At 68.0% G+C, this 51285-nt stretch carries 42 protein-coding genes, 1 tRNA gene and 2 pseudogenes; 9 read left to right on the top strand and 36 right to left on the bottom strand.

Going from position 1 to position 51285, the window contains the following annotated elements; all coding sequences use genetic code 11:
* Positions 1–47 precede the first annotated feature (47 nt).
* The gene (locus C7C56_RS26150) at positions 48–818 is read right to left on the bottom strand and encodes a lytic transglycosylase domain-containing protein (RefSeq protein ID WP_229459010.1); all 771 of its coding nucleotides are present in this window, start codon (positions 816–818) and stop codon (positions 48–50) included.
* A gap of 84 nt (positions 819–902) precedes the next feature.
* Between C7C56_RS26150 and C7C56_RS26145 the strand changes: the two genes are divergently transcribed.
* A complete protein-coding gene (locus tag C7C56_RS26145; protein ID WP_106760274.1) occupies positions 903–2093 on the top strand; it encodes a type II secretion system F family protein in 1191 nt (396 codons plus the stop codon).
* A gap of 57 nt (positions 2094–2150) precedes the next feature.
* On the opposite strand, the gene C7C56_RS26140 is transcribed toward C7C56_RS26145, so the two are convergent.
* The 11 genes and pseudogenes from C7C56_RS26140 to gspG form a co-directional block, all read right to left on the bottom strand.
* Positions 2151–2639 (bottom strand): type II secretion system protein, encoded by a 489-nt coding sequence (locus C7C56_RS26140; protein ID WP_219933232.1) that lies wholly within the window; start codon positions 2637–2639, stop codon positions 2151–2153.
* Positions 2633–3025 (bottom strand): type II secretion system protein, encoded by a 393-nt coding sequence (locus tag C7C56_RS26135; protein WP_106760268.1) that lies wholly within the window; start codon positions 3023–3025, stop codon positions 2633–2635. Before C7C56_RS26135 ends, C7C56_RS26140 begins: the two co-directional genes overlap by 7 nt.
* 3 nt (positions 3026–3028) lie before the next feature.
* Complete coding sequence (locus tag C7C56_RS26130) at positions 3029–3592, bottom strand: type II secretion system protein (RefSeq protein ID WP_109246603.1); 564 nt, start codon at positions 3590–3592, stop codon at positions 3029–3031.
* Positions 3589–5838 carry a secretin GspD/PilQ domain-containing protein gene (locus C7C56_RS26125; RefSeq protein ID WP_181373366.1) on the bottom strand — a complete coding sequence of 750 codons (2250 nt, stop codon included), beginning with the start codon at positions 5836–5838 and terminating at the stop codon, positions 3589–3591. The genes C7C56_RS26130 and C7C56_RS26125 overlap by 4 nt, the downstream gene beginning before the upstream one ends.
* Before the next feature lie 98 nt (positions 5839–5936).
* Positions 5937–6461 carry a secretion system X translation initiation factor gene (locus C7C56_RS26120; protein WP_106760266.1) on the bottom strand — a complete coding sequence of 175 codons (525 nt, stop codon included), beginning with the start codon at positions 6459–6461 and terminating at the stop codon, positions 5937–5939.
* Complete coding sequence (locus tag C7C56_RS26115; RefSeq protein ID WP_106760265.1) at positions 6458–7009, bottom strand: hypothetical protein; 552 nt, start codon at positions 7007–7009, stop codon at positions 6458–6460. Before C7C56_RS26115 ends, C7C56_RS26120 begins: the two co-directional genes overlap by 4 nt.
* Before the next feature lie 2 nt (positions 7010–7011).
* Positions 7012–7530: a PilN domain-containing protein gene (locus tag C7C56_RS26110; protein ID WP_106760264.1), complete on the bottom strand. Its 519-nt coding sequence runs from the start codon at positions 7528–7530 to the stop codon at positions 7012–7014.
* Positions 7531–7534: 4 nt separating this feature from the next.
* Positions 7535–8365, bottom strand: coding sequence for a hypothetical protein (locus tag C7C56_RS26105; protein WP_146204647.1), 831 nt, complete (start codon positions 8363–8365; stop codon positions 7535–7537).
* A pseudogene (locus C7C56_RS30205) lies at positions 8346–10068 on the bottom strand (GspE/PulE family protein). Before C7C56_RS30205 ends, C7C56_RS26105 begins: the two are co-directional and overlap by 20 nt.
* The gene (locus C7C56_RS26095) at positions 10065–11249 is read right to left on the bottom strand and encodes a type II secretion system F family protein (RefSeq protein WP_106760262.1); all 1185 of its coding nucleotides are present in this window, start codon (positions 11247–11249) and stop codon (positions 10065–10067) included. Before C7C56_RS26095 ends, C7C56_RS30205 begins: the two are co-directional and overlap by 4 nt.
* A gap of 56 nt (positions 11250–11305) precedes the next feature.
* Positions 11306–11761 (bottom strand): type II secretion system major pseudopilin GspG, encoded by a 456-nt coding sequence (gene gspG, locus C7C56_RS26090; protein ID WP_106760261.1) that lies wholly within the window; start codon positions 11759–11761, stop codon positions 11306–11308.
* Between the two features lie 288 nt (positions 11762–12049).
* On the opposite strand from gspG, the gene C7C56_RS26085 reads away from it, so the two are divergent.
* The 3 genes from C7C56_RS26085 (at position 12050) to C7C56_RS29165 (ending at position 16288) form a co-directional block, all read left to right on the top strand.
* Entirely contained in the window at positions 12050–12862 is an 813-nt protein-coding gene (locus tag C7C56_RS26085) for an NF038120 family PEP-CTERM protein (RefSeq protein WP_181373363.1), read from the top strand.
* A complete protein-coding gene (locus C7C56_RS30575) occupies positions 12859–16047 on the top strand; it encodes a S8 family peptidase (RefSeq protein WP_106760259.1) in 3189 nt (1062 codons plus the stop codon). Before C7C56_RS26085 ends, C7C56_RS30575 begins: the two co-directional genes overlap by 4 nt.
* A 97-nt stretch (positions 16048–16144) precedes the next feature.
* Positions 16145–16288 carry a hypothetical protein gene (locus C7C56_RS29165; RefSeq protein ID WP_181373362.1) on the top strand — a complete coding sequence of 48 codons (144 nt, stop codon included), beginning with the start codon at positions 16145–16147 and terminating at the stop codon, positions 16286–16288.
* Positions 16289–16594: 306 nt separating this feature from the next.
* Here the strand turns inward: C7C56_RS29165 and C7C56_RS26075 are convergent, their stop codons facing one another.
* From C7C56_RS26075 to C7C56_RS25960, 23 genes are all read right to left on the bottom strand, one after another.
* The gene (locus C7C56_RS26075; protein ID WP_106760258.1) at positions 16595–17050 is read right to left on the bottom strand and encodes a hypothetical protein; all 456 of its coding nucleotides are present in this window, start codon (positions 17048–17050) and stop codon (positions 16595–16597) included.
* Between the two features lie 63 nt (positions 17051–17113).
* A complete protein-coding gene (locus C7C56_RS26070) occupies positions 17114–18532 on the bottom strand; it encodes a mannose-1-phosphate guanylyltransferase/mannose-6-phosphate isomerase (protein WP_106760257.1) in 1419 nt (472 codons plus the stop codon).
* A gap of 31 nt (positions 18533–18563) precedes the next feature.
* Entirely contained in the window at positions 18564–19712 is a 1149-nt protein-coding gene (locus C7C56_RS26065) for a nucleotidyltransferase family protein (RefSeq protein ID WP_106760256.1), read from the bottom strand.
* Between the two features lie 483 nt (positions 19713–20195).
* The gene (fcl, locus tag C7C56_RS26060; RefSeq protein ID WP_307719084.1) at positions 20196–21164 is read right to left on the bottom strand and encodes a GDP-L-fucose synthase; all 969 of its coding nucleotides are present in this window, start codon (positions 21162–21164) and stop codon (positions 20196–20198) included.
* Between the two features lie 222 nt (positions 21165–21386).
* Positions 21387–24113, bottom strand: a complete 2727-nt coding sequence (locus C7C56_RS26055; protein WP_106760254.1) for a right-handed parallel beta-helix repeat-containing protein — start codon at positions 24111–24113, stop codon at positions 21387–21389.
* A gap of 385 nt (positions 24114–24498) precedes the next feature.
* Positions 24499–25254, bottom strand: a complete 756-nt coding sequence (locus C7C56_RS26050; RefSeq protein ID WP_106760253.1) for a WecB/TagA/CpsF family glycosyltransferase — start codon at positions 25252–25254, stop codon at positions 24499–24501.
* Complete coding sequence (locus C7C56_RS26045) at positions 25247–26416, bottom strand: glycosyltransferase family 4 protein (protein WP_106760252.1); 1170 nt, start codon at positions 26414–26416, stop codon at positions 25247–25249. The genes C7C56_RS26050 and C7C56_RS26045 overlap by 8 nt, the downstream gene beginning before the upstream one ends.
* Before the next feature lie 11 nt (positions 26417–26427).
* Entirely contained in the window at positions 26428–27762 is a 1335-nt protein-coding gene (locus C7C56_RS26040; protein WP_106760251.1) for a GH39 family glycosyl hydrolase, read from the bottom strand.
* On the bottom strand, positions 27755–28594 hold the full coding sequence (locus tag C7C56_RS26035) for a glycosyltransferase family 2 protein (RefSeq protein WP_106760250.1): 840 nt from the start codon (positions 28592–28594) through the stop codon (positions 27755–27757). Before C7C56_RS26035 ends, C7C56_RS26040 begins: the two co-directional genes overlap by 8 nt.
* Positions 28591–29766 (bottom strand): glycosyltransferase, encoded by a 1176-nt coding sequence (locus tag C7C56_RS26030; RefSeq protein WP_106760249.1) that lies wholly within the window; start codon positions 29764–29766, stop codon positions 28591–28593. Before C7C56_RS26030 ends, C7C56_RS26035 begins: the two co-directional genes overlap by 4 nt.
* A gap of 52 nt (positions 29767–29818) precedes the next feature.
* Positions 29819–31243, bottom strand: coding sequence for an O-antigen ligase family protein (locus C7C56_RS26025; protein WP_106760248.1), 1425 nt, complete (start codon positions 31241–31243; stop codon positions 29819–29821).
* A 67-nt stretch (positions 31244–31310) separates the two neighbouring features.
* Positions 31311–32777, bottom strand: a complete 1467-nt coding sequence (locus C7C56_RS26020; RefSeq protein ID WP_106760247.1) for a polysaccharide biosynthesis C-terminal domain-containing protein — start codon at positions 32775–32777, stop codon at positions 31311–31313.
* 426 nt (positions 32778–33203) lie between these two features.
* Positions 33204–34292, bottom strand: coding sequence for a GDP-mannose 4,6-dehydratase (gmd, locus tag C7C56_RS26010; RefSeq protein ID WP_219933234.1), 1089 nt, complete (start codon positions 34290–34292; stop codon positions 33204–33206).
* A gap of 9 nt (positions 34293–34301) precedes the next feature.
* On the bottom strand, positions 34302–35108 hold the full coding sequence (gene epsI, locus C7C56_RS26005; RefSeq protein WP_106760244.1) for an exosortase-associated protein EpsI, B-type: 807 nt from the start codon (positions 35106–35108) through the stop codon (positions 34302–34304).
* On the bottom strand, positions 35105–36103 hold the full coding sequence (gene xrtB / locus C7C56_RS26000; RefSeq protein WP_106760243.1) for an exosortase B: 999 nt from the start codon (positions 36101–36103) through the stop codon (positions 35105–35107). The genes epsI and xrtB overlap by 4 nt, the downstream gene beginning before the upstream one ends.
* On the bottom strand, positions 36103–37005 hold the full coding sequence (gene epsG, locus C7C56_RS25995; RefSeq protein WP_106760242.1) for a chain length determinant protein tyrosine kinase EpsG: 903 nt from the start codon (positions 37003–37005) through the stop codon (positions 36103–36105). Before epsG ends, xrtB begins: the two co-directional genes overlap by 1 nt.
* A gap of 373 nt (positions 37006–37378) precedes the next feature.
* Positions 37379–38788 (bottom strand): chain length determinant protein EpsF, encoded by a 1410-nt coding sequence (epsF, locus tag C7C56_RS25990; RefSeq protein ID WP_106760241.1) that lies wholly within the window; start codon positions 38786–38788, stop codon positions 37379–37381.
* A gap of 35 nt (positions 38789–38823) precedes the next feature.
* Complete coding sequence (gene epsE, locus C7C56_RS25985) at positions 38824–39645, bottom strand: polysaccharide export protein EpsE (RefSeq protein WP_106760272.1); 822 nt, start codon at positions 39643–39645, stop codon at positions 38824–38826.
* Positions 39646–39794: 149 nt separating this feature from the next.
* Positions 39795–40700, bottom strand: a complete 906-nt coding sequence (locus C7C56_RS25980) for an EpsD family peptidyl-prolyl cis-trans isomerase (RefSeq protein ID WP_229459009.1) — start codon at positions 40698–40700, stop codon at positions 39795–39797.
* Between the two features lie 225 nt (positions 40701–40925).
* Positions 40926–42308 carry an undecaprenyl-phosphate glucose phosphotransferase gene (locus C7C56_RS25975; RefSeq protein ID WP_106760240.1) on the bottom strand — a complete coding sequence of 461 codons (1383 nt, stop codon included), beginning with the start codon at positions 42306–42308 and terminating at the stop codon, positions 40926–40928.
* Between the two features lie 100 nt (positions 42309–42408).
* The gene (epsL, locus tag C7C56_RS25970; RefSeq protein WP_106760239.1) at positions 42409–43635 is read right to left on the bottom strand and encodes an XrtB/PEP-CTERM-associated polysaccharide biosynthesis outer membrane protein EpsL; all 1227 of its coding nucleotides are present in this window, start codon (positions 43633–43635) and stop codon (positions 42409–42411) included.
* Positions 43636–43685: 50 nt separating this feature from the next.
* On the bottom strand, positions 43686–44423 hold the full coding sequence (locus C7C56_RS25965) for a CAAX prenyl protease-related protein (RefSeq protein ID WP_106760238.1): 738 nt from the start codon (positions 44421–44423) through the stop codon (positions 43686–43688).
* A gap of 49 nt (positions 44424–44472) precedes the next feature.
* Positions 44473–46377 carry an ATP-binding cassette domain-containing protein gene (locus C7C56_RS25960; RefSeq protein WP_106760237.1) on the bottom strand — a complete coding sequence of 635 codons (1905 nt, stop codon included), beginning with the start codon at positions 46375–46377 and terminating at the stop codon, positions 44473–44475.
* 214 nt (positions 46378–46591) lie between these two features.
* Here C7C56_RS25960 and C7C56_RS25955 point away from each other — a divergent pair.
* Positions 46592–46666, top strand: a tRNA-Arg gene (locus C7C56_RS25955).
* Between the two features lie 259 nt (positions 46667–46925).
* On the opposite strand, the gene C7C56_RS28435 is transcribed toward C7C56_RS25955, so the two are convergent.
* On the bottom strand, positions 46926–48008 hold the full coding sequence (locus tag C7C56_RS28435) for a TolB-like translocation protein (protein WP_146204646.1): 1083 nt from the start codon (positions 48006–48008) through the stop codon (positions 46926–46928).
* Between the two features lie 274 nt (positions 48009–48282).
* Between C7C56_RS28435 and C7C56_RS29160 the strand changes: the two genes are divergently transcribed.
* The 4 genes and pseudogenes from C7C56_RS29160 to C7C56_RS25925 all read left to right on the top strand — a co-directional run bounded on the left by C7C56_RS29160 (position 48283) and on the right by C7C56_RS25925 (position 51264).
* Entirely contained in the window at positions 48283–48753 is a 471-nt protein-coding gene (locus tag C7C56_RS29160) for a hypothetical protein (RefSeq protein WP_106760235.1), read from the top strand.
* 220 nt (positions 48754–48973) lie between these two features.
* A complete protein-coding gene (locus C7C56_RS30570; protein WP_307719083.1) occupies positions 48974–49231 on the top strand; it encodes a type II toxin-antitoxin system HicA family toxin in 258 nt (85 codons plus the stop codon).
* Between the two features lie 26 nt (positions 49232–49257).
* Positions 49258–50164 (top strand): annotated as a pseudogene (locus C7C56_RS25935) (tyrosine-type recombinase/integrase).
* Positions 50161–51264 carry an IS91 family transposase gene (locus tag C7C56_RS25925; RefSeq protein WP_106760232.1) on the top strand — a complete coding sequence of 368 codons (1104 nt, stop codon included), beginning with the start codon at positions 50161–50163 and terminating at the stop codon, positions 51262–51264. Before C7C56_RS25935 ends, C7C56_RS25925 begins: the two are co-directional and overlap by 4 nt.
* Positions 51265–51285 lie beyond the last annotated feature (21 nt).

Here is a 51285-nt window from a genome sequence, read left to right as displayed (position 1 = left end):
AAAATCTGAATTGAGAATTGCTGCGACCATGCCCAAACGGGAGCCGCTTATGGCGCCCCATCGCGCCGGTACAATTCCAGCACGCGCGGCACGTAGCGCCGCGTCTCGGCATAAGGCGGCACCGCGCGCCGGCTGCGCACTACCGCGGCCGGGCCGGCATTGTAGGCGGCCAGGGCCAGGGTAAGATCGGCGTCGAACAGTGTGAGCAGCTTCTTGAGATAACGCGCCCCAGCGAGCACGTTGGCGGCCGGATCGCGCGCATCGAGGGCGCCGTAGCGACGCGCGGTTTCCGGCATCAGCTGCATCAGACCGACTGCGCCTCTGGGTGAAACCGCGTTCGCATTGTAGTTTGACTCGGCCTTGATCACTGCATGCAGCAGGCTCTCCGGAAGCCCGGTGTCCGCCGCAGCGTGCGAAACCACCAGCGCGTGGCGCTCACGGCCGCGGTCGCGGTCACGGCGCGCACTCGACACGATCGGCGGCGCTGTTCTGGATTCGCTTGCTGTGAGCGCGAGCTGGTAGCCTGAGTCGCTCGGCACATTGGTGAAATACTGCACGCCTTCCGGATCGGTACGCATGTAGATATTATCGGCGCATGCGGGCGGTGCAACTCCAAGCGAGCCGACGCCGTACGCAGTGCACAGCGTGACAATGGCAAGGCGACCGATCCTTCCGGGGCGAAACGTGATCTTTGTCTTCATAGGAATAGAGGCAATGGTGGATCCGGCCAAAGCACGGCAACTCGCCGCCCGCATATGATCCACCGGCGTTGGCGTTACCGTTAGAGAAATGTCAATGTCTTGATGTTTGGCGAGCATCAACGCATGCCGCTGCGAAGGCGGTAGCATTGCTTCTATGAATGTCAACGCTTTTTCGGCTCATTGCCAGCGCGCGAGGGCGTCGTGCGCTTCCATATAAAGGCAGTGCGCAAGCCGGCCGGCATTGTCGAGGCGGTACTCGACGCGCCGAGTCAGGCCGATGCGATGCGGATCGCGCGCGCGCAGGGCATGCATGTGCTCTCCATCGCCGCGCAACAAAACTGGCTCCCCGCGCGGCATCGGCGCGAGCCGGCTTTTCCGCTGCTGCTGTTTACCCAGGAATTGGCGACCTTGCTGCGGGCAGGCTTGTCTCTGATCGACACGCTCGAGAGCCTGGCCGACAAGGAACAGCAGCCCCAGCACAAGAGGGTGCTGGACGACATCAAGCGCGCCCTGCATGAAGGGCGCTCGTTTTCCCAGGCCCTGGGTCAGGCGCCCTCGGCCTTCCCCAATCTCTACGTCGCGCTGGTGCGCTCGAGCGAACGCACCGGCGAGCTGGCCGAGACGCTATCGCGCTTTATCGCCTACCAGGTGCAGATCGACCAGGTTAAAAAGAGCATCGCCAGCGCCTCGATCTACCCGGCCTTGCTGCTGACCGTGGGAACGGCGGTCATGCTGTTTCTGCTCGGTTACGTGGTGCCGAAATTTAGCGTGGTCTACGAAGGAATCGAGCGCCCGCTGCCTTGGTTGTCGCAGATGCTGATGTTGTGGGGCCGATTTCTGGCCGCGCACCAAGCAGCGCTTGCCATCGGCGCATGCGGCGCGATCGCGCTGTGCTGGTTCGCGTTGCGACAGCCAGGCCTGCGCGAGCAACTGGGCCGGACGCTGGCGCGCCTGCCGGGCATCCGCGAGCGCATCTTCCTGTATCAGCTGGCGCGCTTTTATCGTTCGCTGGGAATGACGCTGCAGGGCGGCATACCCATCATCGCTGCGCTGGACATGGTGCAAGGGTTGCTGAAAGGGGCCATGCGCGAGCGCCTGCGGCAAGTGTCGGTGCACGTGAGCGAAGGCCATTCTCTCTCGCACGCGCTGGAAGAGAGCAATCTGACCACGCCGATTGCCTTGAAATTGCTGCGCGCCGGCGAGCGCTCCGGGAATTTGGGACAGATGCTGGAACGGGCCGCCGATTTCTATGATGAAGAAATGGCGCGCTGGGTCGATTGGTTCGTCAAGTTGTTTGAGCCGATCCTGATGACGGTCATTGGCGTGCTCATCGGCATCATCGTGGTGCTCATGTATCTGCCGATCTTTGAGCTTGCCGGCAGTATCCAGTAAACGCCATGCTTGCAGTCCGGCCGAACCCTATGAAACTGCAATTGAAGTCAAGCCCCGTCATTGTGGCTTGTACACAAACTTCCAGTCTGCGTACGTGGCGGCACCCTCGAACGCCTGGTCGGGAGGCTGGAAATTGGCCGTCTTCAGGGGCGCCTCATCCGACAGACTGTAGACGCCGATGATGGCCGTCGCGTCTGGCGTTTTCACCAATCCCCACTCCTTGTTCCAGGTCACCGGGTCGACAAATATCTTGCGCAAGTGCCGCTTTACCCCCGGAAAACGCGGGTCGAGCAACAGTTCGTCGAGCGTTTTGGGAAGCTGGCCCTTGATTCCCGGGCCGCTTTGGGCATACGAGCGAATCGCGCGCCGGAATTGGTCACCGATGAATAGCAGCTGGCGCTCCTTCTCGCGCTTTTGCGCGGTGTGCCAGACTGAACCGGCCGCCGCCAACAGCGCGCCATGCAGCGCGATCACCAGTAGCAGCGCGATATAGGTCAGGCCGCGCTGGCGCCCAATCGGATCAACAGGCAATCGGATGCTTACCATGTGCGGTACTCTTCGCCGGTGAGAGAGGTGCCGGGCGCGCCGCTTTGCACGTCGAACATGCCGCCCTGTCCCGGGCGCTCGGGAGCGATCGGGATCCAGGTGCTTGCGCTCTCGGTCAACGGATCTTCCGGCAGCTTGCGCAAGTAGCGCTTGGCAACCAGTACTTCCATGCTGGCCGGATAGGCGCCCGTGTCGGCATAGTGCTTGTCGAGCGCATCGCGAATCAGCGCCAGATTTTCCTTGAGCACCGCTTCCTTGGCCCGGGTCACGCTGTGAAAATAGCGCGGCACCGCCAGCGCCAGTAGCAGCGCGATGATGCTCATGACCACCAGCAGCTCGATCAGTGTGAAACCGAACCCACGCTTGTTTTTCGTCCCTGAATCCATCGCTCACCACTCGTTGTAAGGGACGCCATTGAGACCGGCGCCCGGTGCGAGCGAATACACGTCATACACGTCGGTGCCCTCGCGCGGCGCGTCGGGCGGGCTCGCATAGCTGCGTTTCCCCCAGGTGTCGGCGGCAGGCGCCTGGGCGTCCGGATACAGGGGATCCCTCGGCAAGCGGCGCAGGAAGTACATCTTTGCGCGCTCCGGGCTGCGCGCGTCGTCCACCCCGCCTTCCAGCGCGTCGAGCGAATCCGGGTAGCCGGATTGGTCCGCGCGCTTGCGGATCGCCCCCTGATCGCCGGCCAGTTTATAGGTATCGATGGCGCTGCGGATCTGGCGCAGGGCGGCGTGCAGGGCCTGTTCTTTTTGGCGCCTGACGGCCAGCTCGGCGAGCGGCAGCGCGATGCTGGCGAGCACCGCCACGATCGTTACCGTGACCAATAGCTCCACCAGCATGAAGCCGCGCACGGCCCGGAGCAGCGCGCGACCGGCGCCAACGCAGTTTCCTGCGTACGACTGGCGGGCGCTGGTCAAACGGAAGGTCAGCGGGAAGCTCGGGCTTGTCATGGCTGCAACGCAATCGATAGCGGGCCGGTCACGCTGAACACGATAGGCACGTCGCTCGGGCCCAATGGCGACATGCTGTTCAACATGATCTGCGATGCCGGGGATGCAGCCTTGACCCGGAAGGTGACGTTGAACAAGCGCCCCTGCCCCTGCACGCCTTCCAGTCCCGGGTGGGCGATCCCCAGCGCCAACCGGCCGCCCATCGCATCGATCGTGTGGTTAAAGCGGGTCTCAGCATTGGCTCGCTTGAGCAAGTCGCCCTCCTCCACTTTCACCACCTCCAGCGCCGCCGGGTCGAATTTGAGCGCCAGCGCCGCGCTGACCAGCGGCGATGGCGCAAGCGCGATCATTGCCACCAAAAATTGCTCGTCCACGCGCGCACTGGGTGGGGCCTGCCAGCTCAGTTGGAGTGGCTGGACCGGGCCCAGCGCTGGCGCTGGCGCCGGCGCTACGGGCGCGAGGGCCGCCGACTGCGCCGCGTATTGGGCGGGCACCGGATCTTGCGCAAGTGCCGGCGCCTGCGGCGCCGTCCCAGCGCCAGTGGCAGTGGCAGTGGCAGTGGCAGCCACGCTTTGCAGGACCGGCCGCCTGGCCTTCATGCTGATGTCGGTCCCGGACCAGAATTGCATCTCGTGCGCATCAGGCCGTATCAGGTTGCGCACGATGCGCGGCGTAATCGACAGCACGATCTCGGTTTTCTGCTTTTCGTTTCTCGGAAGAGAAAACAAACGCCCCAGCACCGGCAGATCCATCAATCCCGGCACGCCGCTCGCGGTATTGCGCTCCTCGTCCCGGATCAGTCCCATCAAGACCTGGGTTTCGCCATCCTTCAAGCGCAACGAGGTGGCAATGGTGCGGGTCCCGACCCGGTAGGCGAGCGAACCGGAACGGGTCGTCACCGAGTCGCCGAGCGTGCTCACTTCGAGCGTTACCTTGATCGACACATCGTCGTCGAGCAGGATGACCGGCTCGGCTTCCAGCTTCAAACCCACATCCAGATAGGAAATGCTCTCGGTGGTGACTGGGTTGGTCGCGCCGGGCGTGACGGTGGCCGTGATGATCGGCACCCGGTCGCCGACCAGGATTTTCGCCTTGTCGCGATTCTTGACCCGGATGCGCGGATTCGAAATCACGTTGGCGATGCTGCTGTCTTGCCGCATTCTCAACAGCACGCTGGCATTGGCGCCGATCCGGGCCCCGCTGGTATGCTGGCGAAACGGCAGGTCATTGAGCGTGATGCCGTTCACGCCCGGCACCAGCCAGGTGAATGTGTCGGGCCAGCTCACCCCCAGTTCCAGAGCCCGGGTGCGGTTAATCTCAAGCACCTCCATCTCGAGCACCACTTCCGGATCGGCCAGATCGTGGGTCCTGATCAGTTTTTCGGCCAGGCGGATGGTGTCGGGCGTATCGCGCATGGAAATCAGGTTCAGGCGCTCGTCGACGTGCATGTCCTTGATCTTGAGAAGGTCCTTGAGCACGCTAGCGGTCTGTTTGGCATCGCTGTTGACAAGATAGAAGCTGCGAATGATGAGGTCCTGATATTCGCGCACCTTTTGCGGGGTATTCGGGTAAATCAGCACGGAATTATCCGACAACACTTTTTTCTCGAGCTGGCTCTGGACCAGCGTCAGGTCGATCGCATCTTCCACCGCCACATTGCGCACATAGATCGTGATTTTGGTATCGCTCCTGATCTCTTTGTCGAGAATGAAATTGATGCCACTGGCGCGGGAAAGGACATCGAACACCATCTTTAGGTTGGCATCGCGAAATTCCAGACTCACCGGCTTGGTGAGGCGCGATTTGAGCTGCGGCGGAATCACGCTGTCGGTGGCGCGCGCCCGCTCGACTTGGGCCCGTATGTCTTGCGCGAGCCGGTGCGTAGGATTGACCGTCAAAACCTTCAAGGCCATGCTTTCGGCCTGCTCCAGGTCTCCGTTCTTGAGCGCAGCGTGGGCCTGGAGCGCCATCTCGCCGTGCAGGTCGCGCTTTTCAAGCAGACGCAAACCCTCGACGGCCCGCGGATCGCCGGGGGCGATCGCCAGAGCACTGCGGTAGCTGGCCTCGGCCTCGGGCAGATTGCTGGCCGCGCGCGCGCTGTCGGCCCCGGCCAGAATCTGCGCCAGCACGCGCTCGCGGTTGTTGAGCAGGCTCATCTTGAGACGAAGGTCGCCCGCATCCATTTTTGCCGCTTGCTCGAGCTTCTTCAAGCCCTGCTCATAGCTTCCTTGCTCGATCAGCGCCAAGCCCTCGCGGTTCAACGCTTGGCCGGCGCACGCGCCAAGCAAGAGCGTCGCCGCGACCGCGCAGCAGCGCAATGCACATCGCACCGTCCTCCCGCACTTCATTGAGATTCTCCCACGACGAGCGTATGGACCGTTTTGAGCGGAAGATAGAGCAGCGTCAATCGCCCCGGTTCGATTTTTTCCAATTTATATGTGTCGTCGATAACGTCGCCCTCCGATGCCATGTAAACGCGCTCTTGCTTGACAAGAAATACAGTAAGCCGCTCCGCCTCGACCAATTTACCCATGAAAGTGAAGGGCAAGGGGGGCGCGCTCGGTTGAACCGGCGCAGCTTGCACCGGCGGCGGCGGCGGCGCCGGCGGGGGCGCGACATACCATGATTTCGCGCCGAACAATTCCGCGGCAGGTGTCTGCGCACGCCCCACTTGCAGCGCCTCCAGCTCCTGCAGCAGCGCCGGCCTTGCCGGCCGCTGCTGCACAAGGGCGCTTGCGACCGGGGCGCGGCGTGCGCGATTCGCGCTGCTTGTCTCTTGCTTTCCACCGGCCTCATAGGCGGCCGCCGCGAGCCCCGCCCCCGCGATGATCAGGATCCAAAACAACCGGGCCCGCGTCGCCGTCTTCATGATGGCAGCTTCAGATACAGCGTGAAACGGATGCGCGCCTGCACCTGGGTCTCGAAAATCTTCGGGCGCTCGAAGCTCAGTTCGTCCAAAGCGAGCGTGGGTACCGCCTTCAGTGCCGCAGCCACGAAGTGCCGGACCTGGGAGTAACTGGCGCGTACTGGCAGTGTCATGTGATAGAGCACGAGACCGGTTGGCCAGTCGGTCGTGCGCGTATATTCGCCGCGCAGCAAGTCCAGGTTTGCTTCCTCGGCGGCAGCGTACACCAGCGAGAAAGCCACCGGAGCCTCGGCCGATAACGGGAAGACCGCGTAGAACGCCCGCAATTGGGCCGCGGGCGAATAATCGGGCAGCGCTACCCGCGCACCATTTCTGCGCTCGACGTCCCGCGCCACCGCAGCGCCAGCGCGGAGCCGATCGCGCTCATGCCATGACGGCAACAGCGTGGACAACGCCAGCGCCAAACTGAAGGCAAGCAGCACGATCCCGGCCACGCCTGGCGTCCCGAGTTTGTGCACGAAATGAGAAAACATCAAGCGGCTCATTGACATGGCTACTGCCCCCATCTTGCCGACAGGCTGAAACGCAGCGGCCGTTGCGGATCGTCGTTCAAGATTTCGTGCTCGACCAGCACCACGTCGTCGAACGTGCGGCTTTGCTGCAATTGGCTAAAGTAGGAAAGCATGGCGCCAAAGGTCCTCGCCTCCCCAGAAATGCGCACTGTGCGCTTTTGCGAACTGGGCGCGATCGCCAGCAATGCAACATCGGGCGCATCGAGGGTTTCCAGCGTTCTGAACAGCTTTTCTCTTGGACCGGACAGGTGGCCCACGACCGCGCGCGCGCCCTCAAGCGCCGCAGTTTCCGAAGCGATGGCGCCCGCCGGCAATGCTTTGCTCGGCCCGCCTCCAGCCGGGGCGTCGGAGGCGGGCGTGGCGTAGCGCGCAAGGTCCCGGGACAGCATCGCTTGAGCGCCCCCCACCAGTGCCGCCGCCAGGGCGCCGACGGCGAGCAGCCCGTGGCCGAGCGTGGCTGCGCCGGCCTTGTGTTCGAAATCGAGGGAGAGGGTACGCATCGGGCTACGCCAGCGCAGCGGCCAGTTCGCAGGCCGCGCCGCCCACCTGCGCAAGGCCGGCCAGAGGCCGCGATTCGAGCATACGCGGCGCCACCCCATGGACCGGTGCCAAGGTCAGCCCGCGCAGATGTGCGGCATGCACGACGACCGGCGGCACGGATTCCCCCGGCAGGTCGGCCAACTGGATTTCGCGCTCAAGCAACGACGACAGCGCGGCCGGATCCTGGGGCACCGCCGCGGCGCTTACATGGCACCACTTCCCGCCCTGGGCCACCAGGATGCAGGCTCGACCAGCCTCGACCAGCATGAAAACGAGGTCTTCGTCATGCCGCGGCCTGACTACCCGGTTAAAGGCCGCCATCAAGTAAGGCTGGACCAAGGTAAGCCGCACGCACGTGTTGGCCAGCGTTGCGCGGATGGCCTCGAGCAATTGCCGGTCTAGCGCCGCCGCCAGGCGCGGCGAGCCCGGCCGTTCCGCCGACACGCTCACCTCCCATCCGGCGCCCGCTTCGCCATAGACTTCTTCGAACGCGGCTGCCGCGTAGTTGCGAAATTCTTCCTCGCTTGCGATCTGATCGTTCCATGGGATCAGCAGATAGCGCACGAAGTGGTTGGACAAGACGATGCCGAGCTCTCCCTTGCCGATTTCCGGCATCTCTAGGAAGCGGCGCAACCCTTCGACAGCGGCCCGCCATGGAGGCCCGTCCATCGAGGGAACCAGCGCTTGGGCAAACTTTAGTTCGACCGCGCTGCACGCGCGTCCCCTGCGCCGGATCGCCTCCAGCCGGTCCGGGCATAGCACCACGCAGTACTTATCACGCCACAAACGTAACACGATTGACCTCCTTGAGCGTGGTGCGTCCCTGGCGCGCCAGATTGAGCGCCGATTCACGCAGGAAGTGGGTGCCTTTGGCGCGCGCCATTTCCTTCAGGCGGCTCACGGGCTGGCGTTCGACGATCAACTGGCGGATCTCGTCGTCCAGAATCAACATCTCGGCGATTGCCGTGCGTCCGCGATACCCGGTGCCGCGGCAGTGCTCGCAGCCGGCACTCTCGACCAGGCGCCAATCAACGATGCCGCCGACGGACAGGCCCGACTCGGCAAGCAGCTCGGCGTTCGGCGTACATAACACTGCACAGTGGGTACAGCAAAGGCGCAACAGGCGCTGGGCCCAGATGCCGTTGAGGGCCGAGACGAAGGCATACGGGTCGATCCCCATGTGGGTGAAGCGGCCGAACACGTCGAACACATTGTTGGCGTGGACGGTGGTGAGCACGAGGTGGCCGGTGAGCGCCGACTGCACCGCGATCTCGGCCGTTTCGCGGTCGCGGATCTCGCCGACCATGATCTTGTCGGGGTCGTGCCGCAGGATCGAGCGCAGGCCCTTGGCGAAGGTCAGGCCCTTCTTCTCGTTGACCGGGATCTGCAAGATGCCGGGCAGCTGGTACTCGACCGGGTCCTCGATCGTGATGATCTTCTCGCGCCCGTTGTGGATCTCGGTGAGCGCCGCGTACAGGGTGGTGGTCTTGCCCGAGCCGGTCGGGCCGGTCACGAGCAGCATGCCATGCGGTTCGGCCGATAGCCGCGCGCAGCGACACCAGCGAGGGCGCGTCGAAGCCGAGCGCCTCGAGCGTGAGGGCGCCGTAGGCCTCGACCATGGCGCGCTTGTCGAGAATCCGGATCACCGCGTCCTCGCCGTGGATGCTGGGCATGATCGACACCCGCAGATCGATCTCGCGCCCGCCCGACTCGACCCGGAAGCTGCCGTCCTGCGGCACGCGCCGCTCGGCGATGTCGAGTTCGGCGAGCACCTTCAGGCGCGAGATGATGTGCTCGGCGAGCTCGATGCCGTTGACCGAGGTGGCGTGGTCGAGCACGCCGTCGACGCGGTACTTGACGGCCAGCCCGCCGGCCGTGCTCTCGAGGTGGATGTCGGAGGCGCCCGCCTTGAGCGCGTCGTACAGGGTCGAGTTGACCAGCTTGACGGCCGGGCTGGCCGCCTCCGACACCGACGCGAACGAGAGCACGGCGGCGGTCTTGCCGTCGCGCCGGGCTTCGCCGGTGCCGGCCACCAGCGTGTCGACCGCGCGCGCCGACTCCTCCTGCTTGGACAGGTAGGCCTGGATGTCGGACTGCAGCGCCAGGCGCACGCGCAGCGGTGCGCCCGGGGTGGCCCTGGCGCGCGTGCCGAGCCAGGTCTGCAGGTCGAGGTCGAAAGGGTCGGCGACCACGCCGGTCAGCGCGCCGCCGGCGCGCAGCAGCACGCAGTGGCGCGCCAGCGCCTGCGCCAGCGGCAGCAGATCGAAGGCCGGGCTCTGGCCGAGCATGTCGGCCGTCTCCATCACCGACAGGCCGAACGGGGCCGCCAGCGACTGCACGATCAGGCGCGGGTCGATCCCGCTCAAGGCCTCGAGTTCGGCCACCAGCGGGCGCCGCGAGGCGGCGCTGCGCGCGCGCGCGGCGGCCAGCAGGGCCGGGTCGATGGGCGCCGCGGTGGCCGGGGCCGCGCCGGCGGCGACGGGACCGGTTTCGCTCATGACATGTCTCCGGCAAGGTCGAAAATGGGCATGTACAGCAGCACCACGATGGCGCCCACGACGAGCCCGATGGCGGCCATGAGGAGCGGCTCGAAGGTGCGCGTGAAGCGCTCGATCGCGCGGCCGATCTCGCCGTCGTAGAAGGCCGCCGACTGGGTCAGCATCGGCCCCATGTCGCCGGTGCGCTCGCCGACCCGCAACATGCGCAGCGAGATCGGGGTGGTCAGGCCGTTGGCCTCGAACGCCGACGACAGCGGCTGGCCCGATTCGACCGCCGCGCGCGCGGCGGCCAGCTTGAGGCGCACCGCCGGCGAGACCATCTCCCGCACCGTGTCGATCGCGTTGACGATGGTGATGCCGCCCTCGCTGAGCATGCCCAGCGTCAGGTACAGGCGCGACAATTCATAGATGCGCACGCGCTCGCCGATGCCGGGCAGGCGCGCGAGCGCGCTCGCGGCGGCGCCGCTGCGCAGCAGGTGGCGCAGGCCGAAGAACGCGCCCGCGCCGAGGCCGGCGGCGCCGGCCAGCAGCCAGCTGCCGTGCCGGCTGGCGAACTGGCCCCATCCAAGCAGCATCTGCGACATCCACGGCAGGTCGCGCCCGGCGCCCTGGTAGACCTCGGCGAAGCGCGGCACCACGTAGGTGATCAGGAACAGGCTCACGCCGCCGCCGACGAGCAGCAGGATGGCCGGATAGATCGCCGCGCTGACCAGTTTGCCGCGCACGGCGTCGATGCGCTGCTGGTAGTCGATGTAGCGCGCCAGCGAGCGCGGCAGGTCGCTGGTGCCCTCGGCGGCGCGCACGATGCCCACGAACAGCGGCGGGAACAGGTCGGGCTGCTCGGCCAGCACGCTGGAGAAGCGCTTGCCCTCGCGCAGGCCGCCGAGCAGGCGTTCGAGCACGCCGCGGGTGCCCGGAGCGGCCTCCTTCTCGAGCAGCGCCTCGAGCGCCTCGACGATGCCCAGGCCGGCCGTCAGCAGCGCCAGCAACTCCTGGCTGAGCAGCACCAGCGACAGCCTGGGCCCGCCGCGGCGGCGCGCGCCGGCGCCGACCGGCTCGAGCGCCGAGACGAACAGGCCGCGCGCGGCGAGCTGCCGGCGCACGTCGGCCTCGTCGCGGGCGTCGACGACCAGGGTGGCGATCGACAGGTCGGGCGCGAGGGTGCGGACGGCGTACTGCATGGTGCCTTTAAGGGGGGCCGGGGCGGCGCTCGGGGGTCGGTCGGGGGTCGGTCGCGTTATTGCGAGCCGATGTCGGCGGCCTCGCCGGTGCCGCCGGGCTGGCCATCCTTGCCGGTCGAGCCGATCTCGAATTCGCCCTTGGCGCCGGGCGAGCGGTAGCTGTACGGTTGCCCCCACGGGTCGAGCGGCACGCTCTTTTTGAGGTAGGGGCCCTTCCATTTGGCGCCGGCGGCGGCCGGCGCGGCCAGCAGCGCGCCGAGCCCCTCCTCGGTGCTCGGGTAGCGCCCGACGTCGAGCAGGTAGATCTCGAGCGACTTTTCGAACGCCTCGATCTGGGCGCGCGCCACCGTCACCTCCGATTTGCCCAGCTGGGCGAAGTATTTGGGGCCGACGTAGGCCGCCAGCAGGCCGATGATGACGATCACGACCAGGAGTTCGAGCAGGGTGAACCCGGCCTGGCGCGGGCGCGCGTCCGGCGCGACATGGTTCGCTGCGTTGCTGACTGCGTACATTGGAACGACTCCTGTGCTTGAGGGTAATTTGCGCGAGCCAAGGCTACCACGCCGCCCCCGCCCCCGCCAACTTTTCTTTGCGATTTTGCCTATGTAAGACGGCCATTCTTTGCATTTGGGAAAATCCACCACGGATCGCCGGCGCGCCCTTGCGCTGGCGCAAACCGGGCCGCCGGCGCCGGCCGCGCCGCCGCGCAATGTTGTCCAACATCCTAGGGTGCGCGCCCCATGGGTAGCAGACTCGGGTGCATGAATCCCCCCGATCAACCACTGGACCAAGGGCCCATCATGAACCGACCTTCCCATCCCAGCCGCGCCCGCGGCGCGGCGGCCAGGCTGCTGCGCGCCGCCGTGCTGGGCGCGCTGCCGCTGCTGGCCGCCCCGGGCGCCGCCGCCGCCGTGCTCACGTTCGAGACCGTCGCCAACGTCGTCACGCCCCAGCTCGGCGCCGGCGAAACCAACTACAACACGGGCGACGCCCTGCGCGAGTCCGGCTTCACGATGCGCGTGCTCAACCATCCGACGGCCGATCCGGCCGACTACGGCCTGCTCGGGGTGCGCATCGACGGCGCCGATCCGTCCGCGTGCGTGAACCTGCGCTGCCCGGGCGGCAACGGCGGCCATTATTTTTCGATCGTCAACGACGGCGTGTTCGCCCTCGCCCGCGCCGACGCGCTCGGCTTCCGGCTCGCCTCGCTGCGTTTCGCGCTGCTCGCGCCGGCCGGCGGTTTTTCCGGCGCCGGCAGCGGCCAGCTGGTGCTCAGCGGCGTGGCCCGGGACGGCGGCAGCGTCTCGGCCAGCATGGATTTCGGGCCGCCCGACCTGAACGGCAACTACGGTTTCAGCTACTGGAGCCTGGCCGGCGCCTTCGGCGACACCGTCCTGTCGAGCCTGACGGCGAGCGCCTGCCTGTACGACGGCGCCGGCGCCTGCATCGCCGACCACCTGCTCAACCAGAACCAGGCCCAGTTCGCCATCGACGAGCTGCGCGTGAGCGTGGTGCCGGAGCCGGCCGGCTGGCTGATGCTCGGGCTCGGCCTCGGCGGGCTGGCCCTGTTCCGGCGCCGTAGCGCCGCCCCGCCATCGGGAGCGCCCGCATGAACCGCCTGACACTGACACTGATCGCGGCCGCGCTGGCCGCCGCCGCCGGCGCCGCCAGCGCGGCGGACGCGCGCCGCCCGTACATCGTGCAGCTGGCCGACCAGCCGGCCGCCTCCTACACCGGCGGCCTGGCCGGCCTGCGCGCCACCAAGGCCGCGCCCGGCGCCACGCTCAAGGCCGACGCCGCCGAGGTGCGGACCTATGTCTCGTACCTGGCGCAGCAGCAAAGCCGGGTGCTCGGCGCGGTCGGCCAGCCCAGGCCGATCCACAGCTATCGGCTCGTGTTCAACGGCTTCTCGGCGCGCCTGAGCGAGCGCGAGGCGCGCGCCCTGCGCAAGGTGGCCGGCGTGGTCAACATCACGCCCGACGTGCCGCGCGAGCCGCTGTCCAACTACACCCCGGCGTTCCTCGGGCTCGACCAGCCGGACGGCCTGTGGAGCCAGCTCGGCGGGCGCGGGCGCGCCGGCGAGAACATCGTCATCGGCATCGTCGACAGCGGCGTGTGGCCCGAAAACCCCGCCTTCGCCGACCGTGTCGACCTGTCGGGCACGCCCGCCTTCGGGCCCGGCACGGTGCTCGCATACGGGCCGCCGCCGGCGCTCTGGCGCGGCGAGTGCCAGAGCGGCGAGGGCTTCGCGGCGGGCCACTGCAACAACAAGCTGATCGGGGCGCGCTACTTCAACGCCGGCTTCAACGCCAGCGGGCGGGCGCTGCACTGGACCGACTTCGTCTCGCCGCGCGACTCGGTGGCCGGGCCGAGCGGGCATGGCGGCCACGGCACCCACACCGCCTCGACCGCCGGCGGCAACGCCAACGTCGCCGCCAGCGTCGGCGGCGTCGCCATGGGCGCCGTCTCGGGCATGGCGCCGCGCGCGCGGGTGGCCGTCTACAAGGTGTGCTGGACCTACGTCGACGCCGGCAACCCCGACGGCACCGGCTCGCGCAACGCCTGCTACACCTCCGACAGCGTGGCCGCGATCGAGCGCGCCGTCGCCGACGGCGTGCACGTGATCAACTACTCGATCAGCGGCTCCCAGGACAGCGTCGTCGAGCCGGTCGAACTGGCCTTCCTCGGGGCCGCCAACGCCGGCGTGTTCGTGGCCGCCTCAGCCGGCAACGCGGGCGAGCCCGGATCGGTGGCACACGTGAGCCCATGGCTGACCACGGTCGCCGCCTCGACCCACAACCGCTTCAACGGGGCCAGCGTCACCACCGGCGCGGGCGCGCGCTACACGGGCGCCTCGCTCAACGCCACGCCCGTGGCCAACGCGCCGGCGCGGGCCGCGCGCGACGCGGGCGCGGTGCCTTACGCGGGCCTGAACGCGCAGGACCAGCAGGCGCGCCGCTTCTGCTTCAGCGCGGCCGACCGCGCCGCCTTCGGCGGCAGCGCCGCCGCCGCGCTCGACCCGGCGCGGGTGGCCGGCAAGGTGTTGTTGTGCGAGCGCGGCGTGAGCGCGCGCGTCGACAAGGGCCGCGCGGTGGCCGAAGCCGGCGGGGTCGGCATGGTCCTGATCGACAACGGCGCCGGGCTGGTGTCCGAGGTGCACGCGGTGCCGACCGTGCATGTGGCGCCCGCCGATGGCGAGGCGCTGCGCGCGTACGCGTCCGCCACGGCGGCGCCGACGGTCTCGCTGTCGCGCTTTTCGATCCAGATCGGCACCCAGCAGGCGCCCGTGATGGCCGGTTTCTCGTCGCGCGGGCCGAACCAGAGCACACTCAACGTGCTCAAGCCGGACCTGACCGCGCCCGGGGTCGACATCTTGGCGGGCGTCTCGCCGGCCCACACCGAGGCCGAACGCGACGCGATCGAAAACGGCACGCTGGCGCCGCAATCGGCCTGGAGCTTCTACCAGGGCACCTCAATGTCGAGCCCGCACGTGGCCGGCCTGGCCGCGCTGCTCAGGCAGCGCCATCCCGGCTGGTCGCCGGCCGCGATCAAGTCCGCACTCATGACCACCGCCGCGACCACCTACGACGACGGCGTCGACGGCGCCGCCAACGGCCTGCTGCCCTGGGCCCAGGGCGCCGGCCACGTGGTGCCCAACCACGCCGGCGACCCGGGACTGGTGTACGACCTCGCGGCGCAGGACTATTACCGCTTCATGTGCGGGATCGGCGCCACCCCGGCGGCCGGCTGCCGCACCATCGGCGCGCTCGCGCCGTACAACCTTAACCTGCCGTCGATGACCGCCTCGAACGTGCTCGGCCGCCTGACCCTGCAGCGCAGCGTCACCAACGTGGGGGCCGCGGCCGCGAGCTATGCGGCGTCGGCCTCGGTGCCCGGCTTCACGGTCAGCGTCGCGCCGGCCACGCTCGAGCTCGAGCCCGGCCAGCGCGCCAGCTTCGGCGTCACGCTCACGCGCACCAAGGCGCCGATCGGGGCCTGGAGCCACGGCGCGCTCGAATGGCGCGACGGCGTCCATGTGGTGCGCAGCCCGCTGTCGGCGCGCGCCTCGATCCTGGCCGCGCCGGCCAGCCTGTCGAGCGACGCCGCCAGCGGCAGCCTGGCCTACACCGTCGGCACCGGCTTCACGGGAAAGCTGGGGGCGCTCAAGGGCGGCCTCAAGGCGGCCGGGCGCGACGCCGGCAGCGTCGGTCGCAGCGCCGCCCCGGACGGCGGGCTGGCCGAGTGCCGGGCCGGCGGCAGCGCGGGCGTGACCGCCAGCGGCGTGGTGGTGGCGGCGGGCGCGCTGGTGGCGCGCATCAAGCTGGCCGACGCCGACACCAGCGGCCACAAGGCCGCCGCCCAGGACGACCTCGACCTGATCCTGCTCGACCCGGCCGGCAATGTTGCCGGCTACAGCGGCGGCCCGAGCGCCAACGAGCAGATCACGCTGACGGCGCCGGCGGCGGGCAGCTACCGCGCCTGCGTGGTCGGCTTCGATCCGCTCGGCGGCACGTCGACCTATGTGATGTCGAAGTGGCTCGTCGGCGGCGCCGACACCGGCTTCGGCTTCAAGGTCGCGCTGCCGGCCAGTGTGTTCATCGGCGGCACCGCGTCGGCCTCGGCCAGCTGGGCGGGACTGGCGAGCGGCGCCGAGTATCTGGGCGCGGTGCATTACCTGGTCAACGGCGCGCCCGAGGGCATGACCGTGTTCGAGGTCGACACCAGCGATGCGCTGCCGCCGGCCGGCCTGGGCCGGCGCAACCTCGACCCGGGCGCGCGGGCCAAGCGCCGGGATTGAGTACCATGCACCGGCGTTAAGCGCGCGCCGGCCCCAAACCAACGCTGCGCGCCTTCGGGCCCGCAGCGTTTTTTTCATGGAGCCGAGAACCCTCAGAATGCAGAAAGAGATCGCCGCGCTATCGGGCAAGGGCGAGGTGCGCGCCATCGCGGGCGCGGGCGCGGGCCAAATCATTCACGAGACCAAGCCCGACGCCGTGGTCAAGGCGGTGCGGGGCGTGGTGGCGCAGGTCGGGAGGTAGCGCAATTTGCAACAGCGTTCGCCAGCGAGACAAGCGGCGAGGCCGCCGTCCGCCCCATGGATTGCGGGAGAAATTGCGGGAGGGATTGCGGGAGGGATTGCGGGAGGGATTGCGGGAGGCGAACCGCGCGCCTAGGAGCCTGTCGGACTTAGGATCGTCGGCTGCAAAAAGTGCTGGACGGTCCATATTTCGCCGCTTTCTCGGCCAATAGCTGGCTATTGGCACTGCGAAATCGTCAAAATCTGTCCTCGTCCAGCGTTTTTTGCCTCGACCGTTTCGCTTCGACTCCCTAAGTCGGACAGGCTCCTAGCGCGTCGCGGCCGAGCCCAGCTGGCAGGTGCCGGCCATGCATTGCGCGCCGGGATTGGTGATGAGGCGGCAGTCGGACACCATGCCCGAGGCGACATGCGTGGCCTTGCGTTCGGCGCGATAGCGCTCGGCCAGCCCCTGCAGGCTGGCTGCGTCGGTGGTGGCGCTGGAGTAGGCGAAGTAGGCCTCGGGCCCGCCGCAAGGACGCGCGCCGACGGCGATTGTGGCGCATTGCGACGACGCGGTGCAAGCCGCGCCGCCCACGGCGGCGCGCATTTGCGCGAGCGTCGCGGGCGCGCCGGCAACGGGCGCCTTTGGGATTGGCGGGGGCGGCGGCGCGGGCGAAGCGACGGGCGCCTGCGAGGAGACGGGCGTGGGGGCTGCAAGCTGCTGCGCGGTCGGATCGGCGCAGGCGGTGCAGGCGAGAAATAGGACAAGGGAAAGTGTGCGCATGGCCCATAGTGGCGCGATCGCGCGCGCCGGTCAAGCGCCACGCGATTGGAACAGGCGCGCTGGTCAGGCGCGCTGGTAGGCGTCTTCGAAGCGGACGATGTCGTCCTCGCCCAGATAGCTGCCCGACTGCACCTCGATGATATGCAGCGCCACCTTGCCCGGGTTTTCGAGCCGGTGGCTCATGCCGATCGGGATGTAGGTCGATTCGTTCTCGGACAGCAGGCAGACCTTGTCGCCGCAGGTCACGCGCGCCGTGCCCCGGACCACCACCCAGTGCTCGGCGCGGTGGTGGTGCATCTGCAGCGAGAGTTTCTCGCCCGGGTTGACCGTGATGCGCTTGACCTGGAAGCGGTCGCCCGCGTCGATGCCCTCGTAGTAGCCCCACGGCCGGTAGACCCTGGTGTGGTGCACATGCTCGGTGCGCTCCTTGGCCTTGAGATGGTCGACGATCTGCTTGACGCGCTGGACCTGGCTTTTGTGCGCGACCAGCACCGCGTCGCGCGTTTCGACCACGACCAGGTCGCGCACCCCGACCATGGCGACGATGCGGCTCTCGGCGCGCACCAGCGAATCGCGCACGCCGTCGAGGTAGACGTCGCCGCGCTGGCAGTTGCCGGCGCCGTCGCGCGGCAGCACCTCCCACAGCGCGGCCCAAGAGCCGACGTCGCTCCAGCCGATGTCGGCCGGCACCACCACCGCGCGCGCGGTGTGCTCCATGACGGCGTAGTCGATCGACTCGGACGGGCAGCCGGCGAAGCTGGCCTCGTCGAGGCGGCAGAAATCGAGGTCGCGGTAGCCGAGCCGCACCGCCGCCTCGGCCGCGCCGTGGATCGCCGGGCGCAGTATGGCCAGCTCCGACAGGTAGCGCTCGGCGCGGAACATGAACATGCCGCTGTTCCAGCAATAGCCGCCGGCGGCGAGGAAGCCCTCGGCGGTGGCGCGGTCGGGTTTTTCGACGAAGCGCGCGACCTCGAAGCAGCCCTCGAAGGTGGCCATGGCCGCGCCCCCAAGTATGTAGCCGAAGCCGGTCTCGGGGCCGGTCGGGACGATGCCGAAGGTGGCCAGCGCGCCCTCGGCCACGGCGACGGAGGCCAGCGCGACGACCGCGCGGAACGCGGCCGGATCGGTGACGACGTGGTCGGCCGGCAGCACCAGCATGATCGCCTGCGGGTCGAGCGCGAGCAGGAAATTGGCCGCCGCCGCCACCGCCGGCGCCGTGTTGCGCCCGGCCGGCTCGAGCACGATCGCGAGAGGGACGATGCCGACCTCGCGCATCTGCTCGGCCACCATGAAGCGGTGTTCGTTGCCGCAGACGACGAGCGGGGGCATCAGGCCGGGCCAGCCGGCCAGCCGCAGCGCGGTCTCTTGCAACATGGAATTGTCGGTCACCAGCGGCAGCAGCTGCTTGGGCAGCACCGCGCGCGACAAGGGCCACAACCTGGTGCCGGCACCGCCTGAGAGGATGACCGGGTAGATTTTCATGCGAGATGCCCCTTGTGCGCGGGCCGGCGCGTTATTTTTCGGCGGCGGCCTCGAGTTCGAGTGAGTGTTCGGGACGCCGCTTGTGGCGGCGGTCGCGCGCATTGGCCCATTCGCCGTCGCAATATTCGGAGACGTGGCGCATGCAGCCGTTACGGTCGACGCTGTAATCTTTGAACACAATCGTCTCGCTCGTGACGACATTGGCCAACATGCGCGTGTATTCGAACAAAATGCTGCGCTCGACGACCGCCCCTTCGCAGATGTGGCTGCCATGCCCGATCCAGCTCGGGCCGATGATGGTCACGCCGGCCTCGACGCGGGTGCCCGAGCCGATGTAGACCGGGCCCAGGATGGTGGTGCCGTTCCAGTCGATGCGGGTGTTGAGGCCGACCCAGAGGCCGTCGCGGATCTGGGTGCCGGGCACGTCGAGCTGGGCGACCTCGCCCATGAGCACGTTCTGCAGCACCTGCCAGTAGTCCGAGACGCTGCCGATGTCGATCCAGTTGAACGGGCGCGTCTGCGCGTAGAACGGCATGGCGCGCTCGGCCAGAAGCGGAAACAATTCGGCGCCGATGTCGAACACGCGCCCGGCCGGGATCAGGTCGATGACGGCCGGCTCGAAAATATAGATGCCGGTGCTGGCGAAATTGGACAGGGCCTGCTCGCGCGGCGGTTTTTCCTGGAACGCCTCGATGCGGCCGTCGGCGCCGGCGACGACCACGCCGTAGCTCGGGACCTTGTCCCAGGGAACCTCCTTGGTGATGACCGAGGCCAGCGCGCCCTTGGCGCGGTGCTCGGCGAGCGCGGCGCCCAAGTCGAGGTCGATCAGGGCGTCGCCGCACAGCACGATCGTGGTGTCGTCGAAAAAATTGCCGAACTCCTGGATCTTCTTGATGCCGCCGGCCGAGCCGATCGGCTGCGGCACGACCTCGCCGGCGTCGTTGGTGTAGCCCTCGAACGAGTAGCCGATCCGGACGCCGAACTGGTGGCCCTCGCCGAAATAGTCTTCGATCTTGTCGTGCAGGTGGCTCACGTTGACCATGATTTCGGTCACGCCATGGCGCGCGAGGTGCTCGATCAGGTAGGCCATCACGGGCTTGCCGAGGATCGGGATCATCGGCTTGGGCAGGTCGTAGGTGAGCGGGCGGACCCGCGTTCCCTTGCCGGCGGCAAGAATCATTGCTTTCATGGTTGCAGTTCCTATATGGAGGCCTGGTGTTGGAGCCAAAAACCAGGCTGGGTGTCGGGTGGCGGCGCCATGCCGCGGCGCGCGCCGGAGCGGAACCGCCCGGCGCACAACCGGGTGTTTGGGGATGCCCATGCGCTGGCCTGCTCGAAGGCGCGCTCGCGCCCTGGCGGCTGATGGGCAGCAATCCGTGGCACGATTGTATGCAATCGGCCCGGCGCGTGTCGCCACATTGTAGGGCGCCCTTCTGGCGCCCTTTGCGCCAAAAGGGGCGCCCACCGCAGGCCATGCGGCCGGAAACGCGCTCAACGGCCGAGAGTTTTTGGGACGCGCCCGGGCAGCGCGCCAGAAGGCGGCCGATCGAGGCGCAAAGCACAGCCATGGCCCGGGCCATGGCGGGCATTTGCGACGACGAGCGCGCTATAGGGCGCGCTGTCGGGCGCGCTGAGCGGGCATGGTCGAAAGACTCTCAGCCTCTCAGGCCTCGGTGGCGAGGTAGGCCCGGTAGGCCTGCGCCAGGCCCTGCTCGAGCGGCGTTTGCGCGCGCCAGCCGAGCGCGGCCAGGCGCGAGACGTCGAGCAGCTTGCGCGGGGTGCCGTCGGGCTTGCTCGGGTCGAACACGATGCGGCCCTGGTAGCCGACGATGGCGCCGATCAGCCGCGCCACTTCGGCGATCGTGATGTCGCTGCCGGTGCCGACGTTCAGGTGCGAATGCATGGGGCCGGTGTGCGCGGCGTGGGTCTCGGGCGCGAGTTCCATCACGTGCACGCTGGCCCTGGCCATGTCGTCGACGTAAAGGAACTCGCGGCGCGGCGTGCCGCTGCCCCAGATCCGCACCTCGCCCAGCCCGTCGCGGCGCGCCTCGTGGAAGCGGCGCAGCAGCGAGGGGATCACGTGGCCGTTCTCAGGGTCGTAGTTGTCGCCGGGGCCGTACAGGTTGGTCGGCATCACGCTGCGGTAATCGGTGCCGTACTGGCGGTTGTAGCTCTCGCACAGCTTGATGCCGGCGATTTTCGCCATCGCGTAGGGCTCGTTGGTCGGCTCGAGCGTGCCGTCCATGAGGTACTCCTCGCGGATCGGTTGCCGCGCCAGGCGCGGGTAGATGCACGAGGAGCCGAGGAACAGCAGTTTGCGCACGCCGTTGCGCCACGCCTCGTGCACCACGTTGGCCTGCACCATCAGGTTGTCGTAGATGAATTCGGCCGGATAACTGTTGTTGGCGTGGATGCCGCCCACGCGCGCGGCGGCCAGGTAGACCTGGTCGATTTGTTCGGTGGCGAAGAAATGGCGCACCTCGGCCTGGTCGGTCAGCTCGAGTTGCCCGTGGGTGCGCGTGACGAGCGTGTGGCCGCGCCCGGCGAGCACGCGCATGATGGCCGAGCCGACCAGGCCGCGGTGTCCGGCGATGTAGATACGGGCGGAGATACGGGCGGGTGCTGTGCTCACTTGGCGGCTCCATTGGTTTGCGCATCGGGGACGGGGGACGGGCGGGCAAGGGCGCGCCCTCCCCGGCGGCGCGCGGGCGCGCCAATCGCTGCATGTTGGCACGGGCGCGGCCCCGCGGCCTGCGCCAGGCCAAGCGTGCGCCGATAAAACGAGGGGCAAAAAGCGGGCGAAAAAAATCCCGCCGGCGCGCGCGCGGGCGGGACCGGCCGGCGGCGTCGTGGTTCAGCCCGGCCCGACGCTGATGTCGGCCATGCAGAACTGCGACACATTGGCAGTGTCGGAGATGAAGCCCATCCACTTGAGCTTCTTGAAGCCGGCGCTCTTGAAGGGCAGGTTGACGAACACGCGCGCGGTGCCGGCGGCGTCGGTGACCGTCAGCTTCCAGCTGGTCGAACTGCCGATCGACGCCACTTCGGTGCGGAAGCTGTACCACGCGCCCGGCATCAGGCTGGCCACGTTGACGTTGTTGATATGGAGGCCGCCGGCGGCGATCTTGAACGCCGGCCCCGCCAGATAGGGCGAGGCGTCGTCGCGCCACTCGTGCACCATGACGGCCGAGGAATCGAAGCGCAGCGCGAAGCGGTCGAGCACCGGCCCGCTCATATAGCTCATCGCCATCGACACGTAGGGCTCGTAGCGGAAGGCGAAACGGGCGCTGTCGTCGAACAGCAGGCATTTGCCGCCCGGCGCCGCGGCCTCGCCGACGACCCGCACCGCCTCGAGGTCGGTGGCCGGGTGGTAGGCCAGCCCGGCCGGGCGGGTGGCGCCGGCGGCCATGGTGTCGAGGTCGATCGCCAGCGCCACCGGCGGCGCCTCGGCGGCCACGGCGACGGCCGCCTCGGTGGTCACCGCGAGGCCGTCGAACGCGTGGTAGCCGGGCGCCGGCAACACGCCCGAGGTGGCCGGCAGGCGGCCGGCGCGCGAGGCGACCCGGTGGACCATGGCCACGGTGGTGGCGTCGGCGTTGGCCAGCGCCACGCCGGCCGGGCTGGCCGAGGTGCTCAGGGTCGCGCCGCTGGGGCCGCAGCCGGCGCCGCATTGCGAGATGTCGAGCGCGCTGCGCGCCTCGGCGCCCGAAACCAGGTTGGCGGTGAAGATGACGTCGGGCGAGATCGCGAATTTGGTCATCGGCCGCGGCGTGTTCGGGATCACCAGGTTGTTGCGGTAGTCGAGCTTGGTCTGGAGCGGATCGCTACGGGTGAGCGCCAGCTCCGATTGCACGCCGCGCGCGAACACATTGTCGCGCACGTAGTTGGCGCGCCCGAAATTGAGGTGGAAGCCGCCGCCGTCGGTGTCGACCACGACATTGTTCCTGACCTCGATCTGGCTGGCGCCCTCGTCGAGGTAGATGCCCCAGGCGCCGGCGCCGTAGCCGCTGTAGCCGCGCACCTCGCGCACCAGGTTTTCGGCGATCACGGTGCCGGGCGAGACGCCCACCGCGTAGATCGCGCCGAGGTCGCTGAGCACCGACTGGCCGATGTTGAACAGCAGGTTGCCGACGACCTGGTTGCGGCCCGAGGTGGCGCTGCCGTAGCCCCAACTCCAGCCGAGCGAGATCCCGGTGTAGCTGGTGTTCGAGATCTGGTTGTAGGAGACCTCGTTGTCGAAGCTCTGGGCGATGATCACGCCGACGGCGCCCGGATAGAGCCTGCCGATCTCGTTGATCCGGTTGCCGACGACGCGGTTGGCGCCGGTCTGCCCGGCCGGGTCGGCGCTGTGGTTCTCGCCGATCTTGATCGCGCCGGCGCCGAGGTCGTGGAACAGCGAGCCGGTGATGGTGCTGTTGCGCACGCCGCTGCGCAGCCAGATGCCGGCGCCGCCCGTGCGCGAGATCTCGATGCTCTCGAACAGCAGCGCGCGCGCGAGGTCGGCCTCGATCGCGGCCGGGATCCAGAACGCGCCCTGGCCGTCGACGTAGCCGCCCGGCGGCGCCACCGAGCGCTGGTAGCGGAAGGTCAGCCCCTTGAACTGCAGGTGCTCGACGAAACCGAGCGCGTTGCCCTTGATGCTGACCAGGCGGTCGAGCATCGGCACCACCGCGTTGAGCGCGCCGGCGCCGTCCTGGGCCCGAGGCAGGTAGCGGATCTCGGCGCCGTCCCAGATCCACTCGCCGTCCGCGTCGAGCGCGGACGGGACGTTCTCGACGAAGAAGCGCTGGCTCAGCCCGTGCGACAGGAAGGCCTGCGGACTGCGCGGCGTCAGCTGGAGCGCGCCGGGCGGCGCCGCCGAGGCGGCGAAGCGCTGGCGCGAGGCGGTCCAGGACGACATCACGCCGACCACGGCGCGCGCCTTGTCGGCCGCGCCCAGGCCGTTCAGGAAGGACTGCGCGTTGTCGAACGGGACGAACGCGTGGTGGCCGGAGGCGAGCGCCGGTTCGCTCGAAAGCGGCACCGGTTTGGAGACGAAGTAATACTGGCCCTCGTTGGGCTGGCGCGCCAGCGTCGCGCGCCTGCCGTTGACGTACAACTGGCCCGCCGCCTTGATGTGGTCGATGTTGCTGTTGGGCGCCTGGAAGCGCACGTGGGGGCCGGTCGAGGCCAGCGCGCCCAATCCCACGCCGCCGGAGATGACCGCCGTGCCCGGCGTTGCCGCCTCGTAGATCACGGGCGCCTCCGCGGTGCCGGAGTCGTCCGGGGTGAACGCCAGCGGCGCCGTCAGCACATACCAGCCCGGCTGCACCACCACCCGCACCGGCTCGCGCGCACGGGTTCCGAGCCGCATCGCGCCCAGGTGCAGGCGCGCCAGTCTCTGGGCCTCGGCGAGGGTCTTTACCGGGCCGCCGGTGCCCGTCGCCGGCGGCGTGGCGCTGGCGCCCGTGTGCGAATCATTGCCGCCGAGCGATACATGGATGAAGGCGTCGGCGCGCGCCGCGCCGCTCGATGCGAGTGCGATTGCCAGAGTCGCGGCCGCGGCCAGTTTGAAAAAGCCGCAGGGGCGGATTGGGGTCATTGTTCATGCTCCGGATTATAAAAACTCTGTGATGAATAAACACGGAACAAGCAAATAATTTCCGAGATGCATGTTCCATTTTTACTATATCACCGAGCCAAACCACCGTAAGCATTTAAATCCCATGTTCAATATCTTTAGCGCCCCCTGAAACCGCCACCAGCAATAAGTTCTGGAGAACCGAATATATTCTTTTTCGCCTTAAAACAACAACTAACGCGCGTTCAATATTAATACCATAAAACAATTATGGTGCGGCCCGTACATATCGAACAAACCACCCCGATGCAACACCGGAAACTCCGATAAAATCCTGCCAATCACCTCCAATATAATAAAAAGCAACTTCTTTTATCAATTGACATCGAATATCAGTGGATTATTATCAAACCCGCCTGGAGCACAATTGCATCAGCGCGCCGACGAGGAAGCGCGTGTTCGTGACCAAGTAGCGGCGCGCCAGGCGGCGCGGTTCGGCGCACAGGCGGTGGAGCCATTCAAGACCGGCATGCTGCATCCACACGGGGGCCCGGGCAACGGTGCCGGCATGGTAGTCGAAGGCGGCGCCCACGCCGATCATGGCGGCGTCGACGCGCCCCCGGTGCGCGGCCATCCACGCCTCCTGCTTCGGGCAGCCGAGGCCGACCCACACGGTGCCGGCGCCCGAGACGTTGATCGTGGCGACGTCGTGCGCGTCCTCGGCCGGCGACAAGGCGCGGTACGGCGGCGAATGCGCGCCCGCGATCCGCAGGCCCGGAAAGGCCTCGCGCAGCCGCGCCTGCAGCCGCGCCAGCGTCTCGGGGGTGCCGCCGTACAGGTAGACCGACTCGCCGCGCGCGCCCGCCTGTTCGCAATAGCGCCACATCAGGTCGGGGCCGTTGATGCGCTGCTGGCCCGCGTGGCCGAGGCGGCGCAGCATCCAGGCGACCGGGGCGCCGTCGGCGGTGACGAGGTCGGCCTCGTCGACGATCCGGCCGAAGGCCCGGTCCTGCCCGGCCGTGACGACCGAGTGGACATTGCAGATGACCACGTAGCGGCTCTCGCGCCGCGCGCTCCAGCCGGCCACGCGCCGCAGCGCCTCGTCCCAGTCGAGCACATCGAGCGCCGCGGTCAGCACGCGCGCGCGTTTTCTGTCATGCATGGCGGTTCCCCCCTTCGCATTGGGCGATCGCGCAGGCGTAGATCGCCATCAGCGCCGCATAGTTCTGTTCGGGCCCGTAGCGCGCCTCGTAGCACAGCCGGGCGCGCTCGCCCATGCGCGCCATCGCCGCCGGATGGCGCGCGGCCCAGTCCATCGCGCGGGCCAGGCCGGCGCTGTCGCCGGGCGCGAACAGCAGGCCGGTTTCGCCTTCGCGCACCAGGTCGGGAAAGCCGCCGATGCGGCTGGCGATCACGGGCAGGCCGCAGGCGAACGCCTCGATGATGACCAGGCCGAAGGTCTCGTTGCAGATGCTCGGCACCAGCAGCGCGAGCGCGCCGCGCATGTGGTGGCGCAGCGCGTCCGGTTCGAGATGGCCCATCGGCAGCAGGTTGGCTTGCGCGTCGACCAGCGCGGCGGCCGGCCCGGCGCCGGCGACGCGCACCACGGCGCCGCTGGCGGCGGCGGCGGCGGCCAGCACTGCCAGGCCTTTTTCGGGCGACAGGCGGCCGGCGAACAGGAAGCCGGCGCGTTCGGGCGCGGGCGCGGGCGGCGCCGGGAGGTCGACGAAGTGCGGCTTGACGACGATGCGCGCGGCCGGAAAGCCGCCTTCGATGAACTTGTCGCGCCCGAAGTCGTTGAGGGCGATGTAGCGCGTGACCTTGTTGCGCCAGGTGCCCGCGAGCCGGTGGGCGCCGAGCATCAGCGCGACGACCGCGCTTTGCGCGCGCGAATCGCGGTAGCAGGCGTGCACCACCGCGCGCCAGGGCGCGGCGCCGACGCAGTCCTCGCACACCCTCCCCTCGCGCAGCAACATCGCCTGCGGGCACAGGAGGCGGAAATTGTGCAGCGTCTGGACCAGCGCCAGCTTGTGCCGCCGCGCGACCCAGTAGATCGATGGCGAGATCAGCGGAAAGACGTTGTGGACGTGGACCACGTCCGGGCGGAAACTGCGCAGGCAGCGCGCGAAGTCGTCCGCGCTGCGGCCCGACCAAATGGTTTGCGCGGCCAGCCGCGCCTTGGACATCGACCCGATCGCGTCGTTGTGCCGGGTGAACAGGGCGAGCGCGTGGCCGCGCGCGCGCAACAGGGCGATTTCGGCCTCGACCACGGAATCCTCGCCGCCCTTGTGCTGGTAGGCGTTGTGCACGATCAGGATGCGCATGCCGGCCGCCGCTACCGGTACTCGATGAACAAGGGCGTCGGGCCCGCCGCCAGCGGCGAGCGCGCCGCCAGTTGGCGCACCCGTTCGATTTCGCCGCGCTCGTTGATCCGGAGCAGCGAGCCGGCGCGCGCCGGCCTAAAGGTATGCCGTCCCCGCTCCGACCACCAGGCCTCGGCCCGGGTGCCGTCGCGCAGCACCAGCGCGCAGCGCCACAGCGCACCTTCGCGGGCGCAGCGCCCGACCCGCCCGCCCATCACGTAGTTGCGAAAGCTGGTGTACACGCGCGCCGCCGGCGTCATGCCTGTGCCACGCCCGGATGTCAGGCCCATGGTGCCGTGGTCCCACGAATACCAGTAGAAGCGTTCGACGCCGTTGCTGCGCGCGAGCAGCAGCGCGCGCGGGACGTAGGCCACCGCCGTTTCCATCGACAAGGCCCTCCACCCGGACGGCACGCCGGCGGCGGGCAGGTTGCCGCGGCCGTCGTCGATGACCCAGCCGGTCTCGGTGTTCCAGATAGGCATGTCGCCGATGCCGGCGCCGCGCATGGCCGCGCGCACCTGTTTGATCACGGGCACCATTTTTTCGGGGCTGCCGTGGTGCACGTAAAAATGGTAGGCGATCACGTCGCAGTCCTTGTTGGCGCCCGCGGCCAGGTAGTCCTTGAACCAGCGCAGGCCGTAGCTGCCGGTGATGCCCGCGCACACCACCTTGGCCGCGGGGTCGATTTGGCGGATCGCCCTGGCCGCGCTGCGCGTGAGCGCGGCCATCTGCTGCGGGGCGCCGCTGAAAAAGCGCGCCAGGTTCGGCTCGTTCCAGATCTCGTAGGCGCCGACCACGCCCTTGTAGCGGCGCGCGACCGCGCCGACGTAGGCGCTCCAGTCGGCCAGCCTGGCCGGCGCCGTGTTGGCCCCCATGCCGTAGGCGCCGGCCCGGCGCGGCTCGGACGCGGCCCAGCGCGGCGTGCCCTGCAGCGGCAGCAGCAGCTCGACCCGGGCGCCGCGCGCGCTCGCGACGATGCGGTCGAGGTTGCGCCAGTCGCGCCGCCCGCGCTCGGGCTCGAGTTCGGCCCAGGTCACGTTGGAGTCGTGCAGGCGCAGCGCGCCGAGGCCGGCCCGCTTCCACAGGTCGTTGCCGGCGCGGTGGACATGGGCGCCGAAGAAAGCGGGCGTGAAGGTTTGCGGCGCGCCCGCGCACGGCGGCGCCAGCGCCAGCAGGGACAGGGCCAGGGACGGGGCCAAGGACGGGGCCAGGGGCAGGCGCCAGGACAGCGCGCGGGACTCGGCGCGGGGCAGGTTGAAGGACAGGTTGCGGGACAACGCGCAACGCGCTTTGGACGGATCAGCCATGGTTGCGCACCCGCATCTTGAGGTAGAAATAGGCGTACTTGAGCGTGTAGTAGCAATACCAGGCGCGTCCGCCAAGCGAGGAGGCGAAGTCGGCGAAGACCCCGTTTTTGCCGTTCAGCACGCGGTCGGCATACGACATGAACATGCCGTTCTCCCTGAAATACATGAGCGAGGGTATCTTGCCCTCCTGCCGGTAATACAGCAGCGCTTCGGGCAGGGCCGCGAACTGGACGCCGGCGCGGCTCAGACGCGAATAGAATTCGTAGTCCTGGGCGCGCCGCAGTTCGGCGTTGTAGGCGCCGAAGCGTTCGAACAGGGCCGCGCGCAGCATCGCGGTCGCGTTATGGAAACGCATCTTGCCTCGCGAGAACTGAGCGCCGATCGCCTGCGGCGTCGCCGGGAAGCCGGTGGCCGGCCTGCCCGCGGCGGCCGGGTCGTGCACGAAAGGCACCCAGCCCGAGCCGAGCACGCCGACCCCGGGATGATCTTGCAGGTAGGCCACCTGCGTGGCGAAGCGCTCGGGGAACGAGATGTCGTCGGCGTCGCACACGGCGACGAACTCGCCGCGCACCTGCCCGATGCAGGTGTTGCGCGCGCGCCCGCGCCCGCCGTGCGGCATCGCGAACACGCGGATGCGCGCGTCGGCGCGCGCGTGGCGTTCGATGATCTCGAGCGTGCGGTCGGTGCTGCCGTCGTCGACGAACAGCAACTCCCAGTGCGGATAGGTCTGGGCGCGGATGCTCTCGATGGTCGCGTCGAGGAAGGCGGCGCCGTTAAGGCAGGGCATCATCACCGAGATCAGCGCCGGCGCGCGCTTGGCCTGGTCGTTCATAGATTGGTCGCCTCGCAATAGATGTCTTCGAGTTTTTCGGTCTGGGGGCCGAGCGCGAAGCGCGCCAGCACGCGCGCGCGCCCGGCCGCGCCGAAGCGCGCCCGCAGCGCGGCGTCGCCCAGGAACATGGCCAGCGCGTCGGCCAGCTCGCCGACGCGCGCCTCGCCGACGACCAGCCCGGTCACGCCGTGTTCGACCGTCTCGGGCAGGCCGCCGTTGTCGGAGACGATTGAGGGCAGGCCGGCGGCGGCGGCCTCGATCGAGCCGAGCCCGAACGCCTCCCTCGAGCCGTTCGCGCCGGTCTTGCTGGCCAACACGCTCACGGCGCAGCGCGCGACCACCTGCGCCACCGCCGCGTGCGCGAGCGCGCCGTGGAACACCACCCGAGCGCCGAGCCCGAGCGCGCCGGCCAGGTCCGCATACCCGGTCGCGCAGGGGCCGGCCCCGACCAGGCGCAGCCGGCTTTCGGGGAAGCGCGGCGCGACCACGGCGAACGCGCGCAGCAGTTCCTCGATGCCCTTGGCCGCGACCAGACGCGCCACGCAGACGACGTCCAGGCTGCGCTCGCCGGCGGCGAGCGGGGCGAAGCGGTCCGGGTCGACGCCGACGTAGTGGCGCCGGATCGCGGCCTCGGGAAAGCCCATCGCGCGCAGGCGCGCCGCGAGGAAATCGGACACCGCGATCACGCGCGCGGCCCGGCGTTTGAGTTCGGGCAGGCCGGCCAGATAGGCCAGCCCGGCCAGGCCGGCGCGCGCGAGCGCGCCCGCGCGCACGGTCGCGTCGAAGCCGTGGAAGCTCACCACCAGCGGCACGCCGAGCGCGCGCGCGAGCGGCATCGCGTAGACGCCGTTCGGCCCGAAGTGGGCGTGCACCAGCCGCACCCCGGCGAAGGCGCGCCGCCCGCCCCAGGCCCAGGTGCCGGGGCCCAGCGCGAAGGCCTTGGCGGCCCAGCCGCGCGCGGCGCCGGGGCCGGCGATGGATTCGCACGGCAGGCCGTCGGACGGGCCGAGCTGGCGGCGCACGAACATGGTCGGCGCGAAGCGCACCAGCGCGCGCGCCTGTTCGCGCACGAACGCCTCCGAGGGCAGCGGATAGGCGTTGACGTGGATCGCGACGCGCCCGAGGCTGTTCATCGGGTTTTGTCCATCGTTTTCTTGCGCGGTTTGGCTCATCGGATTTGGCTCGTCGGGTTTGGCTCGCCGGGTTTGGCCCGCCGGGTTTGGCTCACCGGGTTTGGTCCGCCGGGTCTGGCCCACCGGTCTGGCTCACTCTCAATGTGGCGGCCGCCAGTCCGACGAACAGCAGCCATTCGAGCGCGTAGCCGCTGGCCTCGGCGGCCGGCTCGAAAAAATACTGGCCGGCCATCGACAGCAGCACCGCCAGGGCGATGCGCGCGCACTGGGCCACGCGCGGGTCGGCGGCGGCGGCGAACGCCCGCTGGGCCGAGCGCACGGCCCAGACGAAGGTGCCGGCGTAGAACACCAGCGCGGGCAGCCCGAAATACACGGCCTGGTTCAGGAAGACGTTGTGGGCGTTCGTGTATTGCAGGCTCGACATGCGGGTCGAGAGCCGCCACACGCCCTCCTGGCTGCTGCCGAACAACAGCGAGAACACGTCATTGCCGACGGCCAGCGTGGCCGCGTGCCACAGTTCGATGCGGGTGAGCATGGTGTTGAACGCGCCGCCGATCAGCAGGCTGGCCGTGGTCAGCGCCGCGATGCCGGCGCCGACCGCCAGCAGGTGCGCCACCCAGGCGTGCCGGAACGCGAGCAGGACGCGCGGCGCCAGCAGCACCATGATCCCGAACAGGCTCCAGGCCCACGCGCCCTTGGCCTTGCTCAGGTACAGCAGCAGCATGGTCGCGGCCAGCACGGCGCCGGCGAACAGGCGCAGCCGGATGCCGGTGGGGGCGCGCGAGACGGCCAGTCCGAACGCGGTCAGCAGCACCGGCACGAGGAAGATCGCCAGTCCGTTGGGGTGGTTGAACAGGCCCGCCACGGCCGAGCGCACCAGGGTGCCGTCGATGTCCATCTTGATGGCCGAGGCCGCGTTCATCCGGACCGGGAACGGGCCGTCGAAGAAATACTGCGACAGGCCCAGCGCCAGGTTCGGCCCGGCGGCGATCAGGAACACGGTCAGCAGCAGGCGCAGGTCGCGCGCCCTGCGCACGCTGAAGGTGAGGAACACGTAGGCGGCAAAGGCCGGGAACAGGTTGCGGAAGACGAAGAACGAAAGCGATGAGAGCTGGTAGATGCCGAAGAAGCCGGCCAGGCCGGCCCAGCCGAAATAGAGCACGGCGAAGCGGTTGCTGCGCCACGCCGACTCGAGCATGCGGGCCGGCTGGTGGCCGAACACGACGGCGTCGGCCAGCAGCAGCGCGAAGGCGACCAGCAGCAGCGCCTCGAGCGGATTGGAGGCCGGGCCGCCGATGCCGATGTCGCGCGTGCGCACGTCGATGCCGGCCGCCACGACCATCAGGGCGACAAAGAACAGGCGCGGCTTGCCGTACTCGAAGCACTGCCAGGCGTTGGCCGGCGCGCGCGCGCCCCGGGCGCGCCGGGCGCCGCCGACCGGGTCCGGCAGGGTGTCCAACGTGTCATGAATGGTGTCGGGCATGGTGTCCTCGTCCGGTTGTTGCGTCTGGCGCATGTTGTTTGGGGGCGCGGCGGCGGCCGCATGTTGGTTGCGGGGGCGTGGCGGCGGCCGCGCCGCGTGGTCAGCCGCTCCGCAGCGCCGCGACGTTGGGCCGCAGCAGCAGCGCCATCAGCGCGCACGCGCCGGCGCCGACCAGGCCCTGCACCAGCAGGCTGCCGGCGCCGAGCCACAGCAGCGCCATCGTGGCCGCGCCGGCCGCCGCGACCGCCGCCAGCCGCGCCGAACCGACCGGCAGCGGATACAGGCGCTGCGAAATCAGGTACACCGAGGCCAGGCTGGCCGACTGAGCCAGCAGCGTCGACAGCGCCGCGCCGACGAAGCCGAGGCGCGGGATCAGCACGAACGCGAGCCCCAGTCCGACCCCGGCCGACAGCGCCACCGAGACCAGCAGCCAATGCGTTTTTCCGGGCGCGAGCATGCCGATGTTGGCCGGCACCGTCATGCCCAGCGCGACCCCGCCGGCCAGCAGCAGCAACATGCTCAGGCCGTCGTAGCCGTGCACGCTGGGTGCGTACCAGCGCACCAGCTGGCCGCTGGCGACCCACAGAGCGGCGGCGGCCATCAGGTAGTATGCGAGCAGCAGCGGCATGGCGTTGGAAAAAAACCGGGCGCCGCCGTCGCCGTCGAGCACATGGCGGTGGCGTGCCACCGGCCACCACAGATTGAGCGGCGCCATCACGAACGACATCGCGCCGGCCAGCTTGGCCATGACGACATAGGCCGGCAACTGGTCGGGCGCCATCAGCGCGTGCACGACGTAGCGGTCGCCGTTGTTTAAAATCAGCGCGAAGCCGCCCGCGAGCATGATCGGAAGGCCGTAGCGCAGCGCGCCGACATAGCTCTCGCGCACCGGCGGCGCCTCGCGCAGCGCGGCCGCGAGCTGCGGCCGGTGGCGCCAGCAGGCGACGCCGAGCACGGCCATGTCGAGCACGATCATGAAGGCCAGGTAGTCGGTCAACGCCAGCCGCGCGCCCGCGAACTTGAACCCGATCAGTCCGAGCGCGATGCCGCCCGAACGCAGCCACACGGTGGCGGCGAAGGCGAGCGCGTCGGACAGCGCGCGCGACTGGAACTGCAGCAGCAGGATCGCCGCCTCCAGCAGCACGTACGCCGCGCACAGCGCGGCCACCTGCGCCAGGTCGGCGCCGACGACGAAAACGGCCGCCGCCGCGGCGCCGCCGAGCGCCACCAGCGCGGCCGGCGCGAAGCCGAAGCCGGCCACCTGGCGCAGCGCCGCCGCGGTCGTGAGCCGCCCGCTGCTGATGCCGTGCAAATGGCCATAATGGACGCCGGCCAGCGCGAAGCCGGCCAGCACCGCCACCAGTGGCTCGAGCATGGCCCACCGGGCGAACGCGCGCGGGCCCAGGATCGCCAGTAAAAAAGGCACCGCCAGAAAGCCGATGATGCCCTGCACTAGAGCGGCCGACCCGTAGCCGAAGACGAGCCGCTGCGGCGGGCCCTTCATGGGGGCGCCGGCGGGCACGCCATCGGGCGCCGCCGGCGAGCGCGGATCGGAGCGCGCGGGCATGGCGTGGGCCTTAGCCGCACCCGCGCGGCGCCGCCGCGCGGGGGGAGGCGGCGCCGGGGGAAGCGGCGAGGGACCTGGAGGCGCCGGACCCGGCGGGGCCGGACGGAGCGGCGCGGAACGGCGCGGAACGGGCGATGCGGGACGGCGCGGTGCGGGACGCAGCGGGACGGGACCCAGCGGCGCGGGACGGCGCGGAACGCAACGGCACGAACCGGACGGTGCGGAATGCGGTGGCGCGGGACGGCGCAGCCCAGGAAAGAGCGGCGCGGCATGCAGTGGCGCGCGACGGCGCGGAACACGACGGCGAGCACCGGTTGGCGCGCACGGCCGCCGCCGCGCGCGGCGCGCGATCAGGGCGGGCGCGCCCTGGCATGGAGAACTGGTGCGTGGAGAACTGGTGCGTTGGCATGGCGGCGTCCTGGCGGCTCATTCGTTGTGCTCGTAGGCGTCGAAACCGTGCTGTTTGACGAGCTCGTCGCGCTCGGCGCTGCGCAGGTCGGCGCGCACCATCTCGCACACCAGGTCGGCGAACGTGGTCTTGGGCACCCAGCCGAGCCGCTCGCGCGCCTTGCGCGCGTCGCCCAGCAGGCTGTCGACCTCGGTGGGCCGGAAATGGCGCGGATCGATGCGCACCACCACCCTGCCGCGGCCGTCGGTGGCGGTGGCGTCGACCCCGCTGCCGCGCCAGGCCAGTTCGATGTCGAGCTCGCGCGCGGCCGCGTCGACGAAATCGCGCACGCTGTGCTGTGCGCCGGTGGCGATGACGAAGTCGTCGGGCCGCTCCTGCTGCAGCATCAGCCATTGCATCTCGACATAGTCGCGCGCGTGGCCCCAGTCGCGCAGCGCGTCGATATTGCCCAGGTACAGGCAGTCCTGCAGGCCGAGCTTGATGCGCGCGAGCGCGCGCGTGACCTTGCGCGTGACGAAGGTCTCGCCGCGCAGCGGCGACTCGTGGTTGAACAGGATGCCATTGCAGGCGTACATGCCGTACGCCTCGCGGTAGTTGACCGTGATCCAGTAGGCGTACAGCTTGGCGACCGCGTACGGGCTGCGCGGGTAGAACGGGGTGCTCTCCGTCTGCGGACTGGCCTGCACCATGCCGTACAGCTCCGAGCTAGAGGCCTGGTAGAAGCGGGTCTTGTCGCCAAGGCCCAGCATGCGCATCGCCTCGAGCAGGCGCAGGGCCCCGAGGCCGTCGGTGTTGGCCGTGTATTCGGGCATGTCGAAGCTGACCGCGACATGGCTCATGGCCGCGAGGTTGTAGATCTCGTCGGGCTGGACCTCCTGCATGATGCGGGTCAGGTTGCCCGAGTCGGTCAGGTCGCCGTGGTGCAGGATCAGCCTGCGTTCGGCCACGTGCGGATCCTGGTACAGGTGGTCGATGCGCTCGGTGTTGAACAGCGAGGCGCGGCGCTTGACGCCGTGCACCGTGTAGCCCTTGTCGAGCAGGAAGCCGGCGAGATACGCACCGTCCTGTCCGGTTATGCCGGTGATGAGAGCGACTTTGGCCACGATGCGGTTCCCTTACGGTGAGGCGTTGGGTGGGGCGGTGGGCGGGGCCGCTGCCGGCACGATGGACGGCGCCGCCGATGGTGTGAGCGACGACGCGCCCGGAGCCGCGGACGGGACCGGCGCCAGCCCGGCCAGCCGGACCCGCTGGGCCGGCGACGCCGCCGCCAGCAGCGCGTTGGCGAACGCGTCCTGGTCGCGGTAGGCCTGCGCCTTGTCGCGTCCGATAGAGGAGACGCGGAACAGCAGGCCGTCGGGCACCGCGCCGTTGAGGCCGTACGACAACTGCGCCAGCTTGCGCCCCAGTCCCGGCAAGGTGGCGCGGTCGCCCACGGTGATCCAGTAGGTGATCGGCTCGACCCGCGCGCCCTGCACCGCGACCATGCGCCGCACCGGGATGGCGCCGTGCGGCGTGGCCAGCGCGCCGTCGGCCTGCTCGTCGAGGCTGAAGCCCTGGGCCGCGTAGCAGAACTCGGGCCGGTGCACCTGGGTGGCCTCGCCGCCCTGGTCGCGCCCGTAGGCGATCGAGAGCATCACGCGGCGCCCGTCGCGGTGCACATAGCTGCGGCTGATGGTCTGCGCGTAAAGCTTGCTCAGCGCGGCCTCGGTCTCCGGGTTGACGACCGCCGCGACCATGCCCTTGTCCTCGCGCCATTCGCCGATCACGGACGGCACCATGGCCGGCAGGTCGACCGCCGGGCGCGTCGCGGCCAGCTTGGCCGTCGGCGTGATGGCCCAGGTGACGACGGCCGCGCCGGCCATGAGCGCGGCCATGAGCAGGCTTACGAGCATGCGCGCGCCGGCGCCCGCGCCCGCTCTCACGGCGCCCCCTTGGCGCGGCGCCGCGAGATGCCGAACTGGAGCAGCGAATCGAGCGCCAGGATCAGCACCAGCGCCGACACGAACAGCACCATGCCGGCGAAGCCATGCAGGAAGCCCTGCCCCGCCGCGTCGCCGAAATGGTAGGTCACGAGCGTGAGCACGATGACCCGGATCACGTTGGCGGTGAACGAGATCGGGACGATCAGCAGCGCCAGCGCGATGTTGCGGAACGACGAAGTGTGGCGCACCACGTTGAGGTAGAACAGCCCGAGCGCCTCGAGCGTGAGCAGGGTCTGCAGGCCGGCGCAGGCGTCGGCGACGAGCAGCTGGTACTGGCCGATCTGCAAAATCACGCCGTTGCGCGCGATCGGGTAGCCGGCCAGAAACAGGAGCTGTTCGGTGATGTACGACACCGCCGTCTTCATGGGCAGGGTCAGCATGCTGACCAGCTGGCCCGGAAGCGGAATCATGAACAGCATGAAAAAGAACGGAAACCACAGCGCGCGCAGCGCGCGCGCGCCGAACTTGAGCAGCACCAGCGCCGCCGTGACGAGCGGGAACGAGGCGATCTCGAACCCGGCGATGTGTTGCGAGCGGCCCACGATGTAGAGCAGCAGGCCGGCCGCGAGCACGGCCCAGCCGGCGCGCGCGGGCTTGTCCGCGCCGGCGGGCCGGGCCGGGTCCGCGGCGGCGCCGGTGTCCGCGGCGGTGTCCGCGGCGGCGTCGACGGGCCTGGCGCCCCGACCCGCTCCGGGCGCCCCTCCGCCTGCGGCCTGGGCGCGGCCAGGCCAATGGCGCGCCATGAGCCAGAGCGCCATCGCGAGGATGATCGGGCCGTGGCCCTGCTCCTCGGTCAGCCACAACCCGGTCAGCAGGTCGTACAGGGTCGGCAGGTACAGCAGCGCCAGGCCGGCGAACAGGGGCCACCATTCGCGCCCGGGACGGCCGGGCCGGTCCACTGGTGCGCGGGCGGCCGCGTCGAACGTGCGGTCCATCAGAAGTCCACCACGACCGATCCGACCACGTGCGCGCCGCAGCCGACGATGCGCTCGGCCAGGCCGCAGACGTCGGCAAGGCGCGTCTTGTCCTTGCGCGTGACGAGCAGCGCGCCGCCGGCGCGCGCGGCCACGGCCAGCGCGTCGGAACCATGCGCGTGCGCGGCCGTGTCGTAGAGCACTATCGCGTAGCGCTCCTCGAGCTGGGCGGCGAGCGCTCCCAGCCGCAGGCGGCTGAGCAGCTCCTGCGGGTTCGGCGGCAGCGTGCCCGCGCGCAGCACGGACAGCGCGTCGAGCGAGGGGATGCGCGCCACCAGCAGGTCGAGGCCGGCGCGCCCGGCCAGCAGGTCCGACAAGCCCTGCCCCGGCGCCAGGTCGAACACGGCGTGCTGGCGCGGCTTGCGCAGGTTGGCGTCGACCAGCAGGGTCGCTTCGCCGAGCTGGGAGAACACGACCGCGAGGTTGGCCGCGAACAGGCTGGCGCCGTCGCCGCTGCCCACGCCGAGCACCACGAGCGACTTGTGCCCGCGCCCGAACCAGCGCAGCATCAGGTGGCTGCGCACGGCGCGCATCTGCTCGACCTGCGCGCTGAACGGCTCGTAGGCGGCTACCAGCAGGGGGGAGTAATCGTGCTGGCCGCGCAGCAGGTAGGGATAGGCGAACTGGCGCGCGAGCACGTGCTCGATGTCGGCCTCGTTGATCAGGCCCAGGCGCACGGCCGCCTCGCCGAAGCGCAGGCCGGCCTCTTGCTGCAGGCGCAGCACACGCTCGGCGTCGGCGGCGGTGAGCTTGCCCGAGGCGAGCAGCAGCGCGCCGATGCGCGAGTCGCCCCCCTGGTCAGGTCCCTGGTCGGCGCCGTGGGCGGACAAGGGCGGCGTGAGCGGATGGGCTGGATGGTTCATGGCGGTATGCTCCTGTGCTTTGCAGGCGCCGGCTTGCGCCGCGCCCGATAAATTTATTTCACCCGTTTGTTGCGCACTGGTTTGTCTCACCCTTTTGCTGCGCTCCGGTTTGTTTCACCCTTTTGCTGCGCTCCGGTTTGTCTCACCCTTTTGCTGCGCTCCGGTTTGTTTCACCCTTTTGCTGCGCTCCGGTTTGTTTCACCCTTTTGCTGCGCCCCGGTTTGTTTCACACTTTTGCTGCGCCCCGGTTTGTTTAACCCTTTTGCTGCGCCCCGGTTTGTTTCACCCGCTTGTTGCGCGCACTCGTTGCGCCCCTTGCCGCGCCCCTTGTTGCGTCCGTTTGTTGCTCCCGTCAACGCCGGCAACCGCGCCTTCAGTTCAGGCGCAGGCGCTTGGGCATGACGGCGCCGAGCAGGCCGCCGCGCGGGCCCGGCGGCGCGCGCCAGTCGATCGAGCCGAACACGGGGATGTCGAGCACCTCGCGCAGGTCGTCGGCCGAGCGGACCCTGCGGTCAAGCATTTCGGCGACCAGCCCCGCGCCGAGCCCGAGCACGCCGCCGAGCAGCACCGACAACAGCGTGTAGAGCAAGGTCTTGGGGTTGGACGGCTCGACCGGCGCGACCGCCGGATTGAGCACGGCGATGTCGCCCTGGTCGGACTGGCCCTCGATCTTGGTTTGCGAGAAGCGCTGCGAGGTCACGTCGAAGGCGCGCTGGGCGCTCTCGACGTCCTGGACGAGCACGTTCATCTCGTCGCGCGTGCGGTTCATCGCGAGCACCTTGTCTCTTTGCGCCAGCATGGCCGCGCGGATGGCCGCCTCGCGCTGCAGCAGGATGCGCGCGTTGTTGCCCACGCTGTTGGAGGCCGACGCCGTGTGCCGCGCCAGCTCGGCGCGCAGCTTGTCGACCTCGGCCTTGGCGCCCTGGTAGGTCGGATGGTTGCGGTCGAGCCGCTGCGACACCTCGGCGAACTTGGTCTCGGCGCCCGCGAGGTTGATCTTGAGGTTCTGGATCAGGGGGCTGGCCGCGACGTCGGGCGAGTCGCCCGCGCGCGCGCCGGCCGCCATGCTCTGGCGCGAGGCCGCCTCCATCGCCTGCCCCTGCGCCATCACGAGCTGGCCCGACAGGTCGTTGAGGCGGTTCGATTCGACGTCGAGCCGGTTGTCGACGCTGACGATGCCGTTGTCCTGCTGGTATTTGGACAGCCGGCTCTGCGCCGCCTCGACATTGTCGCGCAGCAGCTTGAGCTGGTCGTTGAAGTAGGCCGCCGCTTTTTTCATGGGCTCGACCTTGAGCTGGATGTTGATCTTCATGTACTCGTCGGCGAAGGCGTTGGCCACGGCCGCGGCGAACTGCGGGTCGGCGCCCTTGAAGCTGACGGTGAGCACGCTGCTCTCGCGCGAGGGCATGATGTCGAGTTTTTTGAGCAGCAGGTCGGCCAGCCAGTCGCGCACCGTGCCCTTGCCGTCGGTCGCCTCGTGGAACTGCGCCACCACGGCCGCGCTCTCGGCCAGGCGCAGCTGGTCGACCACGCGCAGCGCCACGTTCTTGCTGCTCAGGATGTCGATCTGGGTCGCCATGTAGCCGGGCAGCAGCTGCCCCGGCATGGTCAGGCCGGTCAGCGGGTCGACGCCCTTGTAGTTGAGCACAAGCGCGCTTTCGGCCTTGTATGACTTGGGCACGACCAGGCAGATCAGCAAGGTCAGCCCGGCCGTGGCGAACAGCGCCGAAAGGATGATGCGCTTGCGCGCGCGCAGGATCAGCAGGAACTGGCTCAGGTTCATGGCACTCTCTCGGCGGATTTAGAAATAGCGCGCGTCTAGAACAGGCTTTCGCGCACGTAGATGATGTCGTCGGTCTGCAGCAGCTGGTTGTGGCCGGCCTTGATGATGTGCTGCCTGCCGTCGGCGCCCTGGCGCTTGATGCGGATGCCGCGCTCGGTGCCGCGCGGGGTCAGGCCGCCGCCGACCGACAGCGCCTGCAGCACCGTCATGCCGCGCTCGAGGCGGAACGCGCCCGGGCGCTGCACCTCGCCGTAGATGTAGAAGCGCGGCGCGCGTTCGACATAGATGACGTCGCCGCCGGCGACCTCGAGGTCGCGCGCCAGTTCGCCGCTGCGCATCATCTGGACGACGTCGATGTTCTCGCGCGTGGTGGTGCCGTCGCGCGTGCGCAGCACGCTGACCGAGTCGCCCCCCTCGGGACCGATGCCGCCGGCCATGGCCAGCAGGTCCATCAGGCTGCGCCGGCTCTCGATCGGGTAGCGCCCGGGCCGGTTGACCTGGCCGAGCACGCCGACCTGCTGGCTTTGCAGCTGGCTGACGATGATGTTGACTTGGGGGCGGCGCACGTAGCCGCCCTTTTGCAGCAGCAAGGCGATGCGTTTTTCGGCCGCCACCACGGGCATGCCGCCGATGCTGACCTGCCCCAGCAGGGGGAAGGTGATGGTGCCGGCCTCGCTCACGCGCGTCTCGAGCGCGAGGTCGGGGTTGCCGTAGACCGACAGTTTGAGCACGTCGCCCGGCCCGAGCAGCACCTCGGCCGCGGCCGCCGGGGCCGGGGCCAGCGCGAGCGCGAGCGCGAGGGCCGGCAGGCCCGCCGCCGCGGCGCGCACGAGCGCGCGCATGGAGAGTCGTTGCATGAACAGCCGCAGCAAGAAGTGTGGCCGCAAAAAGTGTGTCAGCAAAAAGTGGGGCAGCAAAAAGTGGGGCAGCAAGATGTCCCGTAGCAGAAGCAAGCGTTTCATGATTGTTCCCATCCCATGTTGGTCGAGGCTCGGAGGTGCTCTGCCTATTTGAGTCCGGCCACGCCGCGTTCGTTCGCTCCGGCCGCGATTTCTGGCGCCGGCGCGCCCAGGTACTCGATCTTGGCGACCGCGCGCAGGCGTTTGATCTCGGCGTCGGCCGCCTCCTTGTTCCTTTTATTGAGCAGGAATTGCTCGATCTGCCCCGAGGCGACCTCGAGCGAAACGGGCGCCTCGCGCGTCTCGACCACGGTGACCAGCATGCTGCGCTCGCCCTCCTTGATGATGAACAACTGCCCCTGGGGCATGCCCGCGAGCTTGGCCGTCAGTTCGGGCGGCAGGTCGGAGCTCGTGCGCGAAATCTGCCCGCGCGCGAAGCGCACCTTGTGCGCCTCCATCCATGTGGCGACCTCGTCGAGCGAAGTGGCGGCGTCGGCCGCGCGCTTGAGCGGGGCGTCGAGGTCGGCCGTGGCGAGCACCAGTTGCTTCATGTCGAACTGGGTGCGGTTGGAGAAAAATTGCGGATGCTTGAAGTAGTACTCCTGCACCTCGGCCTTGGTCGGGCGCGCCACCTGGCCGATGCGCTTTTGCAGCCAGGCCTGGGCCACGATCAGCGCCTTGGCCCGTTCGATCGCCTGCACCACCTTGGGGTCGCGGTCGAGTTTTTCGCGCGCGGCCTCGTGCTCGAGCAACTGGCGGTCGATGAGCGCCTCGAGCAACTGCTTGCTGGCGGCGTCCTGGCGCGTGGCCGGCACCCCGGCGAGCGCGAGCTCCTCGTTGAGCTGGAGCACCGTGATCTCGGTGCCGTTGACGCTGGCGAGCGCCTGGCCGGCCTTGCGCTCGCGTTCGCCGCAGCCGCCGAGCGCGAGCGCGCAGGCGAGCAGCAACAGGCCGGCGCGCCGTGCGGGCATGGCCGCCGGCCGCGGCGCCGGCTTGGAATCGAAGGTATTCAAGATGGCATCCTCGTGGTTTGGCTGGGTCGGAAAAGGGACGCGGCGCGCGCGCCACCGGGGCTCGGAATTCGCTACATGTTCTCTCAAAGATTGCTCGATGCGGCGCGGCGCCGTTTTTGCGGCGTCCATGTTTCTCCTTGTACCGCGCCACCCCGCCGCCCAGTTTGACGGCGGATAAACTGCGTGCGATTGATGGGTCGCGGCGGCGCGGAAACACGCGACTGCTCAGTACGCGTTTTGGCGCTTGAGGACCACTTTGATGGTTTTTAAAATGATCCAGACGTCAAGCCAGAGCGACCAGCTGCGCAGGTAGTCGAGGTCGTAGCGGATGCGCGCCTCCATTTTTTCGAGCGTGTCGGTCTCGCCGCGCAGGCCGTTGACCTGGGCCCAGCCGGTGATGCCGGGCTTGACCTTGTGGCGCAGCATGTAGCCCTTGATCAGCTTGCGGTAAAGCTCGTTGTGGGCCACCGCGTGCGGGCGCGGACCGACCAGGCTCATGCGCCCCTGCAGCACGTTGAGCAACTGCGGCAACTCGTCGAGCGAGCTGCGGCGCAAAAAGGCGCCCACCGGCGTCACGCGCGCGTCGCCGGGGCGCGCCTGCACGATGGTTCCGCCGTCGTCGGTGACGGTCATGGAACGGAATTTGTAGACGATGATCTCTTCGCCGTACAGGCCGTAGCGGCGCTGGCGGAAGATCACGGGGCCGGGCGAGGAAAGCTTGACGGCGAGCGCGATCAGCAGCATCAGCGGCGACAGCGCCAGCTGGATGCCCAGGCTGAGCACGATGTCGCTGGCGCGCTTGATGGTCCCGTTCAGGCCCATGAACGGGGTCTCGCAGATGGCGATCACGGGCATGCCGCCGACGTTGTCGAAGCGCGCCTGCATCAGGTCGAAGATGTAGATGTCGGGCAGAAAATAGACCGAGGCCGTGGTGTCCTGCAACTCGTCGAGCAGCCTGCGGATGCGCGGCTGGGCCGAGATCGGCTGGCTGATGAAGATCATCTTGATGTTGTGCTCGCGCACATAGGCGGCGATCGAGGACATCGGGCCGAGCATCGGCTGGCGCAGCGCGAGTGGCTGGCGCTCCTCGGTGCGGTCGTCGAAGAAGCCGCGCACCTGCACGAACAGGTTGGGCTGCTGCCCGCACACGGTGGCGAACTTGAGGCCGACGTCGTTGGCGCCGACCACCACGGCCGAACGCAGCTCGCTGTGCTTGCCGGGGCGGAAGGTGACGCGCCGCACCGTCGTGTGGCTCAGCAGCAAAAGCCACGGCGTGGCCAGGAACCAGGCGAACACGGCCGGCTCGTCGTAGTAATAGGACAGGCCGCTCGCGTAGCCGAGGAACAGCAGCACGCCGACCGTGAGCAGCCAGCCGGCCACGGTGTCGCGCGCGTAGGCGAGCATGCGCCCGCTGCGCCAGGCGCGGTACGGGTCGATCTGCTGGTACACGGCCGAGGAGATGAAGAACGCGAGGATCATCAACACCAGCAGGTAACCCGTGAACGGCTCGTCGAACAGCAGGGCCCACAGGTACAGGCTGCCCATGATGATCAGCGGATCGAGGATCCGCTGGAACAGCGAGATGAGCGGATTGTCGATGACGGTCATGGGGGCGGCGCTTTTTGGGGTCGGGACGCGATGGGTCGGGCACGCGGCGGGGTCGGCAACGCGGCGGGCTCGGCGGGCGGCGGGGTCGGCACCGCGGGGCTCAGAATTGGATGCTGGCGCTGAGCGATACCCCCTTGGCGCTGTAGTCGCCGTTGCCGAACACGGGCGAGCCGCTGCGCGCGTCGTGGAACGTCGCCAGCCGCACGTTCGAGCCCACGGTCGGGGTCCAGGCCGCGCCCACGCTGGCGTAGCGGCTCGTGTCGTTCAGGGCGGCGCCCTCGAGCCCGACCACGAGGCCGCGGAAATCGCGCTTTTCGCGGCGCAACCCGGCGTCGATCTTGAGCTTGGCGCTGTAGTCCCAGACGGCGTCGACGCTGACGCCCTTGCTCAGGCTGGCGTTGGCGAGCACGCTTTCGACGGCGGCGAATTCGCGCCAGGCCGAGCCGGTCAGGCGCAGCGCCTCGCGCGGCGCCCAGTTGAGGTCGGCCCGGGCGTTGGTGCCGCTGGTGTCGCGCTCGCCGAAGCGGGCGTGCCTGCGCTCGACCCACCCGCCCAGGAAGGTCAGCTGGGTTTTTTCGCTGTAGCGCCAGACCACCTTGGCCTTGATCTCGGTCTGCTCGAAGCTGTCGTCGAACACGATCTGGCCGACCGCGCGCCCGTTCGGGTAGCGCGCGTCGATGCGGCGCAGTTGCAAGCCGACGGTGCTGCCGCCGGCGGCCAGGTAGTCGCCGCCGAGCTCGATGGTGTCGCTCTCGCGGTTGTTGACCCGCAGGCGCTCGAGCTCGTAGGTGTATTGCTCGCCGCTGGCGCCGGCGCGCACCCGCCAGCTCGGGTGGAAGCGCCACGCTCCCTCGAGCGCCTGGCGCTCGATCTCGCGCAGGTTGCGCTCGGTGGTGCGGAAGTCGGCATACGGGGCCAGCCCCTGGGCGTAGGTGGCGCTGGCCTTGCCCTCGAACTGCTTGCCGATCTGCCAGTCGAGCCTGGCCTGGAAGTCCTTGTCGTCGTGGTCGAGCCGCTCGAAGCGGTTGAAGCTGACCTTGCTAAGCTTGCCGAGCAGGTACACCTTCTGGCGGCTGTAGGTCTGCTCGAACAACACCCCCGCGACCGCGCGCCGCGCCGTGTCGCCGGGCGCTCCGTCGAAGGCGGGGGCGTCGTCGGCGATGCGCAGCAGGTTGTCGTCGTAATGGTAGGACAGGCCGACGAAGGGATGGACGGCGTCGTTGGGGCCGGCCCAGGCGGCGCCGCACAACAGGGAGGCGCCCAGCAGCGCCAGGCGGCGCGGGGCGTTGCGATGGCATGTGCTTCGCCTGCTATTTGAATTCAACATGGTAGCTCGCTTATAGAAGGGGGGTCACCAAGGGGGGGCACCAAGGGGGTTCACCAGAAGCGCCAGCTGCCGGTCGCGACCACCCACACGCCAAGCGCGGCGTTGGCGACAGCGTGGGCGAGGATGGGCGACCATAGCGTGCGATGGCGGCAATACAGCGCCGTGAAGGCGGCGCCGGCGAGCATGCCGGCGAGCCACAGGTTGTGTTCGAAGCCGAACAGGACGACCGTGGCCGCGGCCGCCCTGAGGCCGACCCGGGCCGGATCGACCCGTTCGAAGTCGGACGCCGCCACCCAGCGCAGCAGGAACGAGCGCCAGAACAGTTCTTCCATGACGGGCACCACCAGCGCGGCGCCGGCCAGGCGCACCGCCACCAGCAGCCAGTCGATCCGGCCGTCCGTGTTGGGGTCGAAGCCGGCGGCGCCGCCGAGCACCATCCACGGCGCCTCGAGGTTGATCCACAACACCAGCACCAGCAGGCCCGCCGCGCAGGCGAGCGCGGCCGCGGCCGGGGAAAGCGTGAAACGGTGAAGTTCGGTGTACTGCCGCCAAAACACGCCGAGAAAAACCATAACGGCGCCGATCTTGAGCGCGTACAGCCAGCGCAGTTCGGCCGCGGCCCAGCCGAGGCGCAGCAGCGCGTCGTGGACGACGATGAACAGGATGTAGGTGAGGAAAGGCAGGATGCGCGCCCATACGGCGCGGTTGATCAGGGGGCCGTCGGCGGCGGGCGGGGCCGCCGCCGGGGAGCTCCCGGCGCTGGTGCTTTGCTCGTCTTGTTCGGCCATGGAACTCCTGTGGGGGAGCGCCGCGGCCGGCAGGATGAGCCGAAATTAACTACCCTTTTGAGCGCGCGTCGATCTGCTCCCATTTTTCCAGAGCCTCGAGCAGCTCATCCTCGATTTGCGCAAACCGGGCGTTGATGCGCTTTGCGTCAGCCGGGTTGGTCTTGTAGAAATCGGGCGAATTGAGCTGCTGGGTGATCGCGGACTGCTCGTCCTCGAGGCTGGCGATCAGGGCCGGCAGCTCGTCGAGCTCGCGTTGCTCCTTGTAGCTCAGCTTGACCTTCTTGGAGGCCGGCACCGCCATCGTGCTCACGGCGGCGGCCGGCGCGGCCTTGGCGGCGGCGCGCGCGGCGGCCGGCGCCAGCGACTTGGTGCGCTCCCAGTCGGTGTAGCCGCCCACGTATTCGCGCCAGAAGCCCTCGCCCTCGGAGACGATGACCTGGGTCACCACGTTGTCGAGGAAGGTGCGGTCGTGGCTGACCAGGAACACGGTGCCGGTATAGTCTTCAAGCAACTCCTCGAGCAGCTCGAGGGTGTCGATGTCGAGGTCGTTGGTCGGCTCGTCGAGCACCAGGCAGTTGGCCGGCTTGGCGAACAGGCGCGCCAACAGCAGGCGGTTGCGCTCGCCGCCGGAGAGCGACTTGACGGGCGAGCGGGCGCGTTCCGGCGCGAACAGGAAGTCGTTGAGGTAGGTCATCACGTGCTTGCGCTGGCCGTTGATCTCGACCCAGTCGCTGCCCGGGGCGATGGTTTCCATCAGGCTCGCCTCCTCGTTGAGCTGGGCGCGCATCTGGTCGAAGTACGCCACCTGCAGCTTGGTGCCGAGGCGCAGCTTGCCGCCGTCGGCCTCCTCCTGGCCGAGGATCATCTTGAGCAGCGTGGTCTTGCCGGCGCCGTTGGCGCCGATCAGGCCGACCTTGTCGCCGCGCAGGATGGTGGCGCTGAAGTCCCGGACGATGACCTTCTCGCCATAGCTCTTGTGGACGTTCTCGAGTTCGGCGACGATCTTGCCCGAACGCTCGCCCGAGGACACCTCGAGCTTGACCTGGCCCTGCTGGTCGCGGCGCGCCGCGCGTTGCAGGCGCAGCGCCTCGAGGCGGCGCACGCGGCCCTCGTCGCGCACGCGGCGCGCCTTGACGCCCTTGCGGATCCAGACCTCCTCCTGCGCGAGGAATTTGTCGAACTTGGCCGCCTCCACCTCCTCGATCTCGAGCTGCTCGCTCTTGCGCACCTGGTAGGCGGTGAAGTTGCCCGGGTACGACAGCAGCTTGCCGCGGTCGAGTTCGATGATGCGGGTCGCCACGTTGTCGAGGAAGGAGCGGTCGTGGGTGATGAACAGGACCGAGCCCTTGAAGTCGCGCAACAGGCCCTCGAGCCACAGGATGGAGGTGAAGTCGAGGTGGTTGGTCGGCTCGTCGAGCAGCAGCACGTCGGGCGAGGACACCAGCGCGACGGCCAGCGCCACGCGCTTTTGCATGCCGCCCGACAAGGTTCCCATGAGCGCGTCCTTGGACAGGTTCAGGCGGTCGAGCGTGGTGTCGACCTTGTTGGCCATGCTCCAGCCGTCGGTAGCGTCGAGTTTGACCTGCAGGTCGTGCATGCGGTCCATCAGCGCCTCGTCGTCGCCCTGGCCGAACTGGCCGGTGAGCTCCTCGTACTCGCGCAGCATCGAGAGCTGGTCGCCCATGCCGGCGGCGACGGCGTCGAACACCGACATGCCGGGGTCGAAGGTCGGCTCTTGCTCGACATACGCGATCTTGATGCCCTGCTGCATGACGAGCAGGCCGTCGTCGAGCTTGAACTTGCCCGAGATGGTCTTGAGCAGGGACGACTTGCCGGTGCCGTTGCGGCCGATCAGGCCGACGCGTTCGGTCGACTCGAGGGAGAATTCTGCATGGTCAAGCAGGGCGACGTGGCCGAACGCGAGTTGCGCCGACGAGAGGGAAATGACAGCCATAGTAGGTAGGAGAGTGCCCGGCCGCAGCGATTTTCGGGGGAAAAACGTGGCCGATTAAATGAAAGAAGCGTGCATTGTACCGATAGACGGGCCATCGGTCGCAAAATAGGCCCGAAGGCGGCTATAATTGCGGTCGGTTCACGCCACCGGCCCGCCTCGCGGGCGTCGGGCGCCGAATCGACATGCCCGGCCGGCTCCCGGTTGGGCGAGCGTCCTCCCCGTAGCACAATGGATAGTGCACATGCCTCCTAAGCGTGGGATACTGGTTCGATTCCAGTCGGGGGGACCAGTATTTACTCCAGCCTCGTCGACTGAAGTCCCAAGTTCCTCTACGCCGAGGGCATAGATCGTCCCCGCTTGTCCGCCATGTACATGCTCGTCAATCCGAGCGGCAAGTTCTGGCGCATGATGGACTACCGCCACCTCGACAAACGCAAGACGCCAGCGCTGCGGTCGACCCTGCCGAATCGTCTGCTTCGGGGTCGCGCATCCGGGAGTGGTCCTCCCTTGCTGACACCTACAGTGCAATTCGAATGCACGAAAACGCTTCACCAGTCAAAAATCCGCATCGATTCCTCGCCGTTGAATAAGTCGGCAGTATTACCAGTACTTGTTTCAAATACACGGTAGTTGAAAGAGTGATCCCGGAACACGAGATGCTGCTCATCAATCCATCCCGTTATGTACAGCGTATTGCCTTCGCAATTTTCGTAGTGCCCGTATGCGATTTCTCTGACAACGCCATTCGGGCCCACGACCTTCATTGGGTACGTCTTTTTTTGGCTTTCTTTTCCTAAAAATGCACGCCACTTTCCGCCGGGTGAATGTTCAGATTCAAGCCCCACGTCCGAGCGGGCCCTGACCTCCTCAGATACGGGAATATCCCGCCCTCGGCGTGTGAAGACCTGCCCATGAATCTTTGACTCATAACGGCCAGCCATTTTTTCAACTACCTTCGTGGACGGGCGATAGGAGAAATACTCCCACTTGTCCGACCCGTCCATGCTGCGAATCATGATCAGCAACTCCGTGCCATCCTTTGACCAATGTGGCGACGCCCAAGCATGCTTCGTGGCGATCGATGTTGGCAATTTGAGAGGCAGGGAACGCCACGTTGCTGTGTCCAGTACAAATGTGCCTTCGCCGGATTGGCGGCCCCACCGCTTGTCATAGCTCGCGGTGATCACAAGGAACTTGCTATCAGGCGAAAATACGGGGATACCTCCGCCCCAGGCAGGATGTTCAAGGACCAGACGATCCGTGTTTGTTTGGCGGTCGTAGATCCAATATTGGGTGCTTGCATAGTCTTTCCGTGAACCGCTGTAACTAATCCAGCGTCTGTTAGCGGAGGGCCTCACACTTGGCATACTATCAAATTCATGGTCTGGAATGGACGTCCAAACTTGTCTGCTCAGATCGACCTTGAAAAGCTGCCCTGATTCTTGCACGACATAAAGTGGCGTTTTGATGGCCATTGATGCAAGCGGCACTTTTTTCAATCCCGGCGACTGTGCTTTCCCGCAGCCGAATTGAGGTTCCAGAACCGCAGCAACGGCATCGGGAACATGCACACTTCCGATAAGGAATGCGAGCAAAGTTAGGGGGACTGCCAAGTGGGATGGCGGGTGCATTTTCTTGCCCATGTGCGGCGATTTGATTGGAGAGCATGACAACTGCAATGATGATAACAGCAATAGATTGGCGGTACTTTGCCAAGCGGGCATCGCCGCAATAGTTTTTGGATAAACATCCTATTCATGCGGGATTGACGGCATGGTGCGATTTCAGTCGTGGACTAGGTACTCCAAAGGCGGCTGGCAATGGCGCAACCTTGACCATCGGAAGCATGCATGGAATACTGGACGGCACCAAAACGCCATTCCCCAACACTTCTCGATCGACACCATGAAAATTGCCCTGCTTCTGCTCCTCGCTTCCAGTTCGGCAATTGCCGACGACGCCTCCCTGAAGCGCTGCCGCACGATCGGCGACGGCGTCCAGCGCCTCGCCTGCTACGACGCGATGGTGGTCGGCGCGAGGCCGGCGGCGGCGGCGGCGGCGGCGGCGGCGGCGGCGGCGCCGAAAGAGATGGGGCAGTCGCAGTTGCCGAAAGAGATGGGCCAATCGCACCTGAAGACCAGTGACGCCGAACCGAAGTCGGTCACGAGCACGATCCCCGGCACACTCAAGGGCCTCAATCCCAACCGCCACATCACGCTGGCCAACGGCCAGGTGTGGCGCATCTCCGACGGCACCCGCGACGACCAGGTGGAAGGGACCGACCTCAAGGTCAAAATCGAGCGCAATTTCATCGGCACCACGTTCATGGTGATCGAGGGCACCAACACCTCGCCCAAGGTCCGGCGCGTGCGCTGATCCGGCGCACGCGGGTCGCCAGGCACGCATCGCCAGACGCTGCCGCCCGCCCCGAAGCGGGCGCGGCAAACCGCGCGCCAGCCTCGCTCGCGCCCGACGTTCCATCTTGAACGCCAAAATTTAATCAAAAACGTTTAAACACACCAGACGGATTAAACATTATTGTTTAATCTGGCGTAGGCGCTTGGGAGCTGTGCATACATCCGAAAAGGATATCGCAATGAAACAAAGCGAATTTGTACGTTGGCTCAAGCTCCAAGGTGCGACCTTTAAAGATGGCACCAATCATTTAAAGGTCTATCTCAACGGAAGGCAGAGCACCCTCCCCATACATCCGGCAAAGGAGTTGAGGACCGGCTTGGTCGAGGCGGTAAAAAAGCAGTTGGACGAAGCCCGCTACGCGGCAGGAATGCTCTCCGGGCTGACCGATCCGGCTAGTGATTCAGAATGTGACCTCGCCCCTTTCCCGAGGGTTTGAATCATACGAAACGAGGTCACATCGCTATGGAAGCACATACCGCCGCAAATTTCAAACGCAATTACGAACGCCACCTTCAGCACCTGAAGCTCAAAGGGCTGCAACCGAAGACCATCGACGCCTACTCGCGCGCCATCCGGCAGGCCGGCGAACGCTTCAATGGGCAGATCGACGCGCTATCGGCGCAGCAGCTCGCGGACTATTTCAGCGAGCGCCTCGCCTCCCATTCTTGGAGCGCGGTCAAGCTGGACCTATATGGACTACGTTTCTACTACGAGCATGTCCTGTCCAAGCCCTGGCCCGCACCTGGACTGGTGAAGCCGCCGAGAAGTCAACGCCTGCCCGACATTGTGACGGTCGAGGAGATGCAACGCGTGATCAGCGCGACCCGGGTGCGCAGCCACTGCGTGCTCTTCTTCACACTCTATAGCCTGGGTCTGCGCCTGGGCAAAGGACTGCGCTTGGAAGTGGGCGACATTGATGGCGCGCGCGGGCGCGTGCACATCCGCAATTCCAAGGGTAACAAGGACCGTTTCGTGCCATTGCCGCAGGCCACGCACAGGCTGTTGCGCGATTACTGGAAAGTCCATCGCAATCCCGTGCTGTTGTTTCCAAGCCGGGTGGGCGGCGCCAAAGGTGGAGCGTGCGCCACGGTGCCGCTCGACCGTGGCGGTGTGGCGGCCACGCTGCATCAGGTCGTCGCCAGTTGCGGGCTAAAAAAAGATCACACCCCATTGCCTGCGTCACGCCTTTGCAACTCACTTGATCGAGGCAGGCGTCGACCTGCTTGAAGTACAGAAATACCTCGGCCACCAATCCATTCTCACCACCGTCCGCTATACCCATCTGACGGAGCTGACCAAACATAACGCCATTGACCGCATCAACGGCTTGATGAGCAGTTTCACGGTGACCTGGGGGGAGGTCAAATGATACGCCTCGCCTCCGTCATCAACGACTTCGAGAGCGACTTGCTGGCCCAGTATGGCGGCAAGCTCAATGCCGATCAGCGGCGCGCTCTGGCGGCGATGAAGCGCTGCCGCAATCAGGCCAGTTTGAAGATGCAGGTGCGCTGCGACGACAGCGAGCACCAAGTCTATGTGCCGCACTCCTGCGGCAACCGCCATTGCCCGCACTGCCAGCACCATGAGAGCGAGCAATGGCTCGCCCGCCAGCGCGCCAGGCAACTGCCGGCCGAGTACTTCCTGCTGACATTTACGCTGCCGGCCGAATTCCGGCCCATCTGGCAGGCCCATCAGAGCGTGCTCTACGACTTGCTCATGCGTGCGGCGTGGGACACGGTGCGCACCTTCAGCGAGAACGACAAGCAGTTGCGCGGCACGCCCGGCGCCATCGCGGTGTTGCATACGCACACCCGACGGCTCGACTACCACCCGCACGTCCACCTGGTCATGCCGGCGGGTGCCGTTGACACCGTGCGCAAGCGCTGGAACACCAAGCGCGCGCCCGGGTCCAAGGGCGACTATCTGTTCAGCCACAAGGCCCTGTCCAAGGTCTTCCGGGCGAAGATCCTCGCCGGCATCGCGCAAGCAGGGCTGGCACTTCCAGTGCGCCATCCGGTCTGCTGGGTCGTCGATTGCAAAAGCGTGGGCAGCGGTGACAAGGCGCTCGTCTACCTGGGGCGCTACCTCTACCGTGGAGTCATAGCGGAGAAAAATATCGTCGCCGTGAGCGGTGGCCAGGTGAGCTTCCGCTATCAGAATGCGAAGACCAAAAAGATGGAATTACGCACCGTGCCAGGTGCGCAGTTCCTCTGGCTTGTGCTGCAGCATGTACTGCCCAAGGGCTTCAGGCGCGCACGCAATTTCGGCATTCTTCATTCCAACTGCAAACGCTTGATCACTTTGTTGCACGTCTTGCTGAAATGCCTGCCTCCGCGCGTCACCGACGCACTCAGGAAGCGATCACCCATCGCGTGCCCATGCTGCGGGGCAGCGATGTCGATTGTGCAAACACGCATGCGGCGCCCACCAAAGCCGATTGAAGCCCAAGCGGGTATGGCCACCATGTAGGCGCGACGACAAACGGTATGG

The organism is Massilia glaciei (assembly GCF_003011895.2).
GTDB lineage: Bacteria > Pseudomonadota > Gammaproteobacteria > Burkholderiales > Burkholderiaceae_D > Telluria_A > Telluria_A glaciei.
This window is presented reverse-complemented; position numbering and strand designations above follow the sequence as displayed.

Coding starts and splice junctions, on each gene's coding strand:
- C7C56_RS26150 (WP_229459010.1), bottom strand. CDS start 818: ATGCTCGCCAAACATCAAGACATTGACATTTCTCTAACGGTAACGCCA.
- C7C56_RS26140 (WP_219933232.1), bottom strand. CDS start 2,639: ATGGTAAGCATCCGATTGCCTGTTGATCCGATTGGGCGCCAGCGCGGC.
- C7C56_RS26135 (WP_106760268.1), bottom strand. CDS start 3,025: ATGGATTCAGGGACGAAAAACAAGCGTGGGTTCGGTTTCACACTGATC.
- C7C56_RS26130 (WP_109246603.1), bottom strand. CDS start 3,592: ATGACAAGCCCGAGCTTCCCGCTGACCTTCCGTTTGACCAGCGCCCGC.
- C7C56_RS26120 (WP_106760266.1), bottom strand. CDS start 6,461: ATGAAGACGGCGACGCGGGCCCGGTTGTTTTGGATCCTGATCATCGCG.
- C7C56_RS26115 (WP_106760265.1), bottom strand. CDS start 7,009: ATGTCAATGAGCCGCTTGATGTTTTCTCATTTCGTGCACAAACTCGGG.
- C7C56_RS26110 (WP_106760264.1), bottom strand. CDS start 7,530: ATGCGTACCCTCTCCCTCGATTTCGAACACAAGGCCGGCGCAGCCACG.
- C7C56_RS26095 (WP_106760262.1), bottom strand. CDS start 11,249: ATGCAGTACGCCGTCCGCACCCTCGCGCCCGACCTGTCGATCGCCACC.
- gspG (WP_106760261.1), bottom strand. CDS start 11,761: ATGTACGCAGTCAGCAACGCAGCGAACCATGTCGCGCCGGACGCGCGC.
- C7C56_RS26085 (WP_181373363.1), top strand. CDS start 12,050: ATGAACCGACCTTCCCATCCCAGCCGCGCCCGCGGCGCGGCGGCCAGG.
- C7C56_RS30575 (WP_106760259.1), top strand. CDS start 12,859: ATGAACCGCCTGACACTGACACTGATCGCGGCCGCGCTGGCCGCCGCC.
- C7C56_RS29165 (WP_181373362.1), top strand. CDS start 16,145: ATGCAGAAAGAGATCGCCGCGCTATCGGGCAAGGGCGAGGTGCGCGCC.
- C7C56_RS26075 (WP_106760258.1), bottom strand. CDS start 17,050: ATGCGCACACTTTCCCTTGTCCTATTTCTCGCCTGCACCGCCTGCGCC.
- C7C56_RS26070 (WP_106760257.1), bottom strand. CDS start 18,532: ATGAAAATCTACCCGGTCATCCTCTCAGGCGGTGCCGGCACCAGGTTG.
- C7C56_RS26065 (WP_106760256.1), bottom strand. CDS start 19,712: ATGATTCTTGCCGCCGGCAAGGGAACGCGGGTCCGCCCGCTCACCTAC.
- C7C56_RS26055 (WP_106760254.1), bottom strand. CDS start 24,113: ATGACCCCAATCCGCCCCTGCGGCTTTTTCAAACTGGCCGCGGCCGCG.
- C7C56_RS26050 (WP_106760253.1), bottom strand. CDS start 25,254: ATGCATGACAGAAAACGCGCGCGCGTGCTGACCGCGGCGCTCGATGTG.
- C7C56_RS26045 (WP_106760252.1), bottom strand. CDS start 26,416: ATGCGCATCCTGATCGTGCACAACGCCTACCAGCACAAGGGCGGCGAG.
- C7C56_RS26040 (WP_106760251.1), bottom strand. CDS start 27,762: ATGGCTGATCCGTCCAAAGCGCGTTGCGCGTTGTCCCGCAACCTGTCC.
- C7C56_RS26035 (WP_106760250.1), bottom strand. CDS start 28,594: ATGAACGACCAGGCCAAGCGCGCGCCGGCGCTGATCTCGGTGATGATG.
- C7C56_RS26030 (WP_106760249.1), bottom strand. CDS start 29,766: ATGAGCCAAACCGCGCAAGAAAACGATGGACAAAACCCGATGAACAGC.
- C7C56_RS26025 (WP_106760248.1), bottom strand. CDS start 31,243: ATGCGCCAGACGCAACAACCGGACGAGGACACCATGCCCGACACCATT.
- C7C56_RS26020 (WP_106760247.1), bottom strand. CDS start 32,777: ATGCCCGCGCGCTCCGATCCGCGCTCGCCGGCGGCGCCCGATGGCGTG.
- xrtB (WP_106760243.1), bottom strand. CDS start 36,103: ATGGACCGCACGTTCGACGCGGCCGCCCGCGCACCAGTGGACCGGCCC.
- epsG (WP_106760242.1), bottom strand. CDS start 37,005: ATGAACCATCCAGCCCATCCGCTCACGCCGCCCTTGTCCGCCCACGGC.
- epsF (WP_106760241.1), bottom strand. CDS start 38,788: ATGAACCTGAGCCAGTTCCTGCTGATCCTGCGCGCGCGCAAGCGCATC.
- epsE (WP_106760272.1), bottom strand. CDS start 39,645: ATGCAACGACTCTCCATGCGCGCGCTCGTGCGCGCCGCGGCGGCGGGC.
- C7C56_RS25975 (WP_106760240.1), bottom strand. CDS start 42,308: ATGACCGTCATCGACAATCCGCTCATCTCGCTGTTCCAGCGGATCCTC.
- epsL (WP_106760239.1), bottom strand. CDS start 43,635: ATGTTGAATTCAAATAGCAGGCGAAGCACATGCCATCGCAACGCCCCG.
- C7C56_RS25965 (WP_106760238.1), bottom strand. CDS start 44,423: ATGGCCGAACAAGACGAGCAAAGCACCAGCGCCGGGAGCTCCCCGGCG.
- C7C56_RS25960 (WP_106760237.1), bottom strand. CDS start 46,377: ATGGCTGTCATTTCCCTCTCGTCGGCGCAACTCGCGTTCGGCCACGTC.
- C7C56_RS28435 (WP_146204646.1), bottom strand. CDS start 48,008: ATGCACCCGCCATCCCACTTGGCAGTCCCCCTAACTTTGCTCGCATTC.
- C7C56_RS29160 (WP_106760235.1), top strand. CDS start 48,283: ATGAAAATTGCCCTGCTTCTGCTCCTCGCTTCCAGTTCGGCAATTGCC.
- C7C56_RS30570 (WP_307719083.1), top strand. CDS start 48,974: ATGAAACAAAGCGAATTTGTACGTTGGCTCAAGCTCCAAGGTGCGACC.
- C7C56_RS25925 (WP_106760232.1), top strand. CDS start 50,161: ATGATACGCCTCGCCTCCGTCATCAACGACTTCGAGAGCGACTTGCTG.